The 57671-nt window shown below is 42.2% G+C and carries 50 protein-coding genes, 1 pseudogene and 1 riboswitch (1 of these 52 running past the window's edge); of the genes and pseudogenes, 38 read left to right on the forward strand and 13 right to left on the reverse strand.

Features of this window, described 5'->3' with window-relative positions:
- The first annotated feature begins 221 nt into the window (after nucleotides 1-221).
- From PGY05_RS06310 to PGY05_RS06320, 3 genes are all read left to right on the forward strand, one after another.
- Nucleotides 222-1013, forward strand: a complete 792-nt coding sequence (locus PGY05_RS06310; protein WP_055246422.1) for a hypothetical protein — start codon at nucleotides 222-224, stop codon at nucleotides 1011-1013.
- A gap of 159 nt (nucleotides 1014-1172) precedes the next feature.
- Nucleotides 1173-1706, forward strand: a complete 534-nt coding sequence (locus PGY05_RS06315) for a prolyl-tRNA synthetase associated domain-containing protein (RefSeq protein ID WP_270475534.1) — start codon at nucleotides 1173-1175, stop codon at nucleotides 1704-1706.
- A gap of 562 nt (nucleotides 1707-2268) precedes the next feature.
- A complete protein-coding gene (locus PGY05_RS06320) occupies nucleotides 2269-3642 on the forward strand; it encodes an NAD(P)/FAD-dependent oxidoreductase (RefSeq protein WP_008372024.1) in 1374 nt (457 codons plus the stop codon).
- A 156-nt stretch (nucleotides 3643-3798) separates the two neighbouring features.
- Here PGY05_RS06320 and PGY05_RS06325 read toward each other — a convergent pair whose 3' ends face one another.
- Nucleotides 3799-5127 (reverse strand): MATE family efflux transporter, encoded by a 1329-nt coding sequence (locus tag PGY05_RS06325; protein ID WP_270475535.1) that lies wholly within the window; start codon nucleotides 5125-5127, stop codon nucleotides 3799-3801.
- 329 nt (nucleotides 5128-5456) lie between these two features.
- On the opposite strand from PGY05_RS06325, the gene PGY05_RS06330 reads away from it, so the two are divergent.
- Nucleotides 5457-6155, forward strand: a complete 699-nt coding sequence (locus tag PGY05_RS06330) for an ABC transporter ATP-binding protein (protein ID WP_055261269.1) — start codon at nucleotides 5457-5459, stop codon at nucleotides 6153-6155.
- 14 nt (nucleotides 6156-6169) lie between these two features.
- Complete coding sequence (locus PGY05_RS06335; RefSeq protein WP_270475536.1) at nucleotides 6170-8488, forward strand: ABC transporter permease; 2319 nt, start codon at nucleotides 6170-6172, stop codon at nucleotides 8486-8488.
- A 41-nt stretch (nucleotides 8489-8529) separates the two neighbouring features.
- Here the strand turns inward: PGY05_RS06335 and PGY05_RS06340 are convergent, their stop codons facing one another.
- Nucleotides 8530-9462 (reverse strand): LysR family transcriptional regulator, encoded by a 933-nt coding sequence (locus PGY05_RS06340; RefSeq protein WP_008372012.1) that lies wholly within the window; start codon nucleotides 9460-9462, stop codon nucleotides 8530-8532.
- Nucleotides 9463-9563: 101 nt separating this feature from the next.
- Between PGY05_RS06340 and PGY05_RS06345 the strand changes: the two genes are divergently transcribed.
- The 3 genes from PGY05_RS06345 to PGY05_RS06355 all read left to right on the forward strand — a co-directional run bounded on the left by PGY05_RS06345 (nucleotide 9564) and on the right by PGY05_RS06355 (nucleotide 12697).
- Complete coding sequence (locus PGY05_RS06345; RefSeq protein WP_211133342.1) at nucleotides 9564-10133, forward strand: chromate transporter; 570 nt, start codon at nucleotides 9564-9566, stop codon at nucleotides 10131-10133.
- Nucleotides 10130-10675: a chromate transporter gene (locus PGY05_RS06350; RefSeq protein ID WP_270475537.1), complete on the forward strand. Its 546-nt coding sequence runs from the start codon at nucleotides 10130-10132 to the stop codon at nucleotides 10673-10675. Before PGY05_RS06345 ends, PGY05_RS06350 begins: the two co-directional genes overlap by 4 nt.
- Nucleotides 10676-11008: 333 nt before the next feature.
- Nucleotides 11009-12697 carry a Na/Pi cotransporter family protein gene (locus tag PGY05_RS06355; RefSeq protein WP_195434520.1) on the forward strand — a complete coding sequence of 563 codons (1689 nt, stop codon included), beginning with the start codon at nucleotides 11009-11011 and terminating at the stop codon, nucleotides 12695-12697.
- 51 nt (nucleotides 12698-12748) lie between these two features.
- Here the strand turns inward: PGY05_RS06355 and PGY05_RS06360 are convergent, their stop codons facing one another.
- Both PGY05_RS06360 and PGY05_RS06365 read right to left on the reverse strand, forming a co-directional pair.
- Nucleotides 12749-14008 carry a dihydroorotase gene (locus tag PGY05_RS06360; RefSeq protein WP_055261281.1) on the reverse strand — a complete coding sequence of 420 codons (1260 nt, stop codon included), beginning with the start codon at nucleotides 14006-14008 and terminating at the stop codon, nucleotides 12749-12751.
- A 174-nt stretch (nucleotides 14009-14182) separates the two neighbouring features.
- On the reverse strand, nucleotides 14183-14872 hold the full coding sequence (locus tag PGY05_RS06365; RefSeq protein ID WP_270475538.1) for a DUF6198 family protein: 690 nt from the start codon (nucleotides 14870-14872) through the stop codon (nucleotides 14183-14185).
- A gap of 208 nt (nucleotides 14873-15080) precedes the next feature.
- Here PGY05_RS06365 and PGY05_RS06370 point away from each other — a divergent pair, with 208 nt between their 5' ends.
- The 9 genes from PGY05_RS06370 (at nucleotide 15081) to citG (ending at nucleotide 24417) form a co-directional block, all read left to right on the forward strand.
- On the forward strand, nucleotides 15081-15944 hold the full coding sequence (locus PGY05_RS06370; protein WP_055157515.1) for a LysR family transcriptional regulator: 864 nt from the start codon (nucleotides 15081-15083) through the stop codon (nucleotides 15942-15944).
- 94 nt (nucleotides 15945-16038) lie between these two features.
- The gene (locus PGY05_RS06375; RefSeq protein ID WP_055246440.1) at nucleotides 16039-16578 is read left to right on the forward strand and encodes a beta-class carbonic anhydrase; all 540 of its coding nucleotides are present in this window, start codon (nucleotides 16039-16041) and stop codon (nucleotides 16576-16578) included.
- Nucleotides 16579-16646: 68 nt separating this feature from the next.
- Nucleotides 16647-17582, forward strand: a complete 936-nt coding sequence (locus PGY05_RS06380; protein WP_022220652.1) for a LysR family transcriptional regulator — start codon at nucleotides 16647-16649, stop codon at nucleotides 17580-17582.
- A 169-nt stretch (nucleotides 17583-17751) separates the two neighbouring features.
- The gene (locus PGY05_RS06385; RefSeq protein ID WP_022220651.1) at nucleotides 17752-19047 is read left to right on the forward strand and encodes an SLC13 family permease; all 1296 of its coding nucleotides are present in this window, start codon (nucleotides 17752-17754) and stop codon (nucleotides 19045-19047) included.
- An 86-nt stretch (nucleotides 19048-19133) separates the two neighbouring features.
- A complete protein-coding gene (locus PGY05_RS06390; protein ID WP_173685899.1) occupies nucleotides 19134-20573 on the forward strand; it encodes a serine hydrolase domain-containing protein in 1440 nt (479 codons plus the stop codon).
- Between the two features lie 102 nt (nucleotides 20574-20675).
- On the forward strand, nucleotides 20676-20975 hold the full coding sequence (gene citD, locus PGY05_RS06395) for a citrate lyase acyl carrier protein (RefSeq protein WP_044998939.1): 300 nt from the start codon (nucleotides 20676-20678) through the stop codon (nucleotides 20973-20975).
- Nucleotides 20975-21874, forward strand: a complete 900-nt coding sequence (locus PGY05_RS06400; protein ID WP_008371977.1) for an aldolase/citrate lyase family protein — start codon at nucleotides 20975-20977, stop codon at nucleotides 21872-21874. The genes citD and PGY05_RS06400 overlap by 1 nt, the downstream gene beginning before the upstream one ends.
- A 1-nt stretch (nucleotide 21875) precedes the next feature.
- Nucleotides 21876-23435 (forward strand): citrate lyase subunit alpha, encoded by a 1560-nt coding sequence (citF, locus tag PGY05_RS06405; RefSeq protein WP_008371975.1) that lies wholly within the window; start codon nucleotides 21876-21878, stop codon nucleotides 23433-23435.
- A 55-nt stretch (nucleotides 23436-23490) separates the two neighbouring features.
- Entirely contained in the window at nucleotides 23491-24417 is a 927-nt protein-coding gene (gene citG, locus PGY05_RS06410; protein WP_270475539.1) for a triphosphoribosyl-dephospho-CoA synthase CitG, read from the forward strand.
- 167 nt (nucleotides 24418-24584) lie between these two features.
- Here the strand turns inward: citG and PGY05_RS06415 are convergent, their stop codons facing one another.
- A complete protein-coding gene (locus PGY05_RS06415; RefSeq protein ID WP_008371972.1) occupies nucleotides 24585-25271 on the reverse strand; it encodes a response regulator transcription factor in 687 nt (228 codons plus the stop codon).
- A gap of 114 nt (nucleotides 25272-25385) precedes the next feature.
- Between PGY05_RS06415 and PGY05_RS06420 the strand changes: the two genes are divergently transcribed.
- The 4 genes and pseudogenes from PGY05_RS06420 to PGY05_RS06435 all read left to right on the forward strand — a co-directional run bounded on the left by PGY05_RS06420 (nucleotide 25386) and on the right by PGY05_RS06435 (nucleotide 29847).
- Nucleotides 25386-27533 (forward strand): ATP-binding protein, encoded by a 2148-nt coding sequence (locus PGY05_RS06420; RefSeq protein WP_270475540.1) that lies wholly within the window; start codon nucleotides 25386-25388, stop codon nucleotides 27531-27533.
- Nucleotides 27534-27715: 182 nt separating this feature from the next.
- Complete coding sequence (locus PGY05_RS06425; RefSeq protein WP_270475541.1) at nucleotides 27716-29053, forward strand: CitMHS family transporter; 1338 nt, start codon at nucleotides 27716-27718, stop codon at nucleotides 29051-29053.
- A 357-nt stretch (nucleotides 29054-29410) separates the two neighbouring features.
- Nucleotides 29411-29608 (forward strand): annotated as a pseudogene (locus PGY05_RS06430) (PD-(D/E)XK nuclease family transposase); the annotation flags it as partial.
- Between the two features lie 5 nt (nucleotides 29609-29613).
- Nucleotides 29614-29847: a hypothetical protein gene (locus PGY05_RS06435; protein WP_270475542.1), complete on the forward strand. Its 234-nt coding sequence runs from the start codon at nucleotides 29614-29616 to the stop codon at nucleotides 29845-29847.
- 137 nt (nucleotides 29848-29984) lie between these two features.
- Here the strand turns inward: PGY05_RS06435 and PGY05_RS06440 are convergent, their stop codons facing one another.
- Nucleotides 29985-30755 carry a hypothetical protein gene (locus tag PGY05_RS06440; RefSeq protein ID WP_117834450.1) on the reverse strand — a complete coding sequence of 257 codons (771 nt, stop codon included), beginning with the start codon at nucleotides 30753-30755 and terminating at the stop codon, nucleotides 29985-29987.
- Nucleotides 30756-30955: 200 nt separating this feature from the next.
- Here PGY05_RS06440 and PGY05_RS06445 point away from each other — a divergent pair, with 200 nt between their 5' ends.
- Together PGY05_RS06445 and PGY05_RS06450 are read left to right on the forward strand one after the other, a co-directional pair.
- Nucleotides 30956-31882, forward strand: coding sequence for an alpha/beta hydrolase (locus tag PGY05_RS06445; protein ID WP_270475543.1), 927 nt, complete (start codon nucleotides 30956-30958; stop codon nucleotides 31880-31882).
- 3 nt (nucleotides 31883-31885) lie between these two features.
- Nucleotides 31886-33706: a DUF6320 domain-containing protein gene (locus PGY05_RS06450; RefSeq protein WP_270475544.1), complete on the forward strand. Its 1821-nt coding sequence runs from the start codon at nucleotides 31886-31888 to the stop codon at nucleotides 33704-33706.
- Between the two features lie 18 nt (nucleotides 33707-33724).
- On the opposite strand, the gene PGY05_RS06455 is transcribed toward PGY05_RS06450, so the two are convergent.
- Both PGY05_RS06455 and PGY05_RS06460 read right to left on the reverse strand, forming a co-directional pair.
- Nucleotides 33725-34087 (reverse strand): helix-turn-helix domain-containing protein, encoded by a 363-nt coding sequence (locus PGY05_RS06455; RefSeq protein ID WP_022220639.1) that lies wholly within the window; start codon nucleotides 34085-34087, stop codon nucleotides 33725-33727.
- A gap of 71 nt (nucleotides 34088-34158) precedes the next feature.
- Nucleotides 34159-34503, reverse strand: a complete 345-nt coding sequence (locus tag PGY05_RS06460; protein WP_195508980.1) for a helix-turn-helix domain-containing protein — start codon at nucleotides 34501-34503, stop codon at nucleotides 34159-34161.
- Between the two features lie 619 nt (nucleotides 34504-35122).
- Between PGY05_RS06460 and PGY05_RS06465 the strand changes: the two genes are divergently transcribed.
- Together PGY05_RS06465 and PGY05_RS06470 are read left to right on the forward strand one after the other, a co-directional pair.
- Nucleotides 35123-37498 (forward strand): hypothetical protein, encoded by a 2376-nt coding sequence (locus tag PGY05_RS06465; protein ID WP_179961108.1) that lies wholly within the window; start codon nucleotides 35123-35125, stop codon nucleotides 37496-37498.
- A gap of 89 nt (nucleotides 37499-37587) precedes the next feature.
- A complete protein-coding gene (locus PGY05_RS06470; protein WP_022220825.1) occupies nucleotides 37588-38151 on the forward strand; it encodes a hypothetical protein in 564 nt (187 codons plus the stop codon).
- A 57-nt stretch (nucleotides 38152-38208) separates the two neighbouring features.
- On the opposite strand, the gene PGY05_RS06475 is transcribed toward PGY05_RS06470, so the two are convergent.
- From PGY05_RS06475 to pflB, 3 genes are all read right to left on the reverse strand, one after another.
- A complete protein-coding gene (locus PGY05_RS06475; RefSeq protein ID WP_022220826.1) occupies nucleotides 38209-39282 on the reverse strand; it encodes a M24 family metallopeptidase in 1074 nt (357 codons plus the stop codon).
- A 138-nt stretch (nucleotides 39283-39420) separates the two neighbouring features.
- On the reverse strand, nucleotides 39421-40164 hold the full coding sequence (gene pflA, locus PGY05_RS06480; RefSeq protein ID WP_008371941.1) for a pyruvate formate-lyase-activating protein: 744 nt from the start codon (nucleotides 40162-40164) through the stop codon (nucleotides 39421-39423).
- A gap of 181 nt (nucleotides 40165-40345) precedes the next feature.
- Entirely contained in the window at nucleotides 40346-42598 is a 2253-nt protein-coding gene (gene pflB, locus PGY05_RS06485) for a formate C-acetyltransferase (protein WP_055157354.1), read from the reverse strand.
- Between the two features lie 210 nt (nucleotides 42599-42808).
- A riboswitch (ZMP/ZTP riboswitch) is annotated at nucleotides 42809-42894 on the reverse strand.
- A 263-nt stretch (nucleotides 42895-43157) separates the two neighbouring features.
- Here pflB and PGY05_RS06490 point away from each other — a divergent pair.
- Nucleotides 43158-44339 carry an acetyl-CoA C-acetyltransferase gene (locus PGY05_RS06490; RefSeq protein WP_022220828.1) on the forward strand — a complete coding sequence of 394 codons (1182 nt, stop codon included), beginning with the start codon at nucleotides 43158-43160 and terminating at the stop codon, nucleotides 44337-44339.
- A 349-nt stretch (nucleotides 44340-44688) separates the two neighbouring features.
- Here PGY05_RS06490 and buk read toward each other — a convergent pair whose 3' ends face one another.
- Both buk and ptb read right to left on the reverse strand, forming a co-directional pair.
- Nucleotides 44689-45759 (reverse strand): butyrate kinase, encoded by a 1071-nt coding sequence (gene buk, locus PGY05_RS06495; protein WP_173686724.1) that lies wholly within the window; start codon nucleotides 45757-45759, stop codon nucleotides 44689-44691.
- A 13-nt stretch (nucleotides 45760-45772) separates the two neighbouring features.
- Nucleotides 45773-46684: a phosphate butyryltransferase gene (gene ptb / locus PGY05_RS06500; RefSeq protein ID WP_055261295.1), complete on the reverse strand. Its 912-nt coding sequence runs from the start codon at nucleotides 46682-46684 to the stop codon at nucleotides 45773-45775.
- Between the two features lie 342 nt (nucleotides 46685-47026).
- On the opposite strand from ptb, the gene PGY05_RS06505 reads away from it, so the two are divergent.
- From PGY05_RS06505 to PGY05_RS06560, 12 genes are all read left to right on the forward strand, one after another.
- Complete coding sequence (locus PGY05_RS06505) at nucleotides 47027-48208, forward strand: acetyl-CoA C-acetyltransferase (RefSeq protein WP_270475545.1); 1182 nt, start codon at nucleotides 47027-47029, stop codon at nucleotides 48206-48208.
- Nucleotides 48209-48236: 28 nt separating this feature from the next.
- Nucleotides 48237-49013 (forward strand): enoyl-CoA hydratase-related protein, encoded by a 777-nt coding sequence (locus tag PGY05_RS06510; RefSeq protein WP_022220767.1) that lies wholly within the window; start codon nucleotides 48237-48239, stop codon nucleotides 49011-49013.
- A 69-nt stretch (nucleotides 49014-49082) separates the two neighbouring features.
- Nucleotides 49083-49955, forward strand: coding sequence for a 3-hydroxyacyl-CoA dehydrogenase family protein (locus PGY05_RS06515; RefSeq protein WP_022220766.1), 873 nt, complete (start codon nucleotides 49083-49085; stop codon nucleotides 49953-49955).
- Between the two features lie 35 nt (nucleotides 49956-49990).
- Entirely contained in the window at nucleotides 49991-51142 is a 1152-nt protein-coding gene (locus PGY05_RS06520; protein ID WP_055296816.1) for an acyl-CoA dehydrogenase, read from the forward strand.
- A gap of 12 nt (nucleotides 51143-51154) precedes the next feature.
- Nucleotides 51155-51937, forward strand: coding sequence for an electron transfer flavoprotein subunit beta/FixA family protein (locus tag PGY05_RS06525; protein WP_055246468.1), 783 nt, complete (start codon nucleotides 51155-51157; stop codon nucleotides 51935-51937).
- 24 nt (nucleotides 51938-51961) lie between these two features.
- Nucleotides 51962-53008 (forward strand): electron transfer flavoprotein subunit alpha/FixB family protein, encoded by a 1047-nt coding sequence (locus PGY05_RS06530; RefSeq protein ID WP_270475546.1) that lies wholly within the window; start codon nucleotides 51962-51964, stop codon nucleotides 53006-53008.
- 181 nt (nucleotides 53009-53189) lie between these two features.
- The gene (locus PGY05_RS06535) at nucleotides 53190-54359 is read left to right on the forward strand and encodes an FtsW/RodA/SpoVE family cell cycle protein (protein WP_008371910.1); all 1170 of its coding nucleotides are present in this window, start codon (nucleotides 53190-53192) and stop codon (nucleotides 54357-54359) included.
- A 100-nt stretch (nucleotides 54360-54459) separates the two neighbouring features.
- Nucleotides 54460-55299, forward strand: a complete 840-nt coding sequence (locus PGY05_RS06540) for a DegV family protein (protein ID WP_008371909.1) — start codon at nucleotides 54460-54462, stop codon at nucleotides 55297-55299.
- 66 nt (nucleotides 55300-55365) lie between these two features.
- On the forward strand, nucleotides 55366-55608 hold the full coding sequence (locus PGY05_RS06545) for a hypothetical protein (protein ID WP_055246472.1): 243 nt from the start codon (nucleotides 55366-55368) through the stop codon (nucleotides 55606-55608).
- Nucleotides 55609-55895: 287 nt separating this feature from the next.
- Nucleotides 55896-56333, forward strand: coding sequence for a division/cell wall cluster transcriptional repressor MraZ (gene mraZ / locus PGY05_RS06550; protein ID WP_022220764.1), 438 nt, complete (start codon nucleotides 55896-55898; stop codon nucleotides 56331-56333).
- Between the two features lie 26 nt (nucleotides 56334-56359).
- On the forward strand, nucleotides 56360-57295 hold the full coding sequence (gene rsmH / locus PGY05_RS06555) for a 16S rRNA (cytosine(1402)-N(4))-methyltransferase RsmH (RefSeq protein ID WP_008371903.1): 936 nt from the start codon (nucleotides 56360-56362) through the stop codon (nucleotides 57293-57295).
- Nucleotides 57296-57316: 21 nt separating this feature from the next.
- Nucleotides 57317-57671, forward strand: partial view of a hypothetical protein gene (locus PGY05_RS06560; protein WP_008371901.1) — the 5' portion only. 176 nt of this gene lie beyond the right edge of the window; only the first 355 of its 531 coding nucleotides appear in the window; it begins with the start codon at nucleotides 57317-57319; its stop codon lies beyond the right edge, outside the window.

Raw genomic sequence — 57671 nt, forward strand, 5'->3', positions numbered from 1 at the left:
GTTGTTTAACCAATTGACCTAAAAAATTTACTGTGTCCTTGACATGGGGTCCAGTTTACAGAAATGAGTTGATTGTAATTGACAAAACTCGAAATAAATCAAGAAGATTATAGGAATGAGTTGATTATAATTTTCAAAATTCGAAACAAATCAAGAAAATTCTCGAAATGAATTGATTAGGATTTGAAAAATAGAAAAGCAAAGGAGAAATGTATATATATATGTATGAATTAGAAAACATGCTTCTTCAGATGCAGGAACATTTGGAGAAAGTTGTTACGCAAGCTAAAGCTGATTTGAATACAACAGTACCAGAAGGACACCTCAGAATTTCAATAGATAAAAATAAGCCGCGCTATTATCAATGTATAGATGATAACAAAGGAGTCTACATTCCAAGAGATAATAAAGAATTGCCAAAGCGCCTGGCGCAAAAAGGTTATAATAAGGCAGTGGTAAAAAAGGGAGAAGCAAGGCTTAAACAAATAAAGAGAATAACAAAAAATTATTCGGATGATGAAATTGAAAAAATTTATACGTCTATGAATAAAGCGAGACAATTACTGGTAACTCCGATCGAACCAACATGGGATCAGCTGCTTACAAAATGGTATGAAGAAGAATATCAGGGGAAAGAGTTTAAGGAGGGAACACCATTAATTCTTACTGAGAAGGGAGAACGTGTCAGATCAAAGTCAGAGAAGATATTAGCAGATTATTTTTATAGAAAAAACATCCTTTACAAATATGAAAAACCACTTCATCTGAAAGGATACGGTACAGTGTATCCAGATTTTACATTTTTATCAAAAAAGACTTATCAAGAAATATACTGGGAACATGAGGGAATGATGGATAAACAGGATTATGCAAGAGCAGCTGTGCGAAAAATAGAATTGTATCAAATAAATCATATATATCCTGGCGATCGGTTGATTATAACTTTTGAGACAGAACAAAATGTATTGAATTCAAAGATAATAGAGAATCTGATAGAAAAATATTTGATATAAAAGGACTTATGATATAATTAGCTTGTTGGGGAGAAGGATACTCTGATGGAGAGATAGAGCTGTTTGGAAAAATCTTACACCGCGATGAACATTTGCTATACAAGTATGCAGAGAATGAAATGTTTAAAAAGAATAAAGTCTAGGACGGAGGAGAACTACATGGAATTAGTAAACGGAAAACCAACAGACACACAAGGCAGATTGGATAAGGAAATCCGCGTATATGATTTCCTGGATTCGCTAGGAGTCACCTACCAGAGAATCGACCATGAAGCCGCAATGACAATGGAAGCATGCGAGGAAATCGACCGGACGCTGGAGGCGACGATCTGCAAGAATCTGCTTTTATGCAACCGACAGGAGACACAGTTTTATTTACTGATGCTTCCGGGGGATAAGGTGTTTAAAACAAAGGATTTGTCAGCGCAGATTGGTTCGTCCAGACTTTCTTTTGCAAAAGCGGAGTATATGGAACAATATCTGGACATCACGCCGGGATCTTTAAGTGTGCTTGGACTGATGAATGATAAGGACAAGATGGTACGGCTTCTGATCGATGAAGATGTGCTTACAGGAGAATATATCGGATGTCATCCATGTATCAATACATCGAGTCTCAGACTTAAGACAAAAGATCTGGTAGAGAAGATTATTCCGGCAATGGAACATGAGCCGACCATTGTGAAGCTGTAAATCCGCCAGAAAACGAAAAGGGTAGCAGAAACAGCAATATAGAAACAGAAAGATTTTTGACAGTGCAAATATAAAAACTGGATAATGAAAAATATTACAAAATCTATATAAAAAAGAAAATAAATTCATGCAAAATTCATATAAAAAAAGAAAGAAACACCTTGACGAAAAGAGAGATTTCTCTTAAAATATGAAAGGTTGTGCAAAAGAAGGACAACTGTCGTGCATAATCATCTGGACACAGACGGATATACGGCAGTTTTATTATGTGACATATTAGGATTGCGGGAATTGCTTAGCAATGGAGCAATCTGATTACACCAGTGAGGGACAAAATTTACTTTTGACCCCTTTGATACCAGATTGCTACGTGCTTTGCACTCTCGCAATCCTCAAAAACATTCGTAATCCGCTCATTTTTCTTTGAAAAATGGCTACTTACTCATGTTTTTGGCGGGTCAAGAGGTCAAAAATCCTCTTGCAAGCAAACTTGCATCGGCTTTCTGACCTTTTGACCCTGGTATCATCATTTTATCATGCAAATAAAAGGAGAGATATACGGATGAAGTATGATGTAATTATTATCGGTGCCGGACCAGGCGGAATTTTTGCTGCTTATGAGTTGATGAAAAAGAAACCAGACTGCAAGATCGCAGTATTTGAAGAAGGTTATCCGCTGGAAAAGAGAAAATGTCCGATTGATGGCGAAAAAGTAAAGAGCTGTATCAACTGCAAACGCTGCTCGATCATGTGCGGATTTGGCGGAGCCGGAGCATTTTCAGATGGAAAATACAATATCACCAATGATTTTGGCGGAACTTTATTTGAGTATATCGGTAAAAAACAGGCTGTTGAGCTGATGAAGTACGTCGATGAGATCAATATGGAAAATGGTGGAGAAGGGACAAAACTGTACTCCACAGCCGGAACAAAATTTAAAAAGCTTTGTCTTCAGAATAAGCTGAATCTTCTGGATGCATCTGTACGTCATCTGGGAACAGATATCAATTATGTCGTTCTTCAGAATCTTTATGATCAGATGAAGGATAAAATGGACTTCTTCTTTGATGCACCGGTTGAGACAATCGAGATCACTGATGGCGGATACCGCATTATATGTGAAAATGGCGCTTATGAATGTAAGAAATGTGTGGTTTCTGTCGGACGAAGCGGAAGCAAATGGATGGAAAAGGTCTGCAAGGATCTTGCAATCCCGACCAAATCAAACCGTGTGGATATTGGTGTCCGTGTAGAGCTTCCGGCAGTGATCTTCTCACACCTGACAGATGAGCTTTACGAGAGCAAGATCGTATACCGTACAGAAAAATTCGAGGACAATGTGCGTACTTTCTGTATGAATCCGAACGGTATTGTAGTAAATGAAAATACCAATGGTATCATCACAGTAAACGGACACAGCTATGAAGGAAATGAAAAAAAGACGGACAACACCAACTTTGCCCTTCTGGTTGCAAAGCATTTCTCTGAGCCATTTAAGGACAGTAATGGATATGGTGAAAGTATCGCAAGACTTTCCAATATGCTAGGCGGTGGTGTGATCGTACAGCGTTTTGGTGATCTGGTACGTGGAAGAAGAAGTACAGAAAAGCGTATTGAAGAAGGTCTGGTAACACCAACCTTATCAGCAACGCCTGGTGATCTGAGTCTGGTTCTTCCAAAGCGAATCATGGATGGAATCATTGAGATGATCTATGCTCTGGATAAGGTAGCACCTGGTACAGCAAATGACGATACCCTTCTCTATGGTGTGGAAGTAAAATTCTACAATATGGAAGTAGAGATCGATAAGAATCTGGAAAGCTGCCATAAGGGACTGTATGTGATCGGTGACGGAAGTGGTGTTACACATTCTCTGTCCCATGCATCTGCAAGTGGTGTTTATGTTGCGAGACATATTATCAGCGAAGAAGAATAGTCTGCAAATAAAAAGTCGGACTGGGATGGAAAAGTAAAATAAAGAGAAAATTAAAAACCGTAAATCCGGAGATTTGCAGTATTGTAAAGAGCAAATCCGGATTTACGGTTTTTTGTTGTATCGAAAAAGTAGTAGAACTTTTTGATGCAGATATGCCTAGTTTTTTATGGTTGCCCGCCGGTAAGTCATATAGGCGATCACAGCAGTTGCAAATTCGGTAATTCCGAATGCGTACCAGACTCCGGAAGCCCCGAAGATCCGGCTTAAGATAAATGCGGCCGGAATAATGATGATCGTATATCTGCACAGTGAGATGAGCAGGGACGGTGTTCCCTTTCCAAGTCCTTCGAGTGCACCAGAGCTGGTGATGGACACGGAAGAAACTAAAAATCCGAGGCTGATAATCCGAAGTGCCATTCCTCCTGCCTGAATGGTTTCTGGATTAGAACTGAACAGTGCGATCAGTGAATCCGGGAAGAGCTGGCAGTAAACGGTACCAAAGAGCATGATCCCAAGACTCAGATAAAGGGTATCGGCAAACAGTCTGTGGACACGCTTTGTCTCACCGGCACCGTAGTTGTATCCGATCAACGGACGCATTCCCTGGATGATTCCATTTGCCGGAAGATACAGGAAGGTCTGAAGCTTGTAATAGATTCCGAGCACCACCACGTAAACCTGGGAGTAGGCGGAGAGAATCCCATTTAGTGCGGTGATAAGCAGGGATGGAAGTGCCATATTCAAAGTGGCAGGGATTCCAACCGCGTAAAGCCGTCCGGCCATGGCACGGTCTACGTGGCAGCTTTTATGAATCTTCACCGGAAGCGGTCTGGTAAAATAAAAGGCAAGGTACAGTACCAGTGTGACAACCTGACCAAGACCGGTTGCAAGTGCGGCTCCTTCAATTCCCATTTTCGGGAACGGTCCGATTCCGAAGATCAGAAGTGGATCCAGTACGATATTGAAAATACATCCGCTCATCATGCAGATCATGGACACGCGCATCTGTCCGACTGCCTGGAAAATTTTTTCCCAGGTAATTTCAAGAGAGATTACAATAGAAAATCCAAATGCGATCCGGGAGTAGGCATTTCCCATCTGAATAACGGTCACGTCTTTTGTAAAAATCTGTAAAAACAGCGGCATTACGGCAATTGTGACTACGGTAAGAACAATACCGTGGATGACAGAGAGAAAAAGTCCCTGTGTGGCAGCTGCATCCGCTTTTTTCTGATCCTGGGCGCCAAGGAAAAAGGCAATGGCAGCATTGATCCCGATTCCAAAGCCGACACCGACTGAGGTGATAAAATTTTGGATCGGGTAGACTAAGGACAGAGCAGTCATTGCTTCTTCACTGATCCGTGCAACGAAATAGCTGTCAACAATATTATAAAGAGAGTTGACCATCATTGAGATCACCATTGGCAGAGCCATGGAAAGCAGAAGTGGCAGAATCGGTTTTTCTTTCATGTAAGTCTGGTTCATAAACATTCCTCCTGATAAATGTAAAGCATAAGGTACAAAATCTTTAAAAAAGGGCAGAAGCCCGATACATAAAAAGCCACATAACTGCCGCTGTCTGCAACAAGTTATGTGGCGAAAAGTAGATATCTATTTTGATATCCAGAAAAATCCACAAAGATTTTGGTATAAAATTACACAGATAGTTATTTTAAAAATTTTCCTTCCATTTGTCAATATCTTTTTGAAAAAATAACAATTAAAATATTGACAAAAAAGTAAGCCTAAACTAACATGAGTGTATGGGATATAACATTACTATGATATGAGTAACTAAAGGAAGGAGTAGAGGAATGTTTTTAGAGATTAAGGGGATCAAAAAGTCGTTTGGAACAGGCGACAGCCGGGTAAATGTTCTGAAAGGATTTGATCTGGAAATTGAAAGAGGAGAGTTTTGTGTGCTTCTGGGACCATCCGGTTCCGGAAAATCGACTCTTCTGAATATTATAGGCGGTATTGACGGGGCAGATGAAGGAAGTATTACGATTGATGGAGAACAGCTGGAGGATATGACAGAGAAGAAGCTGTCCCTGTACCGGAGAAAGCATCTGGGTTATATATTCCAGATGTACAATTTGATTCCAAACCTGACACTTAGAGAAAATATTGAAATCGGTGCTTATTTAAGTAATCGTCCGCTGGATGTGGATGAGCTGATGCAAACGCTGGGTATTTATGAACATCAGAACAAGCTGCCGAACCAGCTTTCCGGAGGACAGCAGCAGAGAACCGCGATTGGACGTGCAATTGTCAAAAATCCGGACATCCTGCTCTGTGATGAGCCAACCGGTGCGCTGGATTATAAGACATCCAAGGAAATCCTGAAGCTGATCGAAACAGTCAATCAGAAATATGGGAATACCATTGTTATGGTTACCCATAACGATGCAATCAAGGATATGGCAGACCGGGTGGTAAAACTTCGTGATGGAATGATCCGCAAAAATTACTGTAATGAGCATAAACTTTCTGCAAGTGAGCTGGAATGGTAAGGAGGACGCGTGTTATGAAGAGTCCGTTGAAAAAACGGCTTCCGAGAGAACTGAAGGGAGAAATTGGAAAATACCTGGTGGTTCTGATCCTTATGATTGCAACGATTGGGTTTGTATCCGGCTTTCTGGTTGCTGACGGAAGCATGATAAAAGCATATAATGAAGGCTTTGAAAAATACAAGATTGAAGATGGAAATTTCCGGGTAAAGAAAAAAATTACCAAAGCACAACAGGGAAACATCGAAAAAAATGGTGTGACACTGTATGAAAACTTTTATCTGGAAGAGGCACTGGATAATGGAAGTACCATGCGTATTTTCAAAAACAGGGAAGAGATCAACCTGGTGTGCCTGATGGAAGGAAAGCTTCCTGAAAAAGCAGGAGAAATGGCAATTGACCGTATGTATGCGGACAATAATAAGATTTCTGTCGGAGATACACTGAAAAGTGGTTCACAAAAGTGGAAAGTCACAGGATTTGTGGCACTGTCTGACTATAGCTGCTTGTTCCAGAATAATAATGACAGCATGTTTGATGCAATCAAATTCGGGGTATCGGTTGTAACACCGGAAGAGTTTGAATCTCTGAATCAGGATAAGATTCAGTACAGTTATTCCTGGGTGTATGACAAAGAACCGAAAAATGAAAAACAGGAAAAAAAGATGTCGGAAGATCTGATGGAAGCACTGGGGGAAGAAGTCACTCTGGAGTCTTTTGTGCCACAGTATCTGAACCAGGCAATTACATTTACCGGTGATGATATGGGGAGTGACCGTGCAATGATCATAATGCTCCTCTATATGATCATTGTGATTATGGCGTTTGTATTTGGAATCACGATCAGCAATACGATCCGGAAAGAAGCAGGCGTGATCGGAACTCTGCGGGCTTCCGGTTATACAAGAAAAGAACTGATCGGACATTACATGGCACTTCCGGTGATCGTCACACTGATCGGTGCGGTGATCGGAAATATTCTGGGTTATACAGCACTGAAAAAGGTATGTGCGGGGATGTATTATGGAAGTTATAGTCTGCCGACCTATGTGACAGCATGGAATGCAGATGCTTTCTGGATGACAACGGTAGTTCCGGTGCTGATCATGCTGGTGGTCAACTATGGAATCCTTCGTTACAAGCTGAGGCTTTCACCGCTGAAATTTCTGAGAAGAGATCTTTCTGGAAGCAGGCGGAAAAGAGCAGTCCGGCTAAGTCCGAAGCTTGGAATCTTCCATCGGTTCCGACTGCGTGTGATCTTCCAGAATATGAGCAATTACATCGTACTTTTTATTGGAATCATATTTGCGAATCTGCTTTTGTTCTTTGGACTTTTGCTGCCGTCAGTACTTTCACACTATCAGCAGGATATCCAGAGCAATATGCTTGCAAAATACCAGTATATGCTGGAGGTTCCGGTAAGTGCGATGAGCGGAAACAAACTGGACAGTATGCTGGAGCTTTTACAGTTCTTTTATGGAACAAAGACGGAAAATGAAGATGCGGAAGCGTTCAGCGCTTACTCATTGGAAACATTGCCAAGCAAATATAAGACAGATGAAGTGATCCTGTATGGAATCAAACCGGACAGTAAATATATCGATGCAGATCTGGAGGACGGTGACGGTGTCTATATTTCCAGTGCCTATGCAGAGAAGTTTCTGTTGAAGCCGGGCGACTCGATCACGTTGAAAGAAAAATATGAAAAGACAAAGTATACATTCAAGGTTAAAGGAATCTACAAATACAGCGGTGGAATCTGTGTCTTTATGCCACAGGAGAAGTTGAATGATACCTTTGATCTGGGAAACGATTATTTCAGTGGATATTTTTCCAATTCGAAGATCAAGGATATTGACGGAAAATACATCGGTTCGGTGCTTGATCTGGAAGCACTGACAAAGATTTCGAGACAGCTGGATGTATCTATGGGAAATATGATGGGGATGGTCAACGCATTTGCAATTGGAATTTACATGGTCGTGATCTATCTGTTATCCAAGATCATTATTGAGAAAAATGCACAGGCTATTTCCATGACGAAGATCCTGGGATATACCAATGGAGAGATCAGCAGGCTTTATATCTGGTCGACAACGATCGTGGTGATCATCTGTCTGCTTCTCAGCTTGCCGATTGAGAAAGCAGTTATGAATGTGCTGTTCTGGGAAATGATGCTGACCAGTATTTCCGGCTGGATCGCATTTTGGATCGATCCGAAGATCTATGTGGAAATGTTCCTGATCGGAATCGGAACCTATGCAGTTGTGGCAATGTTAGAATATCGAAGGATTAAACATGTGCCGATGGATGAGGCACTGAAAAATGTAGAGTAAGGGGCGGAAAAGAAGAGAATTAAGGTACGGATCAGGGCAGACTAAGCTGCCCTGTAGATTGCTGGGACGATCTCGCGGAGGAGAGCAAGAAGCGCCTGGAACTGTGCGTGATGATAAATATTTTTCCGATAGACAGCACAGATGTCCCTGGTGTCATGAAAGTGATCCGGGGTGAAGAAATGAATATTCGGAAAGGAAGTTGTTCGTGCATAAATTTCCGGAAGAAACGTAGCACCCATCCCTCGTCTTGCAAGAGAAAAGGCAGTATTACTGCTGGTACAGATGCAGCGGATATTCGGATGGAAAGCGGCAGTCTCGCAGATCTTGCGGCTGATCTTTCCGAGATCGTGATCCTCTGAAAGCAGAATAAATGGAATTGCAGATAACGCAGGCAAATGAATTTGAGGAGTGGCAGAGATGTCCTCCTCTTTTTGTGATGGATCGGAAAAAGGACACAGAGAGTCAGGGATTGCCAGGACAAAACTTTCCTTTACCAGAAGCTCACTCTCATAATTGATAGTGTCCGGGCTGGAAATATCGAGAATCAGATCCAGCTTGTCCTCTTCCAGCATCTGCCGCAGGATATAGGTCGGCTGCTCAATGATCTGGATATCACAGTTCTCATACATGGAATAAAAGCGTTCCAGAACCGGTGCCAGAAGCCGTTCACTTCGGTGGGGACTGAGACCCAGTCGGATCAGTGTCCGGGAGCCGGAAACGATATCACCAAGTTTCCATTCCAACTGGGTATGAGAGTGGAGTGTAGAAATTGCCCATTCATAGAAAAGGGAGCCTGCATAGGTAAGCTTCATCTCGCCACGGTTCCGTTCAAAAAGAGGGATTCCGGTTTCTTTTTCCAGAGCCTGAATGCTTAAGGAAAGGGAAGGCTGGGAAATATAAAGCTTCTGCGCCGCTTTGGTGATACTTTTTTCTTCGGCAATGGTGATGACATATTGCAGCTGATTCCAGTTCATAAAAAATCCTCCATAGGTTTAAACTATATTTTTAATAATAAAACATATATTTTACTAATGTCAATAGAGATGATAAAGTAAAGAAACAGGAGGAAGAAGAGATGAGTAAAGAGAGAATCAAAAATGGACTGATGCTGTTTGCATTTTTCTTTAAGATAGGATGTTTTACTTTTGGAGGCGGATGGAGCATTCTGGCGCAGATGGAGCAGGAGTTTGTAGATAAACGGAAGCTGATCACAAAAGAGGAACTGCTGGATATGGTTGCAGTTGGAAAGTCAGTTCCCGGAATTATGATCACCAATATCAGTATGCTGTTTGGCTATTATGTAGGTGGCTGGTTCGGAGGTGTCTGTGCAGTACTCGGAATGACCTGTCCGGCGGTTCTGATCCTGTCGTTTGTTACTGCATTTTATAAGGTGCTGAAAAGTAATGTCTGGTGCTATGCGGCACTTTGCGGAATCCGCTGTGCGGTAGTTCCGATTATGGGAAGTGCGGCACTTTCACTGGGGAAAGAAGCGTTCCGCAGAAAATCAGCAATCCCGATCTGTGCGTTAGCACTGGCGCTCTGTGTATTTACGGATATCAGTAATGTGGTGATGATCGTAGCGGGAGTGATACTGGCGCTTTCTATAAGAGCGGTGAAAAAGACAAGAGGAGGACAGACGGCATGATCTATCTCAGACTTTTTACAGCGTTTATGAAAATCGGATTTACCAGCTTTGGCGGAATGTCGATGATCCCGGTTATTATGCAGGAGATGAAGGTCAATCATTGGATGACGGCGGAGGATCTGACTAACTTGATCGCTATAGCAGAAATGACACCGGGACCGCTTGGGATTAACTGTGCGACTTTTGCCGGGATGCAGACGGCAGATGTTCTGGGTGGGATTGCAGCGGTTATGGGCGTGCTGATGCCAGCTTATACGCTGACGCTTGGCGTAGCGGTGTGCTTCGCAAAGTTCCGTGGCAATGATATTATGAGCTGTATGTTAAATGTGATCAAGCCAATCTGCATCGCAATGATCCTTGCGGTGATTCTGGATTTGATGCAGGAAAATTATTTTCCGGATGCGAGGATTGACTGGTTTGGGTGCGGAATCGGAGTGGTGATGTTCTATCTGATATTGAAGAAGAACTGGTCAGTACCGAAGGTGATCATTCTTGCGGCGGTGTTTGGAATAGTTGGATATGGTGTGCTTGGGATTGGATAGATTTATAGATAGAACAGGAGAGTTATTCTTTTGCAAATTTGAAGATTTGTAAGAGGGTAACTCTCTTTTTGTTTCATAGGAACTTCCTATGAAACAAAAGGCACTGCGTGCCGGAGAGGCACAATCTTTTTTAATGCGATTTTACATAACTATGATCATGGGAAAGAAAAAATGATAGAAGAAAGAAAATTTAACCTAAACTTAACATAGATTTGATTGGAATTGCATAGACCACAGATAAAATGGAAAATGAGCTGAAAGGGAAAACATCATTGTAAAAAGTAAGTTTAAAAGATATTAACAAACACAGGGTAAATTGAGAGAGGAATTAATATGAACGAGAAAATTCAGATCATTTTCGGACTGCTTGGCGGTCTGGCAGTTTTTATCTATGGAATGAATATGATGAGTGAATGTCTGCAAAAGGCGGCGGGCGATAAAATGAAAAGCATTCTTGCACTTCTGACGAAGAATCCGCTTCTGGGTGTGCTTGCCGGTGCGCTTACAACCGCGGTACTCCAGAGCAGCAGTGCGACGACAGTTATGGCGATCGGTTTCGTAAGTGCGGGACTGATGAACCTGCCACAGGCAATTTCCATCATTTTTGGTGCAAATATTGGTACAACCATGACAGCACAGATTATTGCGTTTAAGATCAGTGACTATATTTATGTGATTATTTTTATAGGATTTCTGATTTCATTTGTAACAAAATCAGAGAAAGTAAAAAGTATCGGTCAGACGATTTTTGCCTTTGGTCTTTTGTTCCTTGGAATTGAAACAATGGGAGATGTCATGAAACCATTGGCATCCAGTCCGGTATTCACAGACTTGATCGGACGGGTTGCACATATTCCGGTACTTGGTGTGGCAGTTGGTACATTTATGACGCTGGTTGTACAGAGTAGTAGTGCAACGATCGCAGTCTTGCAGAACTTCGCTTCCCAGCCGGGACCGGACGGGGTTACGAGTATACTTGGGCTTGCAGGAGCAATCCCGATTCTTTTAGGTGATAATATCGGTACAACGATCACAGCACTCCTTGCCAGTATCGGACAGTCAAAAGATGCGAAGAGAACCGCTGTGGCGCATTGTATTTTTAATATTTCCGGCTGCTTTTTGTTTATCTGGTTTGTAAAACCATTTGCGGCACTGATCCAGAACATTTCGCCGAAAGGTCCGGAGATTGAAGCGATTTCCAGACAGATTGCAAATGCACATACTGTATTTAACATCACAATGACACTGATCTGGGTATGCCTGATTAAACTGATGGTGAAGATTGTCATGACACTGATCCCAGATGGCAAAAAAGGTGTTGAAGATCCAGGCAGCCCGATTTATCTGGATGAAAATATCATCAGTCAGCCGGCAGCAGCGCTGCAGCTTGTGGCAAAAGAGATTTTCCGTATGAGTGACCAGGTAAGAGATATTCTGAAGAAAACGATTGAGCTTGTGAAAAATGAAGAAGTGAAATCCATTGACGGTCTGAAAGAAAACGGAGAACAGGTTGAACGTCTTGGAAAGTGTATTACCGAATATCTTGCAGCTTTGTTTTCTTCGGGTTCATTGACCGAGCAGCAGGCAGCGCAGACGGCGAGTCTCATGTGTGTACTCAGCGATGTGGAACGTATGGGAACCTTAAGTGTGGAAATGGCAGAATGTATGTTGGAAAGATCAGACCGGAAGTATAAATATACACCGGAAGCGATGGATGAGTTGCAGAAGAGTTTGAAGGTACTGAATAAGATGTTCTGTGATTCGCTGAAGGCACTGCAGGGAGATGATGGTATCGAACCAGGCAAGATGATGAAGCGAAAGGATAAGCTTCTGGATCTGGATATCAAGATGCGGAAAGCGCATATTGAGCGTGTTAATAAAGGAAAATGTAAGGCAAGCCTTACTGCTCCGTTTACCAATATCCTGCATCTGATCGACCGTATGGGAAACAGTTGTATCAATCTTGCGGATGTGGCGGAAAGCGGAACAAGTATGAAATACTTTATGCTGGAAGAAAAATAAGAAGATGGAAAAATCCACGGACTTTAGAAGATTCAAAGTCCGTGGATTTTTTTAATCATGATATACGATTTCCCCACCACAGATCGTATACTTCACTTTGCCATACATAGGCGTTCCGGTAAATGGTGAGTTGGATGAAAGGGATGCATACTCGGTTGGAGTCCAACATTCGTTTTCATCGAAGATCACAAGGTCAGCTGCCTTTCCTTCGGCGAGCTGTCCGTATGGAAGGTGGTAAAGCTTTGCCGGATTGATGGTCATCTTTTCCAGAAGCTGAATAAGAGATAAATGTCCCGGTCTTACAAGGCTTGTGATGCCAAGGGCAAGGGAAGTCTCCAGACCGATGATTCCGCTTGGAGCTTCGGTGATTGGTTTTGCTTTTTCTTCTTTGCTGTGCGGTGCATGGTCGGTGGCAATCAAGTCGATGGTTCCATCTGCAAGTCCCTGAATAATCGCCTGACGGTCCTTTTCGGTACGGAGCGGCGGATTCATTTTCGCAAGTGTTCCATGCTCAAGGACTGCGTCTTCCGTCAGTGTAAAATGATGCGGTGTGGCTTCGGCGTGAAGTTTTGCACCCATTTTCTTATAAGTACGAACCAGATCGACAGAGATACCGGAGCTGATATGCTGGATTACAACATCGGCACCGGATTTCAGTGCCAGCATGCAGTCTCTTGCAACCAGAGATTCTTCTGCAATGGAAGGAGAACCGTAGATGCCAAGCGCATCGGATACCTTTCCGTGGCTGATTCCGTTGTTGCGGATGAAAGAAGGATCTTCTTCGTGAAGGCTGACCGGTACGTTAAGCTTTGCCGCCTTTTCCATTGCGTGGAAGCAGAATTCTGCGTTTAGAAGTGGGATCCCGTCATCGGTAAATCCACATGCGCCTGCTTCTTTTAAGGCGTCCATATCGGTTTCTTCCTGCCCTTTCAGGTTGCAGGAAATCGAAGCAGCCTGGAAGATACGGATCTTTTCTTTGGAAGCACGCGAAAGGTTGTCTTTGAGAACCGGAACAGAGTCCACAGTCGGGGAAGTATTTGCCATGCAGATCACGGAAGTAAAACCGCCTTTTGCAGAGGCAAGTGCGCCGGTGTGGATGGTTTCTTTATAAGTAAATCCCGGATCACGGAAATGAACGTGGGTGTCAATCAGTCCCGGTGCAACCACAAGCCCGGCTGCGTCAAGGACTTCCTCTCCTTCTTTTGTAATCAGGGATGCCATTTCTTTGATGATGCCATCTTCAATCAGAAGATCCATTTTTTCGGAAAGTCCGGAAGCAGGATCGATGACAAGTCCGTTTTTGATAATCATAGTAGTTAAGCCTCCTTGCAGGATATTAGTCTGCTTCTAGTATACGGGATGGGAAAAAGGTTTGTCAATGCGACAGGAGAAGTTGAGAAAATAAGAATGGCTACAGAATCCAAAAGAGATTTCAGTTTTGATGTATCCGATCTGGTATGTATCAAAATTGAAATCTTTTTTCTTTTATGCATGTCTCATATTCTTTTCAAGAGCAACTCTCTTCTTCCCAGTTGCACGGTAGAATTCCACGTGTTTTCCAAGAAAACTCTGGATGGCGGAAACGGTTTTTCCAGTCAGGAATGCACAGAAGACAGTGCCGATTCCGATGCCGTAGAATCCGTGGAGGATTGCAAGGGAAAGAATCACAGTAGTCGTCAGACAGGTGAGATCGAAGGTTGTCTTAACGATTTTATAGTTCTTTTTTACAATACCGGACAGATCGCGAGGGAAGATATCTGTCGGGATGATTGGAAGCATACAGTTGTTGGCAAGGCAGATACCGAAGCACACCAGTAAGAATCCTGCCAGGAAATAAATCGTGTGAAGAGGCAGGGAGTTCGGCAGAGCCTGGATCCATGCGTTGTGTACGTCGATCATTTTTCCAAATCCGATTCCGACTACGAAAGAGAAAAGGTAGCCGGGGCAGAATGAACGCTTGAGGATCATCAGTGTAATGACAAGCAGTGTCTGGAAAATATAATTCCATGTTCCAAAACTGAACACCGGGAAGGCGATGTTAAATACAAGCGGCACTGAGGAGATCGTTGAGATCCCGAATCCGCTTTTTGACATCAGATCCACGCCGAGTGAATTGATCAGCAGGACGATGAGCAGAGCGACTTCTCCGGCTAGATGAAATTTTTTCTTATTCATAGGTACAAATCCTTCTTTCCTGATAGATAATAATTTACAAAAATTTTATATTTAAGCTGTTTCTCATTATAATGAAGAAAACTGATAAAAACAAATGATTATTTTGAATGAACTGATTCTAAAATAGAATGAAATATGCTAAGATAATGGCGAGTAAAGAGTTGATTTTGAAAAATAAGATGACTGCGGAAGATAAAAGAGGGAATATATGAATATCGAATATTTAAAATATTTTTCAGAGCTGGCAAAAATCCAGCATTACGGAAAGGCGGCAAAGGCACTGAATATTTCACAGCCGGGACTCAGTCATGCGATCAAGTCGCTGGAAGAAGAGTACGGAGTTCCGCTGTTTCAAAAAGAAGGGCGAAATGTGAGCCTGAGTCATTACGGCAAAGAGCTGATGAAGGATGTGGATGAAATTCTGGGAGCGTATCTTCGTCTGGAAGAGCGGGCGGCAGGACTTCGGACGGAAGAGAAAACGGTGCGGATCGGCAGTGTGTATCCTCTGGCACCGGGGACGATTCCACATATGCTGAAAGAGTTTGGGGCGACATTTCCATTTATCATCTACAATCGGATGACACCGGAGATTGCAGAAGGACTTTTGGATGGAAAATATGATATCGGCTTTTGCTCGGATCTTTTGAAATCGGATGAGATCGAATATTATCCGATTCGGGATTCATATATCGCAGTAGTGGTTCCGAAGGGACATCCGCTTGAAAATAGAGAACGGATCAGTCTGAAAGAGACAGCCGGATACCCACAGATCATGTTTTCCAAGACCAGCGGTTTCCGTACTCTGCAGGAGCAGATTTTTGCAGAAGAAGGAATTAAGGTAAAGCCGGTATGTGCTGCGGAAGAGATTGAAGTTATCACAGGACTTGTGGAGAATGGGTTCGGGATTTCCGTATTGCCGTATATGGATATCGTGCGGCTGCACAATGTGGTGACGATTCCGGTGAAGACTTCAGGGTGGAATTCCAAATTCTACATTGCGAGAAGAAAGTATGGAATCCGCTCAGAGCAGGAGGAGGCATTTTTTCAGTACTGGAAGAAAAAACATCATTAAAATTCATTAAGAATCCTTGCACTTACAGAGAAAAAAAGTCTATAATCTGTTTTATGAAATATCGTTGTGAAAATCAAATGGGAGGTTACACAGGATGATAGAACAGATTGTAGAGTATAATAAGAAATTCGTGGAAAATAAAGGCTATGAGCCGTACCTGACCAGCAAGTACCCGAACAAAAAGCTTGCCGTACTGACCTGTATGGATACCCGTCTGACAGAGCTTCTTCCGGCGGCGCTGGGACTGAAAAACGGAGACGCAAAGATCATCAAGAATGCAGGTGGAGTCATTACACATCCATACGGAAGTGTGGTCAGAAGCCTTCTGGTTGCCATTCTGGAGCTTGGTGTGGAGCAGGTTATGGTCATTGGACATACGGATTGCGGTGTGCAGGGAATGGACGGAAATGAACTGTTAGGAGAACTGGTAGAGCGCGGAATCGACAAAGAACATATTGATATTGTAAGACACAGCGGAATTGATCTGGAAAAATGGCTGGGTGGATTTGAATCTGTGGAGAAGTCGGTAGAAGAGACTGTGCATACACTGAAGACACATCCATTGATGCCGAAGGATATTGAGATCAAGGGATTCATTATGGATTCGGAGACAGGGGAGCTTACGGAAGTGTAAGTCTTGCGCTTTTGAAATAAAAAAGTCTATAATCTGTTTAGTGAGATCAAAGGAGGATGAGGATAAAAATGGATGATTTAAAATCGTTTACCTATGTTTTAGCGGTTGCAGAATGCAAAAGTATTTCAAAAGCCGCTGAACTTTTATATATTTCACAACCATCACTCAGCAGATTTATATCCAGTCTGGAACAGGAACTTGGAATTTTACTTTTCGAGCGGAAATCGAATGGAATCAGTCTGACAGAGGCTGGCGAAATTTATGTTGAGTATGGAAAAGAAATCAAACGTTTAAACAGCACAATGGAGCATGAATTAAAGGAACTTCAATTATCTGAAGAACAGGAAATACATGTATGCATGTCTCTAAGCGCCAGTCTTTTGTTGGCAATGGAAGTTCAGGAGAAGATCAGTAAAAAATACATCGGGTGTAAAGCAACATTTTCAAATGTCATGGCTAAAGAAATCCTGCCAGGCTTAAAAAACAGGACCTATGACTTGGCAATAGGACCGGATCTGAGTGAAAAGGATTCTTCTATCGTATTTGATCTTATTGTAGAAGATTATATGTTACTTGCAGTTCCAAAGAAGTATATGATGCTTCAGAAAGCAGAAAAAAGAGAAGGTGAAAAATATCCATGGATGGATATTTCGATGATGCCGAATGAGTTTATTATCCAGGACAATTCCTGTTATGTCAGACAAGAGATCGATCAGATATTTGAAGAATATGGAAAAAAATTGAAGCCAAAGATGATCGTAAACAGTTCGATGCTTGCAATGCAGACCTTGGAGCGAGGAATGGGATTCTGTTTTATATCAGAAGTATTCCTTCCATATATAACAAATACAAAAGATATTGATTTTTTTTGCATTGGAAAAAACAAGGTAAAAAAGACAAAAACAGGTATTATATATTTGAAAAATAAAATCCTTTCCAGACAGGAAAAGTACTGTATATCTGTTTTGAAAGAGAAAATAATAAATGGAGAAATAGGGGCATAGCATGAAGCTATACCCCTATTTTCTTTTGGCATTGGTGAAAACAGTAACAGACAATTATAATAAGATTAACGTGATGAGCCGGTAAACATCATATAAGAGAAGAATGAGAGTTTTTGGAAAAGCGCACTCCGAAAAAGCTTATTGTATATGGATACGGAGGAAAAGAAAGATGAGTATGGCTACAATAGGAGCGATTCTGACATTAATAGTTTTCGTTGCAGTTCTTGCAACGCCAAAATTACCAAACTGGTTTTGTTTTTTGATTATGGCACCGATCGTTGTATTTACAGGAACAATGGATGCAGACGGAGTATATGCCGTGTTAAGCAGTTCAAGTTTTCATCTGATGGCAATTATATGTATGTTTTCAGGAATGATTGCTGCAACGGGGCTTGATATCGTAATGGGAAATGCTTTAGATAAATTAACCGGTAATGTAAGTGGAAAGAAAAAAGAAATGTTAATTTTTGCAATTCTTTATCTTGCATCAGGACTGGTATCATTTGTTCTGCAGAACAGTTATGTTGCAATGGCATTTTTGCCGGTGATTTTCAGTATTGCTAAGAAAAATAAGATCAGTCATTCAAAAATGATTTTGTTTGTAATTTATGCAAGTACTTTAGGGGGTGCTTGTACCCTGATTGGAACACCGACAAATATTTATGCAAATACAGCGCTTGAAGAAGCTGGACTTAAGCTTTTTGGCATGTTTGATTTTGCCTGGGTAGGTATTCCGATTTTTATTCTGGGTGGAATTTATATGATCGTGATGAACCGCTGGTGCCCGTCTTATGAGGAAACAGTGCCAAGCAATTCAGAGATAGAGGTAGCTACAGAAATTACACCTGAAATGAAAAAGAAACAGATGGTTGTAGGAATCAGTTTCCTTCTGTTCGTACTTGCTCTGATTCTGGATTCGCTTACAGATATTACAGTGAACCCGAATTTTATCGGATATGCACTAATCGCGGTTTCGGTTCTTACAACTGTTGTAAAACCAAAAGAAGTAATCACTTCATTCGGTGTTGATATGGTACTTTTCTGTGCAGGTATCAATTTGATCATTGCAGTTATGAAGAACAGTGGACTTGGGGAAGTGTTTGGAGCTGTTGTGCTGAGTATTCTTGGAGATACGAAAAATCTGTATCTGATCACAGCAGTATTGTTCCTTGGATCGGCAATTGCAACACAGTTTATGAACAATATGGCAACCGCAGGAGTACTTGCCCCGATTGGGATCTCTATTGCAGAATCAATGGGAGCAAACCCACAGGCAATTGTTCTTGCAATTGCAATTGGAGCAGGATGCTCTTTCCTGACACCGATCGCATCAGGAACAAATCAGACATTAATGATCTTTACAAACTTAAAATTTACTGACTTTGCAAAATTTGGATGGCCATTGGTTATTATCAGCTTTATATGCTGTGTAGGAATTCTTCCATTGGTATTCCCGTTCTTTTAAAAGACAGAAAAGAGTTATGTATAACAAAGGGGGCAAAATTTTGTCCCCCGTTTCCAGTTTAAAATAAAGTTAGATGAGGTGGCAGCATGAACAAAGAATTAACCTATTCAACTCCGGAAGAGGAAGGCGTATCATCAGAATATATTATTAATTTTCTGAACGAGATGGAAAAAAGAGAAGCAGAGATCCATGGAATCATGATCTTGAGAAACAATAGAGTTATATTTGAAGCATATAATGAACCGTATCGGAAGGAAATCCCACATATTGTCCATTCTTTTACAAAATGTTTTACAAATACAGCGGCGGGAATTGCATATACAAAAGGACTCATAAAGCTGGAGGATAAGGTACTTGATTATTTTCCGGAATATCGTGAGGCAGCAAATGAGTATCTTCAGAAGCTTACGATACGGAATTTACTTACGATGCGCAGTGGACAGGAAAGAAGTATAGGTGGAAATGAATGGAGACCATTAAAAACCAGCTGGCTGGATGCATATTTTAAAGTACCGTTTGTAAAAGAGCCGGGAAGTGAATTTATGTATTCAAGTGGGAATTCTTATATTACGTCAGCGATCGTACAGCGTATTACAGGAAAAACATGCCATCAATTGATCGAAGAAGAACTGGCACCGTACATTGGTCTGGAGAAGTTTAGCTGGGGAGAAAGTCCGGAAGGAATCTGTTCAGGTGGAAATGGTGTGAGCATTACGGTAGAAGGAATGGCCAGACTTGGGTTACTTTATCTGAATCAAGGAAAATGGGGAGAAAAACAATTATTAAGTGCTGATTGGGTGAATCTTGCACTCGGTAAAAAAGATCCACAACCAAGGAAAGCAGGAGAAAAAGATTATAATTTTCACTGGACGCATACAGGAGATATCTGGTGTTCAGATGGAATGTTTGGGCAGACCTGTGCGATTGTTCCGGAACAAAATATGGTAATTGCTATTACTGCGGCAGACAGTAATTACCTGGAGACGGAACTGATTCAAAAAGAGGTTTTGGATCCGATGAAAGAAGAAAGAAATCTTTCTGAAAAGATGTGGAATGTATTAAAAAATAAAGGTCTCAGAATGTCTTTGGAAAACAAAAACAGATCTGTCATTAACAGACTGATTTCAGGAAATCGGAAAATAGAAATGGTCCCTTTTGAGAATGAAGATAAAATTGAAAAAGCAGGTCTGGAATTTTCAGAAGATAAAGTAATATTCTGGATGAAAGACAACAGAGGGACACATTTTGTAGAAGCAGGACTTGACTGTTGGATTCATGGGAAAACCTCTATGACAGGTGGATATCTGCACCATCAGTATGAGATGGATGAAATGAAAATTGCCGCATGTGCTTACTGGAAATCAGAAAATGTGTTGATGATGGAATGGCGCTATCCGGAGATGGCTTTTTTTGATCATGTGTCTTTTGAATGGAAAGAAGACAGGGTATATATGAAACGCTGGGTGAATATGAATTCACAGGCACTGGAAAGACCAGTTGTAACAGCAAAAATATGCGAATCTTAACAATTATTAAGAAAACCATGGGTGTTCCTGTAAGGTAAGAGCCCTATGATAAACACAACGAAGCAAATACTAATGCAAATGGATGTTAAGGAGGAAGCACGAATGGAAATCAAGAAACCTGCAATTGCAGGAACATTAGAATCCAGTGACTGCCAGGTAACAGTAGAAGCCGGAGAAGGAAAAGTTGATTTTTCACTGGAAAGCGCAGTGATCAATCAGTATGGGAACCAGATTAAGAAAGTAGCTTATGAAACACTGGAAAATCTGGGAATCGATAATGTAAAGCTTACAATCGTAGATAAAGGAGCTCTTGACTGTACGATCAAAGCAAGAATCGAAGCAGCTGTTTACCGTTCGGTAGGACAGATCGAAGATTTACCGTGGGGAGGTGCAATCAGATAATGAATCCGAATAAAAAAAGACTTAGAAGAACTATGATGTTTTTAAATGCACAGAAACCGGGACTGATCAAAGATCCTTATATTTACAAACCGGATTCCATCATGCTTGACCTGGAAGATGCGGTTGCAGAAAACCAGAAAGATGCAGCCAGATTTTCTCTTTATCATGCACTTAAGACGATTAATTATAGAGGATGTGAACGTGTTGTCAGAATTAACGGACTGGACACTCCTTACTGGAAAGAAGATATCCGCTGCGCAGTAGCAGGCGGCTGTGATGCGATCCGTATTCCAAAGACAGAATCCGCACAGGACGTAAAAGTGGTAGAGGCTGAAGTTGTTCAGGCTGAAAAAGATTTTGGACGTGAAGAAGGAAGTGTTCTGATTATGGCAGCTATTGAATCAGCACGAGGCGTGATGCGTGCACTTGATATCTGTGAATCTTCCGAAAGACTTTTCGGAATTGCCCTTTCCGGCGGAGATTACACCAAAGACCTTCAGACACACATTACCGGAACTGGAATCGAGCTCATGGGAGCAAGACAGAACATGGTGATCGCAGCACGAGCAGCTGGTGTACAGTGCTTTGATACTGTATACACAGACCTTGATGATATGGATGGTTTCCGTCAGGATGTTGAGAATATCCACCTGATGGGGTTTGATGGAAAATCCATCATCAACCCAAGACAGATCAACATTGTACATGAAATCTTTACACCAAAACAGAAAGATATCATTTTCGCAGAAAAAGTTGTCCGTGAAATTGATACAAAGAAAGCACAGGGAATCGGTGTATTTACAGTAGATGGTAAGATGATCGATATCGCTTTCTATGACGGAGCAAAGAGAACAATCGAGCTTGCAAAAGCTTCAGGTGTGTATAAGGGGGATTTATAAGATGATTAACGCAGTAGGTAGAGATATCCCGGAAGAGATTTTAAAAGCAACTGGTAAAGAAGTATTTCAGGGTGTTCATCATTTTGACGGACATGTTTATAAAAAACACGGACCGGAAGTAGAATGTGTGATCAATTCCAACGGAAGCAAGATGGTAGACAGTATCCATGATGTTCTTGTAAAATGTGGCATCAAAGACGGTATGACAGTCAGCTTCCATCACCATTTCCGTGAAGGTGATTACGTTGTAAATATGGTAATGAAAGAGATCCATGATATGGGGATCAAGGACATTACTATCTGTGCAAGCTCTCTTGGAAAAGCACATGATCCTCTGGTAGAATATATTGAAGACGGAACCATTACAAATATTCAGTCTTCCGGAGTGCGTGGAAAAATCGGAGAAGCCATTTCTAACGGTAAATTAAAAGGTCTTGCGATCATGCGTTCCCATGGCGGACGTGTACGTGCCCTGGTAACAGGTGAGACACAGATCGATATCGCATTTATCGGAACTCCTACCTGTGATGAGTACGGTAACTGCCGTGGTATCGGTGGAAAATCTGACTGTGGTGTACTTTCCTACGCAATGTCAGATGCTTTCCATGCAAACAAAGTCGTAGCAATCACAGACTGCATGGTTCCGTTCCCGAACTTTCCGGCACATATTTCAATGACAAAGGTAGACTATGTTGTAGAAGTAGACCAGATTGGTGATCCGAAGAAGATCGCAACAGGTGCAGCAAAACCGACCACAGATATGAGAAAGCTGATGATGGCTGATTACTGTACACAGTTCGTTGTAAATACACCGTATTTCAAAGATGGATTCTCTTATCAGACAGGTGTCGGCGGAGCTTCTATCGCATCTACTATTTCACTTGCAAAGGTAATGAAAGAAAGAAATATCCGCATGCGTTTTGGTGTGGGTGGTCTTACAAAGCCGATGTGTGACCTTCTGATCAACGGTCAGGTAGATGCACTTCTGGATACACAGGACTTTGACCTTGCAGCCGTAGAATCTGTAAAAGATCTGCATCATTTCCGGATCAGTGCAGGTGAGTATGCGAACCCGTTCAACAAGGGTGCAGTTGTCAATAAATTGGACTTCGTAATTCTTGCAGCTCTGGAAGTTGACGTACACTTCAACTGTAACGTTGTTGTAGATTCTAATGGTATGATCACAGGAGCGCAGGGTGGACATCCGGATACAGCAGCCGGAGCAAAATGTGCCATCGTTATCGCACCGCTTCTTCAGGGAAGAACACCGGCAATCTGTACAGACGTAACAACCGTCACAACACCGGGAGAAAGTGTAGACGTTGTCATCACAGATTATGGTATTGCAATCAACCCGAAGAGACAGGATCTGATCGAAGCAATGAAAGATGTAGACCTTCCGTTTAAGACCATCGAAGAATTACGTGATATCGCTTACTCTATCGCGGGGGAACCACAGAAGGTACAGTTTGGAGATCGTGTTGTCGGTGTCATTGAAAGCCGTGACGGTACCATCATGGATGTTGTCCGTCAAATCAAGCCGTTTGAATTTGATGATTAAATTCTGATCGGAAAACTTACAGGTTATTGGCAATTGGATATAAAAGGAGAACCGTATGGGAAAGAATCAGGCAGTAGAGAAAGCAGAATACTTTGCAGAATCGATTGGCCGGATGGCGTATCAGGCGTTGCTTGAGGAAGTCTATACGGTTCCCAAACCGGGGCTTGTAGATCCGTATTCCTGTGGTGCCCACACTGATATGGATGTGCAGACCTTTGAAAGAAGTGCAGAGGCGTTGTATCCGTGGTTTGTTAGAATGGCATACCAGGGATATCAGCTGACCTGTACGTCGGAAGATCTTTTCCGTGAAATCCGTAAGACCGGAATGCTTGCGGAGGAAGCCATGTATCGGGCAACCGGACATGTGAATACACATAAAGGGATGATCTTTACCCTTGGAATATTCAGTGCGGCAGCGGGAAGATGTATCCAGGAAGACGGAACGGTTACTTTACAATCCATCCTTCGGATGGAGCAGAAGATGACTGCCAGGATCTTAAGAGCCGAAATTGAGATGTTGGGAAAGGAACCTGCGAAAAGTAACGGTGAGAAAAATCTCGTACAATACGGGACTACAGGGATTCGCGGGGAAGCGCTTGCCGGATACCCATCTGTTTTTCATATTGCGCTTCCGGTACTGGAGGATGGACTTTTGCGGGGAATGGAGTGGAACCGGATCAAATTACAGATCCTTTTTGCACTGATGAGCCGGGTGCAGGATTCCAACATTTTATCGAGAAAGAATCCGTCAGTACTCTATCAGGTACAGATGGAAGCGATGCAGTTTCTGGAGGAAGGCGGAGCCTACTCAGAAGATGCGTTAGACAAACTGATCCGCATGGATGCGGATTATATAAAGCGTGGTATCAGCGCGGGTGGGTGTGCCGATCTACTTGCCACCTCACTGTTTCTTGCAATGCTGTGCAATAAAATTCCAAACGAGAACGGGGCAATCCTGAACCTCTTTCCAGTTGTAAAATAGAGCGTATAATAACTGAGAACGGGAATCAAATTTTCTGCCATGAATATGGACTGCACCAGACTGGTGAGGAATAAAAAAGATGACTTTTCACAAATGAGCGGGTGAAAAGTCATCTTTTTCATTAGGAGAAGATTCCGGATGGAGCCTCTTCTTGATGAAAAGGTCGTTTACGGAACAAAACGGTATCCCAGTCCGCGGATTGTCAGGATATACGCCGGATTCTGTCTGTCGTCCTCGATCTTACCACGAAGCCGGTTGATGTAGACCATGATCGCATTGTCATCAACGGCAACCGTATTGCCCCAGACATGTTCATAGATCATATCCTTGGTGAAAACCTGCTGCGGATGCTTCATAAAAAGCAGAAGAAGTGCAGACTCCTTGGAAGAAAGGATAAGTTCTTCACCATTTTTGTAAAAACGCATGGTTGTGGTATCATAGCTGAATGGACCGCATTCCAGAGTATCGGAATTGTCGAGTACCAGATTCTTGTTGCGGCGGATCAGTGCTTTTACTTTGGCACCAAGTACAAGCGGTCGGAACGGCTTGGTGATATAATCATCCGCTCCAAGTGAAAGCCCGTACAGAGAATCATAGTCTTCATTACGTCCGCTGACGATCATAACCGGAGTACTGATCCCCTGATTGCGAAGCCGTTTGATGACCTCAAATCCCTCCATATCTCCCAGCATAATATCCATAAGGATCAGGTCAAATGTATGATTTTTCAGGATGGACAGAGCATCCATGCCACAGTTTACTGTTGTTGTTTCCAGCTCATTGCTGTGCATTACCTTTTCCAGCAGCTTACAGATTGCCGGATCATCATCTACGATCAGTATTTTGTCAGCCATTGAGGCAACCTCCCAAAAGTAAAAATTTCGATAAAATTCTATACAACTTATAAAAAACATTATAATATTAGAAAGAGAACAAGTCAATTGATAACAAACTGGGGACGAGAATATATGAAGAAAAACAAAAAGACACTGATTGCTGCGATTCCACTTTTTTTAATCGTAATTCTTGTATTTGCAGGATTTGGTGTCTGGAAAAAGTACAGAGATACTTTGATGCAGAACCAGGAGGAACAGATGCTCCTGACAACCAGAATCCTGAGTGAAAATATGGCGATGTCCGCAGAGGAATATGAGGAAAGTTTAAGCTTTCTTGCGAAAACAGCAGAGAACAGACCGCAGGATGAGGCAAAACAACTATATCGGGAATTTATAGACACACAGACCAGTTTTATCACGAATCTGTACCTGGAAGACGAACAGGGGAAGCTTTCCGAGAGTGTCAAGGATGTACAGATTGTAAGTTCACAGCTGCTCACTCAAAGCTCGGCAAAGAATAGCATTTATATGGAAAAAGATACAGATGGGAAAATCTATAATGTATATAAGCGTATTTTGAAGGATGGGAGAAAGATCTGTCTGATGATCGATGCGGAAAAATATTATCAGAAACTGATTTCGGGAATTCACATCGGAACGAATGGATACATTGTAGTCAAAGATGCAGAAGGAACGATCATCATGCATCCGAAGAAAGAACAGTGGGGAATTCCGGTTATTGCAGGAAGGAAGAAAATGTATCCGGATCTGGATTACTCCAGTCTGGAGAAGATGATTGAGGATCAGAAGAAGAGAAAAGAAGGTATTTCTCATTATTATTCGTATTGGTGGACAAATGAAGAACGTCCGAGAGTACAGAAAATCAGTGCATATTCTCCGGTTCAGATCGGAGACAGCTTCTGGGTAGTCAGTGCGGTGATCGACTACGATGATCTGTACGAACCGATAGCTGAAGGTTTCTTGAAAATGGTATGTATTTTTGTTGGTATTTTGTTGGCTGCCGGTATTGCGGTTGTCTTATTTGGCAGAGTGATGCGTGATATGAGAAGAGCTGTGCGGGAGATCAATGATCTGAAAGAACTGAATGAGCAGTTGGAAAAAATGCATCGGAGTGAGCAGAGTATCGCACATCAGCAAAGACTTCAGATCATGGGAACTATGACAGGTGGTATCGCACATGAATTCAATAATTTTCTGACTCCGATCATGGGATATGCAGAGCTTCTGATGATGGAACTTCCGGAAGGATCAGAAGAACAGGACAGTGCAAAAGAAATTTATGAGGCTTCGGAAAAAGCAAAGGATGTAGTGCGCCAGATTTCGTCCCTGAGTCGAAAGAATGTAGAGACCGTTTATAAAAATATTTCGATAAAGAAATTCATGACGCGTGCAGAAAGGATGATGGAATCTGTCTGCACGCCTCTGATCCATATGGAAAGTGAGTTTCGGGTAGATGATGAAATGATCCTTGGAAATGCGACACAGCTGAACCAGGTGCTTTTAAATGTCTGCGTTAATGCGGTGCATGCGATTGGAAAAAATCAAGGAAATATCAGAATATCCTGCCATTCAGAAGAAAAAGAAAAACTGGCTCAGGGAGTGATTGAAAAGCTTTCGGATGTATGGAAAAAGTATATCCATATCCAGGTGAAAGATAATGGGTGTGGAATGGATAAAGAGACGTTGCGTCAGATTTTTGATCCATTTTTTACAACGAAAAAAGGGGGAGAGGGTACCGGACTTGGACTGGCACTTGCGGAGCAGATTATTACTTCACATAAGGGATATATTTATGCAGAGAGCAAAAAAGGAGAAGGAAGTACCTTTCATATCTATCTTCCGGTACTGGATACAGAGCATATGCCACAGATTGTGCAGAATATTCCCAGAAAGGATTATCGGATCGTGGTGGCAGATGACAATGCAAAGGTATTGCAGCTGCTGAAAAAGAATTTTGAGAAGATCGGGATCCAGATTCAGACCTGTATGAAAAGAGAAGAACTGCAAAAATGTCTGGAACAGCAGCAGGCAGATGTGCTGGTAGTAGACGAGACGATGGAGGATTGCAGTGGAGTGGATTTCTGTATGTCGCTTGCAGGCAGATATCCGGACATGCTGAAGCTTATTATTATTGATGGAGTCAGCCGCGAGGTGGCAGAGACCCGGCAGAAAGGAATCATTGACGGATATGTAGAAAAACCGGTATCGGATACCGCGATTCTTGAGGCAATTCGGAATTGTGCCAGCCAGCCGGTATAAGAAAAAAGACGCAGATATCTGTAAGGTGTAAGATAAGACAAACCCAACCTTAATACTTTTAAAGATTTACCTTAACAAAATGTAAGGAGGAATCTGTAAGAGTGTAAGGTTGGGTTTTTATAATGGAATCATCAAATAAATGGTACGAAAAAGTACCCGTACAAAAGGAAGGAGAAAATGCCATGAGTGAAGCAATGCTTGCCTTATTGGGATTTGCAACCATCATTATTGTGATTGCGTTGCTCTTAAGAAATGTAACGGTACCGGCTCTTGCATTTGTCAGTGTATCAACTGTAACAGGTGCGATCCTTGTAGCAACCGGAACATTTACGATTGAAGAAATGGGGGAATTTGTAACAGCCGGTGTAGCAGGAGTACATGGTACTGCAGCACTGTTTATCTTCTCTGTACTTTTCTTTGGAATTATGACAGATGTAGGAATGTTCGACAAGATCATCAATGCATTGATGAAGAAAGTCGGAAGTAATGTAGTCGGTGTTGCCATGATGACCTGTATCATTGCTATGATCGGACATCTGGATGGAGGCGGTGCCTCTACATTCCTGATTACAATTCCGGCAATGCTCCCGGTTTACAAACGTCTGAATATGAGACCGACAACTCTGATGCTCATCTGTGTATCTGCAATGGGTGTTATGAACCTTCTGCCATGGGGCGGACCGACAATGCGTGCGGCTACTGTCCTTGGAATTGAACCAAATGCACTGTGGAAACAGATCATTCCAATGCAGGTTGTAGGTATTTTTATTGCACTTGGAACAGCATTTATCTGGGGAAATATCGAAAAGAAGAGAGGTGCAGGCACTTCTTCAGCAGAAAAGATCGAGTATGGCGGAATTGAAGATGAAGCTGTAACAGATGATGAAAAGAATGAGCTTGCAAGACCGAAACTCTTTGTATTCAACGTGATCGTAACACTGGCAGTAATCGTAAACCTGGTTCTTGCAAAGGTACCGTCTTACTACATCTTTATGGTAGGATGTGCAGTAGCACTTTTTGTAAACTACCCGGGTGCAAAAATGCAGGGTAAGATCATTAAATCCCATGCAGGCCCGGCACTTACCATGGCATCTACGATTCTTTGTGCAGGTGTATTCCTTGGAGTTATGCAGCAAACAGAGATCATGACTCATATGGCTAACGTACTTGCAAACGTGGTTCCACAGTCTATGGGAAGATTTTTACCGCTTATTGTAGGTCTGGTATCAGTACCGCTTACACTGATGTTTGATACCGATTCTTTCTTCTTCGGAATGCTTCCGGTACTGATCGGAATCGGAAACGAATTCGGTGTGAATCCGGCACATATCGCCATTTCAATGGTTGTTTGCCGTAACTGTGCAACATTCATCAGCCCGGTTGTTCCGGCTACTTTCCTTGGAACCGGACTTGCCGGTGTGGAGATCAAAGACCACATCAAGAACAGTTTCTTCTGGATCTGGGGTGTAAGTATTATCTGTCTGATTTCAGGTTTAATTCTTGGAGTTATCAAATTCTAGTTAGATAAATAAAAAGATCCTGTATTTCATGTGATTTGTACATGGAGTACGGGATTTTTTTGGATATGCATATAAAATGGTCTGATGATTGAAATGCAACGAAAGTGCTCGAAAATGTTATGCAGGGTATAAGATTTCAGGAAAATGTGATAGAGTTATTTTACTTCGATTTATTTCTAAAATCGAAAAAGTATCTAATTAACCATAATCAGAAGGTATCTCATTTTCGGTGCTCAATTTTCGAGTAAACTCCCGACAATGAACAAAGCAAAAGAAAATATAGAAGTATGGGAGTTTGCCTTTACAAAGGATGACAGTATGTTAAAATATTTATAGTAGAAAAGTCAGAATGAAACTGGGATCATCCAGTGGATGCGATTTATGAGCGGAAAGAACAGAAAGGATTTTGCAAAGATGGCAGAGCAAAATGAATATATTAAAGAAGCTTATGAATGTCTGGAGAAGATGAGTGCAGATGAAAGAAAAAGAAGAGAATACGAAGAAAGACAAAAAATTTTGTGGGATCATAATTCGTTTATGAAAAGTGCAAAATAATTGGGATGCGAGAAGGACGTAAAGAAGGGCGTAAAGAAGGGTACAGGGAAGCATTAGTTTCAATTGTTATAAAAAAATTGCAAAAAGGGATGTCAGCAGAGGAAATTGCAGATTTTCTGGAAGAGGATGTCTTGACGATACAGAGAATCTATGATATTGCCAATACCTATGCACCGGAATATGATATAGAAAAAATAGTACAAAAGTTGGGAAACACATCGGGAATGAAACAAAAGTAAGAAAAGAGTAAGTCAAATCAGATAGATGAGTGATTTGACTTACTCTTTTTTCGCATGTAATTAGTTGTTGTTCACTTATAAAGTAAAAACACCATATGAGGATGCCCTAAGGCATATGCCTTAGTACGAGGAATGTTTTACTTCAAAATTTTCCGCAAAATACAAGTAATAATTCCCACCACGCAGAATGGAAAATATGCCGGGTAAAGGGAACCAAATACCAGGATACCGCCTCTGATACCGGTCAGCAACTGAACATCAGCAGGAATTGCAGCTGCGGCTAGACTGAAGAGGTAGGACAGAACATATACTAGGACAAAATAAGTAAGTCCGCGTCCGGTTCCGTGTCGGATGCCACTTAATGTGAAAAAGAACGTAGACAGCATCCAGATCAGCATAACCGCTCCGACAGTCAGATAAGCAATCAGAGTAAGATCTGGATTGGATGTCAGTGTATTGATATCTCCATAATCAGACAGCTGATTCCAGAATGAAAAAAAGGTAATCGCCAGGATGATGGCGGACATCAGAACCGGTGCCGGGCGAAGGATGAAAGTGGTCAGTTTCTCAGCGGCAGTACTTCCGGTGCGGGCAATATTCCGGATTGGAGCAGCCAGTTCTTCGGAAGAGGAATCGGGACGTCTGCGGGAATTTCTCCGTTCTGTCCGTCTGGCTGGTCTTTGGCGGTCATAATAAGAATCCTCTTCTTCATAATCATCGTCATAATCAGGAGCAAGCCTGTCTGTTTCATCGTAGTAGTCGTCAGTTTCATAATCGTTAAGGTAGTCTGTGTCGTCATAACGGTCGTCATAATCATCCTGCCCCACAGGGATCGACGGGAGATCGCCTGTATAAGTTACTTCAAAGTTGTCATCAAAATAGTCGTCTATATTTTTTTTATTATTCATAAAACAAATACACCCTCCTTGTGCATAAGTGTATGGTAACTGTTTTGACAGTCTGTGTCAAATAAATAATGAGATGATTGTGAAATCTGAAAAATTGAAAATGGGTTAATGTAGCAAAGATGGAAAGAGAAAGAGTGGTAGGGGACATCATTCTATGGTAGAATAAATCTGTATGAAAAAATAAATGAGGACAGAAAAATATGGCAATCAATATAGCAACAAAAGCAATCCTGAAAATCCTGTCTTTTGGAGGGATTGATGTAGAAGTATCAAGGCAGCTTGCGGATCTGAAAAGACTGGATCCGATGAAAATTTTTTATAAAAAAATGGATCTGCAGGTATATAACGGCGATTATGAAGTTCCGATCCGGGTATTTTTCCCGGATGAAGCATCGTGTCTGGAAAAAGATCAGATCAAGGGACGAAAGATCATGCTTTTCCTTCACGGAGGAGGATGGGCGACTGAGCATGTGGAAAATTATGAGAGAGTATGTTCCCGGATGGCACAGGCGACGGGGCAGACTGTAGCAGCAGTAGAATATCGCCTGGCGCCGGAGCACAAGTTCCCGACCGGGCTTATGGACTGTTATGCCGTGGCAAGAGCATTGTATACGCATCCGGATACAAAGCCGGAGGATATTACTCTGATTGGAGACAGTGCAGGTGGCAATCTGGCAGCTGCATTATCCATTATGGCACGGGATCGTGGCGAATTTATGCCAAAGAGACAGATTCTGATCTATCCGGCAGTCAATAATGATTATTCAGAGAAGAGTCTGTTCTCTTCTGTAAGGGAGAACGGGCAGGATTATCTTCTGACGGCAGGCAAATTAAAAGATTATATCAATCTTTATGCAGGTTCGGAAGAGGACAAGTTAAATCCATATTTTGCACCGATTCTGAAGAAAGATCTGTCAGGGCAGCCGGATACACTGATCCTGACGTCAGAATTTGATCCGCTCCGGGATGAGGGAGAAGCGTATGGAAGACGTCTTGCAGAGGCAGGTAACCGGGTGGAAGTACACCGGATCAAGGATGCACTTCACGGATATTTTGCACTGGGAATCCGGAGTCTGCATGTACAGGAAAGTTTTGAATATATCAATCATTTTCTGGAGGGGGAATAGAAAATGCCGCAGACAAATGTAAAGCACTGGAGAAGGCTGGACAATGCAGCGAAGCTTTTTCCGGCGGCGAGCAGTAAAAGGGATACCCGTGTATTCCGGTTCTACTGTGAATTGAAAGAGGATATACAGCAGGAGATCCTGCAGAAGGCGGTAGACAGGACACTGGAAAAATATCCGATCTTTCTGTCCGTGCTGCGAAAGGGACTGTTCTGGCATTATCTGGAACAGAGTAATAAAAGACCGGTTGTAAGAGAAGAGTATAAGGAGCCGTGCAGCAGCCTTTATATCCGTGATAAGAGAGATCTGCTTTTTGAAGTGACTTATTACAAAAAGAGAATCAATTTTGAGGTCTTTCATGTGCTGACGGACGGAACCGGTGCCAGTGAATTTGTACGGGAGCTGGTGAAAAATTATCTGTATCTGGCACATCATGAGGATGGACTGGAGGATGTGGTTCTGTCAGAGTATTCGGAGAGCCTTTTCGATCAGGAAGCAGATGGATTTGAAAGATATTATTCCCACCAGGCAGACCGCAAAAAGGAGAAAAAGCCGGCAGCGCATCAGCTTCGCGGAAACCGGCGCGAGCTTGGAAGCCTGCAGACGACAGAGGCAGAAATTCCGGTCGAAGAACTGAGGCATCAGGCAAAGACTTATGGTGTATCGATGACGGTATTTCTGACTGCGGTATATCTGTGTGCGATTCACCGGACAATGACAAGACGGCAGGAAAGCAAGCCGGTTGTACTGATGGTTCCGGTAAATCTGCGTAATTTCTTTCCGACCAATACAATGCTCAATTTCTTCAACTGGATCGAACCGGGATATCATTTTCAGGGTGGAAAAGAAGAGTTCACAGATGTTGTGCAAAAAGTAAATGCATGTTTTAAAGAAGAACTGACAGCGGAAAAGATGGAGAAGCGGATGAACGATTACTTCGCCTTGCAGGTGCATCCAATCCTGAAATTTGCGCCGCTGGAACTGAAAAATGTCTGTATCAATATCGGGGCGAGGACGGCAGAAAGTGATGTGACCGCTATTTTTTCCAACATGGGAATCATCCGGATGCCGGAAAGCTATGAGACGTATATCAGGTATTTTGGTGTTTATACAAGTACGCCGAAAGTAGAGCTTTGTATGTGTTCCTTACGGGATAAGATTTATCTGGGATTTACGTCCAGATATGACTGTGATGCGATCAAGGACAACTTTTTCCAGATTCTGAAAGAGCAGGAAGTAAAGCCTGAGATCCTTGAAGTGGAGTATCCGGAAAGTGTGATGACAGAAGCGAAAGGAATGCAGATTTTCAAAATATTTACATTTCTTTGCATGATCGCGATTGTGGCGGCACTGGGAGTGGATTATAGCATTGATACGAATTTCCATCTGTCACTGTTTGTGTGCGGCGGTGCGTTCAGTATGTGGTTGGCGCTCGCAGTCGGTTTCTTCAAGCGGTACAATCTGCTGAAGAATGCCATGTGGCAGCTGATCATTGTGACAGTCGGCTGTATTATCTGGGACTGGCTGACCGGCTGGCATGGCTGGTCGATTGACTTTGTGCTTCCGGGAGTCAGTGGCTTGATTATGATTTCGATGCTGATCATATCGAGGGTGTATTACCGTCAGGCGAAGGACTATCTGGTGTACTTTGTGATGGCGGCGCTTTACGGAATGATCTTACCATTTATCTTTTTGCTGACTGGTAAGGTACGAATTGTATTTCCGTCTGTGATTTCAATTGGGATGGGCGTGCTGATGCTGATCGGACTGGTGCTTTTCAAGGGAAAAGAAATGCGTCAGGAAATGGAAAAGAATTTACATGTATAAATCGGTGGTGCCGCAAAATTATCTGGATTGATGATTTTGCGGCACCATATTTTTTGCATTTAAATATCTGACGAGTGCGGTGATCTGGATCAGAAGTTCTTCCTGATGCTTTGCATCGAGTTCTTTAAATAAAGAAAGAACTTGGAATTCAAAACGAAGCAAAGAAACAGAAGGATCCGGTTCACCAATTTCCAAAGCTTCATCTGCAGAGATGCCATACAGATTGGCAAGGGTTGCGAAAGTGGAGAGATCCGGCTCGGCAACGTTATTCTCATAACCGGACAGAGATTTTCTGTGGATACCGGTCAATTCCATCACTTGTTTCTGGGTATATTCTTTATTTTCACGGGCGTTTTTCAGAATTTTACCAATATCTTTCATGAAAATGTTCCCCCTTCAAACATAGTATAAGTTCATTATAAATGGTCAGAGCAGGAAAAAGCAATAACAATTTATTTTGATTTTTTATCGAGATAGTCTGCGAGAGATTGAAACTGAATCAAAAGCTCTTCCTGGTGGCTGGTGTCAAATTTTTGGAAAAGAGTAAGCATTTTTCGTTCGCAGCGCGAAAGGGAAAAATGCGAGGGGGGGATAGAAGTCTTAATTCCTAATACTTCATCCACAGAAAGTTGATATAAGCGGAGTAATCTGGCAAATGTGTCAAGATCTGGTTCAGCTACACTGTTCTCATAGCCGGACAGAGTCTTGCGGTTGATACCGGTCAGTTCCATTACTTTCTTCTGAGTATAAAAATTATCTTCACGTGCTGTCCGGAGAATTTCTCCAATATGTTCCATGAGCAGGTCTTCCTTTCTAAGAGTTCTTATATAGTATAAGCGAAATCTGTATATGTTATTACCTATTATAATGGAAATTGATGTTAGGAAGTGGAAAGTCTTAAAAAAGGTACTTTTAATAATAAAAATCTTAAAAAATAAGACTAAAGGGTATTGGTGCGAAGTTTTTCGACAGGTTTCGATAAATAATAAAATACATGACAAAAATATTAAAAAAGCTAGAAAAGAGTGGGTTTGATAATGAAATAATTAACGGTTCGTCAAAGTGAACAAAAACGGAGGATGTTTATGAGAAAAAACACAGAAAGTCTTAGAATTAAGACACAATCGATTGACATCTTAAAAACTAAGACGTATACTAACAGTGTATGAATATGCCGCAATGTGAAAACTAGATAATAGACACAAGAGGAGATATTGGCGGTATAACCTCTCGGAAATGAAGTCAAAGTCAGAAGTCATTTGGCGAAAATAATTGTCTCTACGCGTTGGGTGGCTTTTGAAATAGTAGAAACTTTTTTTACAGGCAGGAAAATAGTTTCTGCGAAAATTTGAATAAAAAGGGGGGACATACGAGAGAGACTTATACTCAAAATTAAGAAAGGATGGAAAAAAGGTTATGAAAAAGAGTATGAGAAAAATCCTTGTTGCATGCCTTACATTAGCGATGTTAATGGTTAATTCATTAAGTGTTTTCGCTAGTGATGTATATGGGGATTTTAGCGTTAAGTTTGTATTCCATGACGTTGATAACGGTGATGCAGTTGTCGGTGATCCACAGTACATGGTAGTAAATGGTAAAGAAGGAGTGGCACAGGATGTAGATATTAGTTCTATTATGCCATCAGGATATGAAGTAGATGGTAAATATACAGAATCTACAACAGTATCTGTTGCTCCATACCTTGACGGTGCTTCAAAAGATGTTTATGTGAAAAAGGTTCAGCAGACTGTAACTACATTATATTTAAAATTTGTACTTAAGGATGGAACAGTGGTTGATTCTCAGACATTAACATCAACAGCAGTAGGTGATGGATGGACATTCATGCTTGGGCAGGATTATCAGCTTCCAGAAGGCTATCAGCTTGCAACAGGATTAGATTATGAGCAGAACACTAACATTCAGCTTCCATGTGGAGCAACGACTTCATCTGAAATTGTTGTAGAACCAATCAACGGTACAGTAGATCCAGTTGATCCTGCAAAAGAAACTGTATTAAATATCACATTTGAAACAGTTGATGGAACAAAAGTTGGAGAAACGACTGCCAAGACTGGAGCAACAGGAGCAGGGGATGAGTCATGGTACTTCACATTAGGAACAGATTTCCAGCTTCCGGAAGGCTACAAACTTGCAGAAGGTGTAGATCAGGTTACAGTTATCCCAGTTGTGTTTGGAACAATTGGCGGTCACACGATGCTTGTAGAACCAATTAAGAGTGATGTTACACCAAAAGAAACTGTATTAAATATCACATTTGAAACAGTTGATGGAGAAGTTGTTGGAGAAACAACAGCATCCACAACAGCAGTAGGTGGAGAAGGTGAAGCATGGACATTCATGCTTGGAGAAGACTTCCAGCTTCCGGAAGGCTACAAACTTGCAGAAGGTGTAGATCAGGTTACAAACATTCCGATTCCGTTTGGTGCAATGGGCGGACATACAATTATTGTAGAACCAATTAATGATACAGTAGATCCAGTTGAACCGGCAAAGGAAACAGTATTAACTGTAACATTTGAAACAGTTGATGGAGAAGTAGTTGGTACAACAACAGCAAAAACAACAGCAGTAGGTGGAGAAGGTGAAGCATGGACATTCATGCTTGGCGAAGATTTCCAGCTTCCGGAAGGTTATAAACTTGCAGAAGGTGTAGATCAGGTAACCAACATTGAAGTACCATTTGGTTCAACAGGTGGATTTACAATGCTTGTAGAGGCAATTCCTTCTGAAGTAAAAGAGACAGTATTAAATGTAACATTCGAAACAGTTGATGGAGAAGTAGTTGATACAACAACAGCAAAAACAACAGCAACAGGTGGAGAAGGCGAAGCATGGACATTCATGCTTGGAGAAGATTTCCAGCTTCCGGAAGGCTATCAGCTTGCAGAAGGTGTAGATCAGGTAACAAATATCCAGGTTCCATTCGGAGCAACAGCTGGACATACTATGATCGTAGAAGCAGTTCCTTCAGAAACCGTAGAGACAGTATTAAATGTAACATTTGAAACAATCTATGGAGAAAAAGTTGGAGAAACAACAGCATCCACAACAGCAGTAGGTGGAGAAGGCGAAGCATGGACATTCATGCTTGGAACAGACTTCCAGCTTCCGGAAGGTTACCAGCTTGCAACAGGTGTTGACCAGGTAACAAACATCCAGATTCCGTTTGGAGCAATTGGTGGACACACAATGATCGTAGAACCGATCCCAGCAGAAACAGTAGGAACAGTTTTAACTATCACATTTGAAACAGTTGATGGAGAAGTTGTTGATACTAAGACTGTATCCACAACAGCAGTAGGTGGAGAAGGCGAAGCATGGACATTCATGCTTGGAGAAGACTTCCAGCTTCCAGAAGGCTATCAGCTTGCAGAAGGTGTAGATCAGGTAACAAACATTCAGGTTCCATTTGGAGCAACTGGTGGACATACAATGATCGTAGAAAAGATTCAGTCTGTAGACCCAGTTGATCCAGTTGATCCAGTTGATCCAGTAGATCCAGTTGAGCCAACAGATCCGACTGAGCCGACAACACCAGATGATACTAAAAAAGATGACAACAAAGCTGATGACAAAAATAACAGCAAAGTTGACAACACAAAAGCAGATAAAACAGCAAACAAAGCTAAAAAAGCTGAGAAGAAAGCAGAAAATGCAGAAACACCTCAGACAGGAGATTCAGCTCATGTAGTAATGAACATTCTTGTAATGGCTATTTGTGCAGCTGCAATTGTTACTGTAATTTGCAGAAAAAGACACGTTCGTTAATAAGAACAGTCTTAAGTAAAATAAGGTAATACTTAATTGCCAGAGGTGTCGGAAAAGATGCTTCTGGCAATTATATTAAGGAAAAGAAAATGAAAAAAAGATTAATAATAGGTGCAGTAATTTGTTTAAGTATCATGACCATTTTTGGCTGCGGAAGTAAAAAAAGTGAAAAAAAAGACAAAAAATTCGAAATAACAATCAATAATGATACGAAAAGTTTTTATGATAAAATTGAAAAAACAGATAAAGAAATTCCAGATGATTCAAAACAAAAAATAGAAGAAGGAATTCAAAACTGGGCTAAAGCAACTATAGGAATTGATGATAGCTTTTCCGATGATACAAAAAAAGTAACAGATGAAAAGTTATATGAAATTATTACATCAGATAAAGAAAGAGAAAAAATAAAGCAGCAGAGGGAAGAATTTTATAAAGATAGTAAAATTCAGACAGATAATATTACAGTAGAAATTAAAAAAGCAAGTGAAGCTTTATATAATGAAAGAACTATTGGGTATGTGGAAGCTAAAGTAACAGTAGAAGGAAAAAGAAATGATGATTCATTTACTAATAAATACGATTTGGTATTATTAATGGATTATCAGGAAGATGTAGCGTCTGTCTATGAAGTTGTTGATATTAAAACAGAGTAAAAAGAAAGAAACGCAGTGTGGATATTCAAACTGCGTTTCTTTTTGTCATATACTTAATTACCCAACAATCCGGTATTTCTTTTCTACCTTATTCAGAACTTCATGTCCATCCTCTGTTACCAGAACGAGGTCTTCTATACGGACGCCGTACTTGCCTTCAATATAGATACCAGGCTCGATGGAGAAGATCATACCAGGTTCAGCCACATTTTTATTGATCGGGCTGACATCGCCATATTCATGGTCTTCCTGTCCGATGAAGTGTCCAAGGCGGATCTTCCAGTATTCGCTGTAGCCTTTTTCATCGATGTAGTCTCTTGCCTGTGCATCAATATCACAGAAACGTGCTCCCGGCTTGATCGCAGCTTCTGCCTTTTCGACAGCAGTGCGGACAATATCATGAATGTTAGCCTGCTCATCATCTACACTCTTGCAGTAGAAAGTTCTTGTCATATCTGAACAATATCCATGCCATACGCAGCCCATATCGATCAGGATACATTCACCGGCTTTTAAGGTTCTTGTCTCACTTGGTGTATGATGCTGGTCAGCTGCATTCGCACCGAAACATACGATGGTATCAAAGCTTACACCACTCGCACCTTCTTTGAGGTATTCTGCATCGATAAAATCAGCAATCTGCTTTTCGGTCATACCTTCTTTGATATAAGCAGCAGCTCGTTCCATTACCAGATCATTGATTTCTGTAGAATGTTTCATGATTTCAATTTCTTCGGCATTCTTTACTGCGCGGACACCATCTACACAGTCAGATCCCCATACGGTCTTCAGCTCAGGGCAGCGCTCCTGAAGCGGAATAAGAAAACGTGCCGGAAATACTTTATCAATACCGAGTACGCCTTTGGTGTCGATATGCCTGGTCAGAACACCGATCTGATCGTCCATATCGCTGAACCATACTTCTTCAAAACCTGTATTGGAAACATAATACAGATAGTTCAGGAAAATCGTGTGCTTTCCGCTTGTACGAAGCAGCAGGGCATATAATCTTTCCCCAGGATTTACCGTGATGCCTGTTAAGAAGCGGATGCTGAGTGGATCAGATACAAGTAACTGATCGATTCCTTTTTTTCTCATTTTTTCCAATACGCGTTCCATTCTTTCGTTCATTGCTATAATGCTCCTCTCTTAAATACACTACACCAATCATAGCACATTACAGGTAAAATATGAAGAGAAAGCTGTCATCTATTTTTTTTAAAATGTGTCTTATGCGTTGCTGGTCACAGGTACTGTGAACAGTAACTTTTACGAACAGTGCAGGATCTTCTTTGCATTTTCCACACGTTCTCTCGAAGGTGGATTGATCCCTTCGAGGGGATAATCAAGTCCCAGCTCTTTCCATTTGTAGGCACCAAGTGTGTGATAAGGCAGGATTTCTACTCTTTCTACATTATCAAGTGTCTGGATAAAATCATTTAACCGGTTTAAGTATTCATCATAGTCGCTGCGCTCCGGTACGAGCACATGGCGGATCCAGACAGGTTTTTTGATATCGGAGAGAAAGCGGATCATATCCAGAATGTTTTTATTTGTTTTTCCGGTCAGCTCTTTGTGAGATTTTTCATCGATATGCTTGATATCAACAAGAAGAAGATCGGTATACTGCATCAGCTCCTGGAATTTGGAGAAAAATGGTTCTTCTCTGGTAAAAGGACCGCCTGCAGTATCAATCGTTGTGTGAATACCTTTTGCCTTTGCTTTTTTGAAAAGATCCAGCAGAAAATCAATCTGAAGGAGAGGTTCTCCGCCGCTTACGGTGATTCCGCCGCCATTTTTCCAGTAAGTGCGGTAACGCAGAGCCTGCGCAAGAAGCTCATCGGCACTGCGCCAGGTGGCGCCGTTTTTATCTGTCATATTCCAGGTGTCAGGGTTATGGCAGAACTGACATCTCAGTGGACATCCCTGAACAAATATAATAAAACGTACCCCAGGCCCGTCAACAGAACCAAAGCTTTCTGTAGAGTGAATAAGTCCTTTGATTTGAGTCATATGAAAATCTCCTTTTTCATTGTGTGATTAGAAAACTGCGGATCAGGCAGAGTCTTTTAAATGCCTTAGTATGCAGGAAAAGCTGCCAGCAGCATCTCTGTATGTGCCGAAAGTCATGCACTTTAAAATGCATGACTTCCAGCATAACGATATGTTTGGCAAAAGAGTGTAAGTTCGGTAATTACATACGATCGTGGCAGGTTCTTGCGATTACATCGAGCTGCTGTTCGCGTGTAAGGTCGATGAACTTAACCGCATATCCTGATACACGGATCGTAAAGTTTGCGTATTCTTCTTTTTCCGGATGTTCCATAGCGTCAAGAAGTTTTTCTGTTCCGAATACGTTGACGTTCAGATGGTGAGCACCCTGAGAGAAGTATCCGTCCATAACATTTACCAGGTTGTTAATGCGTTCCTCCGGAGTATGTCCGATTGCATCCGGGTTGATGGTCTGGGTGTTAGAGATTCCGTCAAGTGCCCATTCGTAAGGCAGCTTGGCAACGGAGTTCAGGGAAGCAAGAAGTCCGTTCTGTTCTGCACCGTAGCTTGGGTTTGCTCCAGGTGAAAGCGGTGCGCCTGCTTTTCTTCCGTCCGGAAGAGCACCGGTAGCTTTTCCATATACAACGTTTGAGGTAATGGTAAGGATAGAAGTTGTCGGTTCGGATTCACGGTAGGTGTGATGCTTTTTCAGTTTCTTCATAAATGTCTGAAGAAGCCATACTGCGATATCATCTGCGCGGTCATCATCATTTCCGTATTTCGGGAAATCACCGGTTGTCTCGAAATCTACAACGAGTCCGTTTTCGTCACGGATTGTTTTCACTTTTGCATATTTGATCGCACTTAAGGAGTCAACTACATGAGAGAATCCTGCGATACCTGTTGCAAATGTACGACGTACATCGGTATCGATCAGTGCCATCTGAGATGCTTCATAGTAGTATTTGTCATGCATGTACTGGATCAGGTTCAGTACGTTTACATACAGTCCAGCGAGCCACTCCATCATTTTGTCGTATTTAGCCATTACTTCATCATAATCAAGGTATTCAGAAGTGATCGGTGTGTAAGCCGGTCCTACCTGATCTTTTGACTTGCAGTCGACACCACCGTTGATCGCGTAAAGAAGGCATTTTGCAAGGTTTGCTCTTGCTCCGAAAAACTGCATTTCTTTACCTGTCTGTGTTGCAGATACGCAGCAGCAGATAGAATAGTCATCGCCCCATACCGGACGCATTGCATCATCATTTTCATACTGGATAGAACTTGTTTCAATAGAAATATGTGAAGCGTAGTCCTTGAAGTTCTTCGGAAGACGTTCTGTGTAAAGTACAGTCAGGTTCGGTTCCGGAGAAGGTCCCATGTTTTCCAGGGTATGCAGGAAACGGTAGTCTGTCTTTGTTACCATAGAACGTCCGTCCTGTCCCATTCCGCCGACTTCCAGTGTAGCCCAAACCGGGTCACCAGAGAAGAGCTGGTTGTAAGATGGGATACGTGCGAACTTAACCATACGGAATTTCATTGTCATATGGTCAACTAATTCCTGAGCTTCTTCTTCGGTAAGGATTCCTGCTTCCATATCTCTCTTGATGTAGATATCAAGGAAGGTAGATACACGTCCGACACTCATGGCAGCTCCGTTCTGAGTCTTGATTGCTGCAAGGTATCCGAAGTACAGCCACTGGAATGCTTCTTTTGCATTTTTTGCCGGCTCGGAAATGTCGAATCCGTAGATAGCAGCCATTTCTTTCATACCCTTGAGGGCACGGATCTGTTCTGCAAGTTCTTCTCGCTGACGGATGACATTGTCACGCATGGATCCGTATCCGCAGTTTGCGAGATCGTCCTGCTTCATAGCGATCAGAAGATCGATGCCGTAAAGAGCAACACGACGGTAGTCACCGACGATACGTCCACGTCCGTAAGTATCCGGAAGCCCTGTAAGGATCTTATTGTGACGTGCTTTTTTCATTTCCGGAGTATAGGCATCAAATACTGCCTGGTTATGTGTTTTATGATAATCTGTAAAGATTTTATGAAATTTCGGGTTTGGTTCATATCCGTAAGTTTTGCATGCTTCCTCAGCCATTTTGATTCCACCGAACGGCATAAATGCACGTTTCAGAGGTTTGTCAGTCTGAAGACCCACAACCTGTTCTTTATCTTTCAGTTCTTCGCAGATATAACCTGGACCGTAAGCGGTAAGAGAAGATACCACTTCTGTTTCCATATCCAGAACGCCGCCTTTTGCACGTTCTTCTTTCTGGAGTTCCTGAAGCTTGCCCCAGAGCTGGTTTGTTGCTTCGGTCGGGTCTGCAAGGAATGAAGAATCTCCCTCGTAAGGTGTGTAGTTGTTCTGGATAAAATCACGAACGTTGATTTCTTCTTTCCAGAGTCTTCCTTCAAATCCCTGCCATTGTTCTTTCTGCATCATTTGGTTATTCCTCCTTCTTGTGGGTGAGCCATAGTACCTATGACCCGGTTATTATACACTGTGTTGCTGCGGTTTATGCCCGGAAAGTTCTGGCAAATTCCAGACATATGAAAAGGTTCAGCTAGAAGAACCGATGGATGTTTACGCCTTTTATATAGCCCTGATTTATGATAATCTTATAAAAATGCGTAAAAAAAGCCGGCATCTGAGCTGAATCGCCCAGACGGTCGGCTAAATAATCAAATCCTCATATTTCCCTGTGGTTCATTCCACTTCCGTCAGTCATATGAGCAACTTTAATTTAACAAATTGCTATATAAATGTCAATGACAAAATTGTTTTTTTTGAAAAAAACATAATAATGATGTGAGTGTCAATAAGTATAAATACCGAGAAAAGCTTAACATTTATCAAGAAATCTCTCAATCGAATTGAGGCATGTACCTGGAATAGAACATAAAAAATGTTAAAAAAATATCAAGCATCTATTGAATTCTGTTTTTTAGAGGATTATAATAAAAACATCAGGTGATTTACAAAATAAAGGAGGATTTTTATCATGGCAAGAAAAGTTGTTTTAGCAGGAGCATGTCGTACAGCAATCGGTGTAATGGGCGGACAGTTTGCAAATACATCGGCTGTAGAACTTGGAACGATCGTAATCAAAGAAGCTCTCAAAAGAGCGGGCGTTTCTCCGGATCAGGTTGACGAAGTGTATATGGGAAATGTTATCCAGGCTGGCAACGGACAGAACCCGGCACGTCAGGCAGCTGTATATGCAGGAATCCCGAATGAAGTACCGGCAACAACTATCAACGTACTTTGTGGATCCGGTCTTCACTGTGTAAACCTTGCAGCGAAGCTGATCGCAGCTGGAGATGCAGATATCATCGTTGCAGGTGGTATGGAAAATATGACAATGGCTCCGTACATGTTGAGAAACGGACGTTATGGATATCGTATGGGAAATGCGACAATCGAAGATGCTATGATCAAGGATGGTCTGACCGATGCATTCCATAATTATCACATGGGAATCACAGCAGAAAATATCTGCGAACAGTGGGGACTTACAAGAGAAGAACTGGATGAATTTGCAGCATGGTCTCAGAACAAATGTGAAAAAGCAATGGCAGAAGGTAAATTTAAAGACGAGATTGTTCCGGTCGAAGTGAAGAAGAAAAAAGAAACGATTCTTGTAGATACAGATGAAGGTCCTCGTAAAGGAATCACAAAAGAAGGTCTTGCAAAACTTCGTCCTGCATTTAAGAAAGACGGTATGGTTACAGCAGGTAACGCATCCGGAATCAATGATGGTGCAGCTGCACTTATCGTTATGAGCGAAGAAAAAGCAAAAGAGCTTGGCGTAACACCTATGGCAACATGGATCGGCGGAGAACTCGCAGGATGTGATCCGGCAATCATGGGAATCGGACCGGTTTATTCAACACGTAAGGTTATGAAGAAGCTGGGAATGGAGATCGGAGATTTTGATCTGATCGAAGCAAACGAAGCATTTGCAGCACAGTCAGTAGCAGTTGGAAAGGATCTTGGATTTGATCTTAGCAAACTGAATGTGAACGGTGGAGCCATTGCTCTCGGACATCCGGTTGGCTGCTCAGGTGCGAGAATCCTTGTAAGCTTGTTGTATGAGATGCAGAAAGAAGATGTACATACAGGACTTGCAACACTTTGTGTTGGTGGCGGAATGGGATGCTCTGCTGTAGTTAAAAGAGATTAGGGATAGAAAAAAAAGGGTGGATGCTTTTTAAGTGTCTGCCTTTTTTGAATGATTTAGGTTGTGTTGACAAATTGGGCAAAAGATAATGCGTCTATTCTAGTTGTGCAAACCATTCCGATGAACCCCCTAAAGCGAAAATCGTGTTCAGCAGAGGCTTCCACGATTTTTGGGTTTCATCTCCATTGCACAAAAGACGAATAGACGCAATATCTTTTGCCCAATTTGTCCCTCGAAGCTATTGACATTATTAAATAAAAGCGTAGTAACTAAAAAAGTCTGGCGAGGTGTGCCAGACTTTTTTCTACGATGAGATATATGCGTTTTGCATGTTTTAGGGCTTTGAAAAACATTAATATACCAGAGGTTTTTCTTCGCCGTTTAATACACGGAGAGCGCCTTGGGCGAGAGCGAGGAGTTCGTCTTCTCCTGGGTAGACGGTGATTGGGGCGATGAATCCGACTTTTTCCTTGATCTCGGATGTTACATAATCGCTGTATGCGATACCGCCGGTGAGAAGGATCTGGTCTACTTTGCCGTTAAGTACGGCTGCCATGGCGCCGACTTCTTTGGCAACCTGGTAAGTGAATGCGTGGAATACACCGGCTGCTTCTTCGTCACCCTTTTCAAAGGCACGTTCTGCAACGTCGCGCATGTTGTTGGTTCCAAGGTATCCGTTGAGACCGCCTTTCCCGTTGATCTTTTTATATACTTCATCCTGTGTGTACTGACCGGAGAAACACATTTTTACGAGTGCGCCTGCCGGTACACCGCCGGAACGTTCCGGTGAGAAAGGTCCGTCTCCGTCAAGCGTGTTGTTGACATCGACAACTTTGCCATTTTTATGAGCACCGACAGATACACCGCCGCCCATATGTACAACGACCAGGTTCAGGGAGTCATAAGATACACTCTGTTCTTTGGCGTAGCGTTTGGCAACTGCTTTCTGGTTCAGTGCGTGGAAGATACTGATACGCGGAAGTTCCGGGATTCCGGAATATCTTGCAACAGGTTCCATCTCATCGACAACAACCGGGTCAACAATGTAAGAAGGAACTCCGATCTCATCACCGATTTCGCGGGCAAGGATGCCTCCAAGGTTCGATGCATGCTGTCCTTGCACACCTGCTTTTAAGTCAGCAAGAAGTGCGTCAGATACTGGATAGGTTCCACCTGGGATCGGTTTTAAAAGTCCGCCTCGTCCTACTACAACATTCAGAGATTTGATGTCGAAGCTGTTCTTTGCGAGAATATCTACGATCAGTTCTTTACGGAAATCTTTCTGGTCAACGATGGTTGCATATTTTGCAATCTCTTCGGTGGAATGACGGAGTGTTTCTTCGAATAACAAAGTTTCGTCTTCGTACACACCGATCTTGGTAGAAGTAGATCCCGGGTTGATTACTAAAATTTTATAGCTCATAAAAAGATCCTCCTTAGTCTGTGATCGATCCTGCGATTACGGTCGCAAGAGCGATAGAATTCAGTTTTGTCTGGAAATCATCAGAACGTGATGTAAGTACAACCGGAGCGCTTGTTCCGACAAGTACGTTACCGATCTTGACCTTTGCAGTGCGGACAAGAATCTTATATGTGATATTTCCTGCATCGATATTCGGGAAGAGGAGAATATCAGCATGTCCGGCTACTGGATTAGTCACACCTTTGTGAACAGCTGCTTCCGGATCGATCGCAAGATCCATGGAAAGTGGTCCGTAGATCTGGCATCCTTTGAAATCGCCACTCTCGTACATCTTGGTGAGATTATCGGCATCGACTGTTGGCTGCATCTTTGGATTCACTGTTTCAACTGCACACAGAGGAGCAACCTTCGGGCATTCGATGCCACATGCATGTGCGACTTCTACTGCATTGTTGATGATATTGACTTTATCTGCAAGGGTTGGATATGTATTGAAAGCTACGTCTGTGAAGAACAGAAGACGGTTAATGCCTTCAATCTCAAATACGCATACATGAGACAGCATCTTTCCGGTACGAAGTCCGACTTCTTTATTCAATACGCTCTTTAAGAATGTCTTTGTTTCAAGCAATCCTTTTAAAAGGATATCAGCTTTGCCGTTGTGTACAAGCTCAACAGCCTTTAATGCAGCTGCTTCGGTATCAGGCTCATTGATGATTTCGAAATCTGTCAGATCCATATCAATAGAAGCGGCAATCTCGCGGATCTTGGCTTCATCACCGACAAGGATGGCTGTTGCGATATTTTGCTCTTTTGCAGCTTTGACAGCCTGCAGTACCGGCTCATCCTGTGCGTTGGAAACAGAGACTTTCTTTAAGGTTTTTTGATTTGCTTTTGAGATTAATTCTTCAAAACTTTTGCTCATTTTCACACCTTCTCATTCATAATTTAATTATAGTATTCTGGTTGAATAATTTTTAACAATCTTAAGTGTAGCACCATATCTGGGAAAGGTCAATATAAAAGTGGTGTGTTGGAAATGACGAATAATGCAGATGTATTGTGAAAAAATGTTGGTGAAAATGTTAAAAGAAAATTAAATGATAAAAAATGATTGATAAATATTTGACAGAACGGGAAATGGGTAGTATATTAAAAAAAGAGGACAAAAAAGTCCCTTGCGAAAATCTTAAAAACGGAAAGTAAAACAGTATATATCTAATAAGAAGTGATACTTACCATTAAGATGTAAAAGGAGGAAAAAGTGATGGCAAAGAAAATCGTGTTAGCAGGTGCGTGTCGTACAGCAATCGGAAGTATGGGTGGAGCTCTTTCTACAACTCCGGCACCGGAATTAGGATCTATCGTTATCAAAGAAGCTTTAAATAGAGCAGGTGTTGCTCCGGAACAGGTTGATCATGTATATATGGGTTGTGTAATCCAGGCAGGTCTTGGACAGAACGTTGCACGTCAGGCTTCTTTAAAAGCAGGTCTTCCGGTCGAGACACCGGCAGTTACGGTTAACGTTGTTTGCGGATCCGGACTTAACTGTGTGAACATGGCTGCACAGATGATCCAGGCAGGAGATGCTGATATCGTTGTAGCAGGCGGTATGGAAAATATGTCTATGGCTCCATATGCACTGAAAAACGCACGTTATGGATACAGAATGGGTAATGCACCGATGATCGATACAATGGTAAATGACGCACTTTGGGATGCATTCAATGACTATCACATGGGAATCACTGCTGAGAATGTAGCAGAACAGTGGGGACTCACAAGAGAACAGCTTGATGAATTTGCAGCAGCAAGCCAGCAGAAAGCCTGCGCAGCAATCAAAGCAGGAAAATTCAAAGATGAGATTGTTCCTGTAGAAGTGAAGAAGAAAAAAGAAACCATCGTAGTTGATACAGATGAAGGACCGCGTCCGGGAACAACAGCAGAAGGAATCGCAAGACTTCGTCCGGCATTCAAAAAAGATGGTATTGTAACAGCAGCAAATGCTTCCAGCATCAATGACGGAGCAGCAGCAATCGTTGTTATGAGTGAAGAAAAAGCAAAAGAGCTCGGCGTTACACCGATGGCAACATGGGTAGCAGGAGCACTCGGCGGAGTAGATCCATCTATCATGGGTGTTGGACCGGTTGCAGCTACGAATAAAGTAATGGCTAAGACAGGGCTTTCTGTAGATGATATGGATCTGATCGAAGCAAACGAAGCTTTCGCAGCACAGTCACTTGCAGTAGCACATGATCTGAAATTCGACATGGATAAAGTAAATGTAAACGGTGGAGCAATTGCTCTCGGACATCCAGTAGGAGCTTCAGGATGCCGTATCCTTGTTACACTTCTTCATGAGATGCAGAAACGTGATGCAAAGAAAGGTCTTGCAACACTTTGTATCGGTGGCGGAATGGGATGCGCTACAATCGTAGAACGTGATTAATAAACCAGATCAAAAGGAGATGTTGATGATGGAATTTATTACATATGAAGTAGAAGGACAGGTTGGAATTATTACCATTAACCGTCCAAAGGCACTGAACGCACTGAATAGTGCAGTTCTTGATGAACTTGATGCAACGATCGACGGTGTTGATCTTGATGCAGTCAGATGCCTGATCCTTACAGGAGCAGGAGAAAAATCTTTTGTAGCCGGTGCAGATATCGCTGAGATGAGTACTCTTACAAAAGAAGAGGGAGAAGCTTTTGGAAAGAAAGGAAATGATATTTTCCGTAAGATCGAAACACTTCCGATTCCGGTAATCGCAGCAGTTAATGGATTCGCTCTTGGTGGCGGATGTGAAATCTCCATGAGCTGTGATATCCGTATCTGTTCAGACAATGCAGTATTCGGACAGCCGGAGGTTGGCCTTGGAATTACACCTGGATTTGGTGGAACACAGAGACTTGCAAGACTTGTCGGACCTGGTATGGCAAAGCAGATGATCTACACTGCAAGAAATATCAAAGCTGACGAAGCTTACAGAATCGGTCTTGTAAATGCCGTATATCCGCAGGAAGAACTGATGCCGGCAGCAAAGAAGATGGCAGCAGGCATTGCAAAGAATGCACCGATCGCAGTAAGACACTGCAAACAGGCAATCAATGAAGGTCTTGAAAAGGGAATGGATGAGGCAATCGTAGTAGAAGAAAAACTCTTCGGCGGATGCTTTGAATCCTACGACCAGAAAGAAGGAATGGCAGCATTCCTTGAAAAGAGAAAAGTAGAAGCTTTCCTTAATAAATAAGTTCGTTTAATAAAGGGGAGAATTAACTCTCCCCTGGAAAATTAAATTTATAAAATGGAGGTAATTTCAATGAAAGTAGGAATTATTGGCGCAGGAACAATGGGACAGGGCATTGCAAAGGCATTTGCTCAGGTAGATGGATATGAAGTAGCACTCTGTGACATCAAACAGGAATGGGCAGAAGGCGGAAAAGCTAAAATCGCTAAAGGCTATGACAGACTTGTTCAGAAAGGAAAATTAACTCAGGAAGCAGTTGATGCAATTCTTGCAAAAATTACTCCGGGACTCAAAGAAGATCTCTGCGCAGATTGTGATCTGATCGTAGAAGCAGCATTTGAGAACATGGAAGTTAAGAAAACTACATTCAGTGAACTTGATAAGATCGCAAAACCTGAATGCATTTTTGCATCAAATACCTCCAGCCTTTCTATCACAGAAATCGGCAACGGACTTACCCGTCCAATGATCGGTATGCATTTCTTCAACCCGGCAGACCGTATGAAATTAGTAGAAGTGATCGCAGGCGTAAATACACCGGCTGAAACTGTAGATGCAATCAAGAAGATCGCAGAAGAAATCGGAAAGACACCTGTACAGGTTAATGAAGCAGCAGGTTTCGTAGTAAACCGTATCCTTGTTCCGATGATCAATGAAGCAGCTTTCATCAAGATGGAAGGTGTATCTGATATCGCAGGAATCGATGCAGCAATGAAGCTTGGTGCAAACCATCCAATGGGACCTCTGGAGCTTGGTGATTTCATTGGACTTGATATCTGCCTTGCTATCATGGATGTACTTTATGCAGAAACAGGCGACAGCAAATATCGTGCATGCCCGCTGCTTCGTAAGATGGTCCGTGGTGGAAACCTTGGAGTTAAGAGCGGAAAAGGATTCTATGTATACAATGCAGACCGCACAAAAACTCCGGTTGATGCACAGTAATGGATGTTCTAAATAAAGACATGGAGGAAGAATAAATGGATTTCGGATTAGATAAGAAACACGAAATGGCGAGAACTCTGTTTAAAGAATTCGCAGAAAACGAAGTAAAACCACTTGCACAGGAAGTGGACGAGACAGAAGTTTTCCCAAGAGCAACAGTTGAAAAAATGGCGAAATATGGATTTCTTGGTATTCCGGTACCGAAGGAATACGAGGGACAGGGATGCGATCCACTGACATACGTAATGTGTGTAGAAGAACTTGCAAAGGTTTGTGCCACAACATCTGTAATCGTATCTGCGCATACCTCTCTTTGTATAGACCCGATCCTGACATACGGAACACCGGAGCAGAAAGCAAAATACGTTCCGGATCTTGCATCAGGAAGAAAGCTTGGAGCTTTCGGTCTTACAGAACCTGGGGCAGGTACAGATGCACAGGGACAGCAGACTAAGGCTGTTCTTGACGGAGATGAATGGGTATTAAACGGATCAAAATGTTTTATCACAAACGGTAAAGAAGCAGATGTTTACATCATTATCGCCGTAACAGGTATTGTTGAAAAACGTGGCAGAAAGATGAAAGAGATTTCTGCATTCATCGTAGAGAAAGACACTCCGGGATTCACATTCGGAACCAAAGAGAAGAAGATGGGTATCCGTGGATCTTCAACATACGAGCTTATTTTTGAAGACTGCCGTATTCCAAAAGAAAATCTCCTTGGAGCACAGGGCAAGGGCTTCGGTATCGCCATGCATACTCTGGATGGCGGACGTATCGGTATTGCCGCTCAGGCACTTGGAATCGCTGAAGGTGCACTTGACAGAACAATCGCATATGTAAAAGAAAGAAAACAGTTCGGACGCACGATTGGCCAGTTCCAGAATACACAGTTCCAGCTTGCAGATATGGCTACAAAGGTAGAGGCTGCAAAGATGATGGTATACAAAGCTGCCATGGCAAAAGCTACAAAGAAAGTTTACTCTGTCGAAGCTGCACAGGCTAAGCTTTATGCAGCAGAAGTAGCGATGGAAGTTACCACAAAGGCTGTTCAGTTACATGGTGGATACGGATACATCAGAGAATATGATGTAGAACGTATGATGCGTGACGCAAAGATTACAGAAATCTACGAAGGAACTTCAGAAGTTCAGCGTATGGTTATTTCTGGAAACTTATTGAAATAGGAGGTACGAATCGTGAAGATAGTTGTTTGTATAAAACAGGTACCGGATACAAAAGGCGGAGTTCAGTTTAATCCGGACGGTACACTTAACAGAGCTGCAATGCTTGCAATTATGAACCCGGATGACAAAGCAGGTCTTGAGGCCGCACTTAGATTAAAAGACCAGTATGGAGCAGAAGTAACTGTACTTACAATGGGACTTCCAAAAGCAGCCGATGTGCTTCGTGAAGCACTTGCAATGGGAGCTGATAAGGCAATTCTTGTAACAGACAGAGTACTTGGAGGAGCTGATACATGGGCTACATCAAGCACCATCGCAGCAGCACTCCGTAAACTTGATTATGACCTGATCATCACAGGACGTCAGGCAATCGATGGTGATACAGCACAGGTTGGACCGCAGATTTCCGAACATCTGGACATCCCGGTAATCTCTTATGCACAGGATATCAAAGTAGAAGGCGACAGCGTGATCGTACAGCGTCAGTTCGAAGACAGATATCATGTACTGAAAGCAAAAATGCCTTGCCTTATCACTGCACTTTCAGAATTAAATGAACCACGTTATATGACACCAGGCGGAATCTTCGATGCTTGTGATGCTGAGATCACAACATGGGGAAGAGCAGATCTTACTACCCTGGATGATGCAAATATCGGTCTTGCAGGATCACCTACAAAGATTGCGAAAGCATCTGACAAAGTAAGAAAAGGGGCAGGAGAAAAAGTTACTCTTGATCCGGAAGAAGCAGTATCTTACCTGATGGGAAAATTAACAGAGAAACATATCATTTAATAAGAAGGAAAAGTGGTGAATATCATGAACTTAGAAGAATATAAGGGAGTATATGTCTTTGCTGAACAGGTAGACAACAAACTGAGCGGAATCGCATTTGAACTTCTTGGAAAAGCAAAAGATCTTGCAGCAGACTTAAATGCAGAAGTAGCAGCCGTTCTGATCGGTTCTGACGTAAAAAGACTTGCAGATGAGCTTGCAGCATACGGAGCAGATAAAGTAATCGTAGTAGACGATCCGGAACTGAAAGAGTACAGAACAGAGCCATACGCACACGCACTGGCATCGGTAATTGAAAAATACAAACCGGAGATCATGCTGGTTGGTGCAACAGCAATCGGCCGTGACCTTGGACCTAGAGTATCCGCAAGAGTAAAGACAGGTCTTACAGCAGACTGTACACAGCTTGAGATCGGTGATTTCCCGATCAATCCGGTAGCTGGAAAAGAACAGAAACATAATCAGCTTCTTATGACTCGTCCGGCATTTGGCGGAAATACAATTGCTACCATCGCCTGCCCGGATAATCGTCCGCAGATGGCAACCGTTCGTCCTGGTGTTATGCAGAAGATCGCTAAGATCGAAGGTGCAAAGGCAAATGTAGAAGAGTTTAATCCAGGATTTACACCGGATAATAAATATGTTGAGATCATGGAAGTTGTCAAATCTGTATCTGAGACGGTTGATATCATGGATGCCAAGATTCTTGTATCCGGTGGACGTGGAGTCGGAAGTGCAGAAAACTTCAAGATCCTGGAAGATCTTGCAGAAGCACTCGGCGGAGAAGTAAGCTGCTCACGTGCAGTTGTAGATAATGGTTGGAAACCAAAAGATCTTCAGGTAGGACAGACAGGAAAGACAGTTCGTCCTCAGGTATATTTTGCAATCGGTATTTCCGGAGCGATCCAGCATGTAGCAGGTATGGAAGAATCTGATCTGATCATTGCAATCAACAAAGATGAGACAGCTCCGATCTTTGATGTAGCTGACTATGGTATCGTTGGAGATCTGAATAAGATCGTACCAGAACTTACCAAACAGATCAAAGAAGCAGTTGCTGCTAAAAAATAAAGAATAGCTGGTAAAACAAAGATGGTGTCGCAAAGAAGCGGCACCATTTTTTTGTATACAAATCGAATAGAAGTTGACCTGCTCTATTTTCGTGCGGAAAGCTTGTGCGTCTGGGGGATATTATGGTATACTTTATAAGATATAGACTTTGTAGTTATAGCTTAAGTAGGAGTGTGAATAAATGGCACAAAGAATTAAAAGCAGACGAAGGAAGGCTGTAAAAAAGCAGGCGGTTCATTATTTTGATTACAGTCTTCTGGCGATTATTATATTTCTGATGTGTTTTGGACTGGTAATGCTATACAGTATCAGTTCCTATGAAGCACGAACGGAATACGGAGATGGGATGTACTTCCTGAAAAGGCAGGGCCTCATCGGACTTGGAAGTATTGTTGTGATGATGTGGGTTTCTCGCCTGGATTATCATATGTTTTCCAAATATGCAGCAATGAGCTACTGGGGATCCATGCTTCTTCTTGCACTTGTTAAATTTACACCACTTGGTATTGAGGTAAATGGTGCACGAAGATGGTTCCGGCTTCCGGCTAACCAGTCATTCCAGCCGGCAGAGATTATGAAGATCGCTGTGATCATATTTATCCCATACCTGATCTGCAGAATGGGGAATAAAGTACACACCCTGAAAGGATCGCTGGGAGTTGTGGAGTGGGGAGGTTTGGCAGCACTGGGAGTTTATGTGCTGACTGATAATCTAAGCTCTGCGATCATTGTAATGGGAATTTCCTGCTGTATCCTTTTTGTCGTACATAAGAAGCAGAAGATTTTTCTGTGGATTGCAGGCGGCGGGCTGGCTGTTTTTGTGGCGGGATCATATATCCTCGGAAGACTTCTTGAGAACAGCACCAGCTTCCGACTCAGACGTATCATTGCCTGGCTGAACCCGGAAAAATATGCGTCAACGATTTCTTTCCAGACGGTACAGGGACTATATGCGATCGGATCAGGTGGCTTTTTCGGGAAAGGACTGGGAAATGGTGTGCAAAAGACGGTAATACCGGAAGTGCAGAACGACATGATCCTGTCAGCAATCTGTGAAGAGCTTGGGGTATTTGGAGCGATCATTATCCTGGTTTTGTTCGGTCTTTTGATCTACAGACTGCTTTTTATTGCACAGAACGCACCTGATCTGTATGGAGCACTGATCATGACAGGGATTATGTCACATATCGCGATCCAGGTAATTCTCAATGTTATGGTAGTTACGAACATGATGCCGAATACCGGAATTACATTGCCTTTTATCAGTTATGGTGGTACATCCATCCTGTTCCTGATGATAGAGATGGGAATGGCACTTGGAATTTCCAGAAGAATTAAACTGGAAGGGTAAAAAAAGCTTTTTTTTCAAAGAAAAGTGTGATATGATGTTATAAGTGGTAATGAAAACCACGTATAATGGATGCAAATGACACGTTTCGGAGGTTTGGATTATGAGTTATAAAGTGATTGTGGACAGCTGTGGAGAATTGACAGCAGAGATGAAAGCTTCAGGTCGGTTTGAGACAGCATCACTGGGACTGGAGGTTGGAGATTGTCATATAATTGATGATGAATCTTTCAATCAGGCTGAATTTTTGAAGAACGTAGCTGAATGCCCGACATGTCCAAAGTCAAGTTGTCCGTCTCCGGAGACATTTATGGAAGGATATCACTGTGATGCGGAGCATGTATATGCTGTTACGTTGTCTTCTGAACTGAGCGGTTCTTATAACAGTGCCGTACTGGGCAAGAATTTATATGAAGAAGAATATGGTGAGAAAGATATTTATGTGTTCAACTCAAAATCTGCATCAGTAGGACAGACGCTCATCGGGATGAAGATTGCGCAGTGTGAAGAGCGGGGCATGACATTTAAGGAAGTGGTAGCTGCTGTAGAAGCATATATTGAAGAGCAGCACACATATTTTGTTCTTGAGACGCTTGAGACTCTTCGTAAGAATGGAAGACTTACAGGATTAAAAGCAATTGCGGCAACAGTACTGAATATTAAGCCAGTGATGGGGGCTACTCCGAAGGGAGAGATTTGTCAGTTGGGTCAGGCGCGCGGAATTAAAAAAGCACTTAAGAATATGGTGGATTGTGTGATTGCAGATCTGAAAGATCCGGAGAGCAAGGTACTTGCAATTTCGCATTGTAACTGCCCGCAGAGAGCACAGGATGTGAAGAAGATGTTGGAAGAACGTGTGAAATTAAAAGACATTATCATTCTGGATACCAGAGGTGTCAGTAGCATGTATGCGAATGATGGCGGAGTAATTATTGCAGTATAGCTTGTATCAATCGTAAAAGTGTGATAAAATATACTAGTTAGATGATTGCAAAGGAGACTTGCAGATATGAGTCAGAAAAAAGTAGATTATTATAAACAGGCAAAAGCGAACAGAAAGCGTGAAGAAAAAAAGAAAAACTTGCGAAAAGCTTTTGATTATACGATCCTTGGACTGATTGCACTTGCAATCGTTGTCTGGATTGGATGGTCCGCTTATGATATGTATGAATCAAAGCAGCCAAGAGCAGTAGCAGAAGTTGATTATTCTGCTGTAAGTGATTATATCCAGTCACTTAACACTGCTGAGTAGATGAAAAGAAGAAAGTGGAGAGATGGTTCCATTGTGGAACGGTTTCTCCACTTTTTTTATGCACTGTGTGGGGAATGGAGTATAAAACGCTCCACTTTTCACCACAAAATAAATGAAAAATGGGGAAAAATATGATTTATCGGACTTTTTTCAGAATGGATAAATTCGAAAAAGTGCTTGAAAAGGGCGGAAAAGTGGGGTACAATGGATACAAGTGGTAGAAAGTGGAGCGAAGTGGAGCAAAGTGGCATGGAAAGTGGCAGACCACTTTGAAAGAAGGTGATCCTATGTTGACTGGAGAATTTAATCATAGTATTGATTCAAAAGGCAGGCTGATTATTCCTTCCAAATTACGAGAGAGTCTGGGAGAACATTTCGTAATTACGAAAGGGATGGACGGCTGCTTATTTCTGTATCCGGACAACGAATGGAAAGCCTTTGAAGAGAAGCTTAGAACCTTACCGCTTACAAACAAAAAAGCCAGAGACTTTAAGCGTTTCTTTCTTGGAAGTGCTACGGAAGGAGAACTTGACAAACAAGGGAGAGTTTTGATATCTTCTTCTCTTCGCGCTTATGCAGATCTTGAAAAAGAAGTTGTTCTAGCAGGTGTGCTGGACAAGGTCGAAATCTGGAGTAAAGAGGCGTGGGAAGCGCGTACAGCTGATGTTGAGGAAAATATCGAGGACATTGCAAGTGACATGGAAGATTTGGGACTTAGCATCTAAATAGATCTTTTAATTAGGAGGACACCATGGCATTTAAGCATAAATCAGTATTACTGGATGAGACAATCGAAGGACTGAACATCAAGCCGGACGGTATTTATGTTGATGGCACACTTGGAGGAGGCGGACATGCATACGAAGTATGTCGGCGTTTAAACAACAAGGGGAGTTTTATAGGAATAGACCAGGATGCGGCGGCGATTGAAGCGGCAGGCACCCGATTAAGCGACTTCGGGGAGAGAGTTACAATAATCAGGAGCAATTATTGTGATATGAAGTCGAGGCTCCATGAGAAAGGGATTGACAAGGTCGATGGAATCGTACTCGATCTGGGCGTATCATCTTATCAGTTAGATACGGCAGATCGTGGTTTTTCCTATCGCGTAGATGCGCCTTTGGATATGAGGATGGACACACGCCAGACTTTATCTGCAAAGGAGATTGTCAATGGCTACAGTGAGATGGACCTTTTTCGGATCATTCGCGACTATGGTGAGGACAAATTTGCGAAGAATATAGCAAAACATATTGTTATGGCAAGAGAGAAAGGTCCTATTGAAACAACCGGGCAGCTGGCAGAGATTATCAGACAGTCTATACCGATGAAGTTTCAGAAGATGTCGGGGCATCCGGCAAAAAGAACCTTTCAGGCAATCCGGATTGAATGTAACCGGGAACTGGAGGTGCTCAGGGATTCACTTGACGATATGATTGATATTTTAAATCCGGGAGGAAGGATATGCATCATCACGTTCCATTCCCTGGAGGACAGAATTGTCAAAGGAATTTTTAAAAAGAATGAGAATCCATGCACGTGTCCGAGTACTTTCCCGGTATGTGTGTGTGGAAAAGTTTCCAAAGGAAAAGTCATTACGAAAAAACCGATTCTTCCAAGTGAAGAAGAGATGGAAGTGAACAGTCGTTCTAAGAGTGCGAAGCTGCGTATCTTTGAGCGCGTATAGAATTTGAAAGGGTGGTGCTGTATGGCAAAATACAGTCATAGAATACAGGCAGACAGACGTACAGTAACAAGCCGAGGAATGTACATATACGGAAATACAGTTCGCCAGGCAGAAGTCATGCCACAGCGACAAGAGGAACCAAGAAAAGAACATAAAAAGAAAAAACTGGACAGACAGATTTTGAAAAATCGAAGAAAAGCAATGCGGATGAATCCTGCATATGTGATGTTTCTTTCAATTGCGGCAGTGGCAGCACTTGTAGTCTGTGTATGGTATCTGCAGGTACGTGCAGAGCTTACAAGCCGGACAGAGCATATTACCGAGCTGCAGCAGGAACTGGCAGATGCAAAAGAAGAGAATACAACTAGATATAACG

The organism is Coprococcus sp. AF51-11b1 (assembly GCF_027682785.1).
GTDB classification, from domain to species: domain Bacteria; phylum Bacillota; class Clostridia; order Lachnospirales; family Lachnospiraceae; genus Allocoprococcus; species Allocoprococcus comes.

Coding starts and splice junctions, on each gene's coding strand:
- PGY05_RS06310 (WP_055246422.1), top strand. CDS start 222: ATGTATGAATTAGAAAACATGCTTCTTCAGATGCAGGAACATTTGGAG.
- PGY05_RS06315 (WP_270475534.1), top strand. CDS start 1,173: ATGGAATTAGTAAACGGAAAACCAACAGACACACAAGGCAGATTGGAT.
- PGY05_RS06320 (WP_008372024.1), top strand. CDS start 2,269: ATGAAGTATGATGTAATTATTATCGGTGCCGGACCAGGCGGAATTTTT.
- PGY05_RS06325 (WP_270475535.1), bottom strand. CDS start 5,127: ATGAACCAGACTTACATGAAAGAAAAACCGATTCTGCCACTTCTGCTT.
- PGY05_RS06330 (WP_055261269.1), top strand. CDS start 5,457: ATGTTTTTAGAGATTAAGGGGATCAAAAAGTCGTTTGGAACAGGCGAC.
- PGY05_RS06335 (WP_270475536.1), top strand. CDS start 6,170: ATGAAGAGTCCGTTGAAAAAACGGCTTCCGAGAGAACTGAAGGGAGAA.
- PGY05_RS06340 (WP_008372012.1), bottom strand. CDS start 9,462: ATGAACTGGAATCAGCTGCAATATGTCATCACCATTGCCGAAGAAAAA.
- PGY05_RS06345 (WP_211133342.1), top strand. CDS start 9,564: ATGAGTAAAGAGAGAATCAAAAATGGACTGATGCTGTTTGCATTTTTC.
- PGY05_RS06350 (WP_270475537.1), top strand. CDS start 10,130: ATGATCTATCTCAGACTTTTTACAGCGTTTATGAAAATCGGATTTACC.
- PGY05_RS06355 (WP_195434520.1), top strand. CDS start 11,009: ATGAACGAGAAAATTCAGATCATTTTCGGACTGCTTGGCGGTCTGGCA.
- PGY05_RS06360 (WP_055261281.1), bottom strand. CDS start 14,008: ATGATTATCAAAAACGGACTTGTCATCGATCCTGCTTCCGGACTTTCC.
- PGY05_RS06365 (WP_270475538.1), bottom strand. CDS start 14,872: ATGAATAAGAAAAAATTTCATCTAGCCGGAGAAGTCGCTCTGCTCATC.
- PGY05_RS06370 (WP_055157515.1), top strand. CDS start 15,081: ATGAATATCGAATATTTAAAATATTTTTCAGAGCTGGCAAAAATCCAG.
- PGY05_RS06375 (WP_055246440.1), top strand. CDS start 16,039: ATGATAGAACAGATTGTAGAGTATAATAAGAAATTCGTGGAAAATAAA.
- PGY05_RS06380 (WP_022220652.1), top strand. CDS start 16,647: ATGGATGATTTAAAATCGTTTACCTATGTTTTAGCGGTTGCAGAATGC.
- PGY05_RS06385 (WP_022220651.1), top strand. CDS start 17,752: ATGAGTATGGCTACAATAGGAGCGATTCTGACATTAATAGTTTTCGTT.
- PGY05_RS06390 (WP_173685899.1), top strand. CDS start 19,134: ATGAACAAAGAATTAACCTATTCAACTCCGGAAGAGGAAGGCGTATCA.
- citD (WP_044998939.1), top strand. CDS start 20,676: ATGGAAATCAAGAAACCTGCAATTGCAGGAACATTAGAATCCAGTGAC.
- PGY05_RS06400 (WP_008371977.1), top strand. CDS start 20,975: ATGAATCCGAATAAAAAAAGACTTAGAAGAACTATGATGTTTTTAAAT.
- citF (WP_008371975.1), top strand. CDS start 21,876: ATGATTAACGCAGTAGGTAGAGATATCCCGGAAGAGATTTTAAAAGCA.
- citG (WP_270475539.1), top strand. CDS start 23,491: ATGGGAAAGAATCAGGCAGTAGAGAAAGCAGAATACTTTGCAGAATCG.
- PGY05_RS06415 (WP_008371972.1), bottom strand. CDS start 25,271: ATGGCTGACAAAATACTGATCGTAGATGATGATCCGGCAATCTGTAAG.
- PGY05_RS06420 (WP_270475540.1), top strand. CDS start 25,386: ATGAAGAAAAACAAAAAGACACTGATTGCTGCGATTCCACTTTTTTTA.
- PGY05_RS06425 (WP_270475541.1), top strand. CDS start 27,716: ATGAGTGAAGCAATGCTTGCCTTATTGGGATTTGCAACCATCATTATT.
- PGY05_RS06435 (WP_270475542.1), top strand. CDS start 29,614: ATGCGAGAAGGACGTAAAGAAGGGCGTAAAGAAGGGTACAGGGAAGCA.
- PGY05_RS06440 (WP_117834450.1), bottom strand. CDS start 30,755: ATGAATAATAAAAAAAATATAGACGACTATTTTGATGACAACTTTGAA.
- PGY05_RS06445 (WP_270475543.1), top strand. CDS start 30,956: ATGGCAATCAATATAGCAACAAAAGCAATCCTGAAAATCCTGTCTTTT.
- PGY05_RS06450 (WP_270475544.1), top strand. CDS start 31,886: ATGCCGCAGACAAATGTAAAGCACTGGAGAAGGCTGGACAATGCAGCG.
- PGY05_RS06455 (WP_022220639.1), bottom strand. CDS start 34,087: ATGAAAGATATTGGTAAAATTCTGAAAAACGCCCGTGAAAATAAAGAA.
- PGY05_RS06460 (WP_195508980.1), bottom strand. CDS start 34,503: ATGGAACATATTGGAGAAATTCTCCGGACAGCACGTGAAGATAATTTT.
- PGY05_RS06465 (WP_179961108.1), top strand. CDS start 35,123: ATGAAAAAGAGTATGAGAAAAATCCTTGTTGCATGCCTTACATTAGCG.
- PGY05_RS06470 (WP_022220825.1), top strand. CDS start 37,588: ATGAAAAAAAGATTAATAATAGGTGCAGTAATTTGTTTAAGTATCATG.
- PGY05_RS06475 (WP_022220826.1), bottom strand. CDS start 39,282: ATGAACGAAAGAATGGAACGCGTATTGGAAAAAATGAGAAAAAAAGGA.
- pflA (WP_008371941.1), bottom strand. CDS start 40,164: ATGACTCAAATCAAAGGACTTATTCACTCTACAGAAAGCTTTGGTTCT.
- pflB (WP_055157354.1), bottom strand. CDS start 42,598: ATGATGCAGAAAGAACAATGGCAGGGATTTGAAGGAAGACTCTGGAAA.
- PGY05_RS06490 (WP_022220828.1), top strand. CDS start 43,158: ATGGCAAGAAAAGTTGTTTTAGCAGGAGCATGTCGTACAGCAATCGGT.
- buk (WP_173686724.1), bottom strand. CDS start 45,759: ATGAGCTATAAAATTTTAGTAATCAACCCGGGATCTACTTCTACCAAG.
- ptb (WP_055261295.1), bottom strand. CDS start 46,684: ATGAGCAAAAGTTTTGAAGAATTAATCTCAAAAGCAAATCAAAAAACC.
- PGY05_RS06505 (WP_270475545.1), top strand. CDS start 47,027: ATGGCAAAGAAAATCGTGTTAGCAGGTGCGTGTCGTACAGCAATCGGA.
- PGY05_RS06510 (WP_022220767.1), top strand. CDS start 48,237: ATGGAATTTATTACATATGAAGTAGAAGGACAGGTTGGAATTATTACC.
- PGY05_RS06515 (WP_022220766.1), top strand. CDS start 49,083: ATGAAAGTAGGAATTATTGGCGCAGGAACAATGGGACAGGGCATTGCA.
- PGY05_RS06520 (WP_055296816.1), top strand. CDS start 49,991: ATGGATTTCGGATTAGATAAGAAACACGAAATGGCGAGAACTCTGTTT.
- PGY05_RS06530 (WP_270475546.1), top strand. CDS start 51,962: ATGAACTTAGAAGAATATAAGGGAGTATATGTCTTTGCTGAACAGGTA.
- PGY05_RS06535 (WP_008371910.1), top strand. CDS start 53,190: ATGGCACAAAGAATTAAAAGCAGACGAAGGAAGGCTGTAAAAAAGCAG.
- PGY05_RS06540 (WP_008371909.1), top strand. CDS start 54,460: ATGAGTTATAAAGTGATTGTGGACAGCTGTGGAGAATTGACAGCAGAG.
- PGY05_RS06545 (WP_055246472.1), top strand. CDS start 55,366: ATGAGTCAGAAAAAAGTAGATTATTATAAACAGGCAAAAGCGAACAGA.
- mraZ (WP_022220764.1), top strand. CDS start 55,896: ATGTTGACTGGAGAATTTAATCATAGTATTGATTCAAAAGGCAGGCTG.
- rsmH (WP_008371903.1), top strand. CDS start 56,360: ATGGCATTTAAGCATAAATCAGTATTACTGGATGAGACAATCGAAGGA.